This window comes from Pseudomonas sp. MWU12-2319 (assembly GCF_023242525.1).
In the GTDB taxonomy this organism is placed as follows: Bacteria; Pseudomonadota; Gammaproteobacteria; order Pseudomonadales; family Pseudomonadaceae; genus Aquipseudomonas; species Aquipseudomonas gingeri_D.
In genome coordinates, this window is sequence record NZ_JALJES010000017.1 from 111,820 (window position 1) to 167,966 (window position 56,147).

The 56,147-nt window shown below is 62.8% G+C and carries 53 protein-coding genes (2 of these 53 only partly in view); 34 read left to right on the top strand and 19 right to left on the bottom strand.

Annotation, left to right across the window (positions count from 1 at the left end; translation table 11 throughout):
• The 9 genes from M5C01_RS25125 to M5C01_RS25165 form a co-directional block, all read left to right on the top strand.
• Positions 1-334, top strand: partial view of a fatty acid desaturase gene (locus tag M5C01_RS25125; RefSeq protein ID WP_152741287.1) — the 3' end only. The gene continues 608 nt to the left of window position 1, outside the view; only the last 334 of its 942 coding nucleotides appear in the window; its start codon lies beyond the left edge, outside the window; its stop codon occupies positions 332-334.
• Positions 335-343: 9 nt separating this feature from the next.
• Positions 344-1,135, top strand: coding sequence for a PhnD/SsuA/transferrin family substrate-binding protein (locus M5C01_RS25130; protein WP_152741286.1), 792 nt, complete (start codon positions 344-346; stop codon positions 1,133-1,135).
• Positions 1,136-1,254: 119 nt separating this feature from the next.
• Complete coding sequence (locus M5C01_RS25135) at positions 1,255-1,764, top strand: sigma-70 family RNA polymerase sigma factor (protein WP_152741285.1); 510 nt, start codon at positions 1,255-1,257, stop codon at positions 1,762-1,764.
• A 1-nt stretch (position 1,765) separates the two neighbouring features.
• Positions 1,766-2,722, top strand: a complete 957-nt coding sequence (locus M5C01_RS25140; protein ID WP_152741284.1) for a FecR family protein — start codon at positions 1,766-1,768, stop codon at positions 2,720-2,722.
• 103 nt (positions 2,723-2,825) lie between these two features.
• Positions 2,826-5,501, top strand: a complete 2,676-nt coding sequence (locus M5C01_RS25145; RefSeq protein ID WP_152741283.1) for a TonB-dependent receptor — start codon at positions 2,826-2,828, stop codon at positions 5,499-5,501.
• A gap of 189 nt (positions 5,502-5,690) precedes the next feature.
• Positions 5,691-6,704: an ABC transporter substrate-binding protein gene (locus tag M5C01_RS25150; RefSeq protein ID WP_152741282.1), complete on the top strand. Its 1,014-nt coding sequence runs from the start codon at positions 5,691-5,693 to the stop codon at positions 6,702-6,704.
• Positions 6,704-7,636 carry an aliphatic sulfonate ABC transporter substrate-binding protein gene (locus tag M5C01_RS25155; protein WP_152741281.1) on the top strand — a complete coding sequence of 311 codons (933 nt, stop codon included), beginning with the start codon at positions 6,704-6,706 and terminating at the stop codon, positions 7,634-7,636. The genes M5C01_RS25150 and M5C01_RS25155 overlap by 1 nt, the downstream gene beginning before the upstream one ends.
• 22 nt (positions 7,637-7,658) lie before the next feature.
• Positions 7,659-8,663, top strand: a complete 1,005-nt coding sequence (locus M5C01_RS25160; RefSeq protein ID WP_152741280.1) for an ornithine cyclodeaminase family protein — start codon at positions 7,659-7,661, stop codon at positions 8,661-8,663.
• On the top strand, positions 8,660-10,144 hold the full coding sequence (locus tag M5C01_RS25165; protein ID WP_152741279.1) for an aromatic amino acid lyase: 1,485 nt from the start codon (positions 8,660-8,662) through the stop codon (positions 10,142-10,144). The genes M5C01_RS25160 and M5C01_RS25165 overlap by 4 nt, the downstream gene beginning before the upstream one ends.
• A 4-nt stretch (positions 10,145-10,148) precedes the next feature.
• Here M5C01_RS25165 and gstA read toward each other — a convergent pair whose 3' ends face one another.
• Complete coding sequence (gstA, locus tag M5C01_RS25170) at positions 10,149-10,754, bottom strand: glutathione transferase GstA (RefSeq protein ID WP_152741278.1); 606 nt, start codon at positions 10,752-10,754, stop codon at positions 10,149-10,151.
• A gap of 128 nt (positions 10,755-10,882) precedes the next feature.
• Here gstA and M5C01_RS25175 point away from each other — a divergent pair, with 128 nt between their 5' ends.
• Positions 10,883-11,749 (top strand): LysR substrate-binding domain-containing protein, encoded by an 867-nt coding sequence (locus M5C01_RS25175; RefSeq protein ID WP_152741277.1) that lies wholly within the window; start codon positions 10,883-10,885, stop codon positions 11,747-11,749.
• Positions 11,750-11,929: 180 nt separating this feature from the next.
• Here the strand turns inward: M5C01_RS25175 and M5C01_RS25180 are convergent, their stop codons facing one another.
• Positions 11,930-12,487, bottom strand: a complete 558-nt coding sequence (locus tag M5C01_RS25180; protein WP_103498858.1) for a hypothetical protein — start codon at positions 12,485-12,487, stop codon at positions 11,930-11,932.
• Between the two features lie 169 nt (positions 12,488-12,656).
• Positions 12,657-13,391, bottom strand: a complete 735-nt coding sequence (locus M5C01_RS25185; RefSeq protein ID WP_152741276.1) for an NAD(P)-dependent oxidoreductase — start codon at positions 13,389-13,391, stop codon at positions 12,657-12,659.
• A 168-nt stretch (positions 13,392-13,559) separates the two neighbouring features.
• Here M5C01_RS25185 and M5C01_RS25190 point away from each other — a divergent pair, with 168 nt between their 5' ends.
• Positions 13,560-14,204 (top strand): DUF998 domain-containing protein, encoded by a 645-nt coding sequence (locus M5C01_RS25190; protein WP_152741275.1) that lies wholly within the window; start codon positions 13,560-13,562, stop codon positions 14,202-14,204.
• A gap of 51 nt (positions 14,205-14,255) precedes the next feature.
• Here M5C01_RS25190 and M5C01_RS25195 read toward each other — a convergent pair whose 3' ends face one another.
• Positions 14,256-15,287, bottom strand: a complete 1,032-nt coding sequence (locus tag M5C01_RS25195) for a LacI family DNA-binding transcriptional regulator (protein WP_103498855.1) — start codon at positions 15,285-15,287, stop codon at positions 14,256-14,258.
• Positions 15,288-15,514: 227 nt separating this feature from the next.
• On the opposite strand from M5C01_RS25195, the gene M5C01_RS25200 reads away from it, so the two are divergent.
• Positions 15,515-16,048 (top strand): gluconokinase, encoded by a 534-nt coding sequence (locus M5C01_RS25200; RefSeq protein ID WP_103498854.1) that lies wholly within the window; start codon positions 15,515-15,517, stop codon positions 16,046-16,048.
• A gap of 84 nt (positions 16,049-16,132) precedes the next feature.
• Complete coding sequence (locus M5C01_RS25205; protein WP_152741274.1) at positions 16,133-17,485, top strand: GntP family permease; 1,353 nt, start codon at positions 16,133-16,135, stop codon at positions 17,483-17,485.
• A gap of 69 nt (positions 17,486-17,554) precedes the next feature.
• Here M5C01_RS25205 and alaC read toward each other — a convergent pair whose 3' ends face one another.
• Entirely contained in the window at positions 17,555-18,775 is a 1,221-nt protein-coding gene (gene alaC, locus M5C01_RS25210; protein WP_103498852.1) for an alanine transaminase, read from the bottom strand.
• A gap of 216 nt (positions 18,776-18,991) precedes the next feature.
• On the opposite strand from alaC, the gene M5C01_RS25215 reads away from it, so the two are divergent.
• The 8 genes from M5C01_RS25215 to M5C01_RS25250 all read left to right on the top strand — a co-directional run bounded on the left by M5C01_RS25215 (position 18,992) and on the right by M5C01_RS25250 (position 29,031).
• Positions 18,992-19,489: a GyrI-like domain-containing protein gene (locus M5C01_RS25215; protein WP_103498851.1), complete on the top strand. Its 498-nt coding sequence runs from the start codon at positions 18,992-18,994 to the stop codon at positions 19,487-19,489.
• A 177-nt stretch (positions 19,490-19,666) separates the two neighbouring features.
• The gene (locus M5C01_RS25220) at positions 19,667-19,765 is read left to right on the top strand and encodes a potassium-transporting ATPase subunit F (protein ID WP_103498850.1); all 99 of its coding nucleotides are present in this window, start codon (positions 19,667-19,669) and stop codon (positions 19,763-19,765) included.
• Between the two features lie 167 nt (positions 19,766-19,932).
• A complete protein-coding gene (gene kdpA, locus M5C01_RS25225; protein ID WP_152741272.1) occupies positions 19,933-21,639 on the top strand; it encodes a potassium-transporting ATPase subunit KdpA in 1,707 nt (568 codons plus the stop codon).
• Positions 21,640-21,649: 10 nt separating this feature from the next.
• The gene (gene kdpC / locus M5C01_RS25230; RefSeq protein WP_152741271.1) at positions 21,650-22,339 is read left to right on the top strand and encodes a potassium-transporting ATPase subunit KdpC; all 690 of its coding nucleotides are present in this window, start codon (positions 21,650-21,652) and stop codon (positions 22,337-22,339) included.
• 20 nt (positions 22,340-22,359) lie between these two features.
• The gene (kdpB, locus tag M5C01_RS25235; RefSeq protein WP_152741349.1) at positions 22,360-24,426 is read left to right on the top strand and encodes a potassium-transporting ATPase subunit KdpB; all 2,067 of its coding nucleotides are present in this window, start codon (positions 22,360-22,362) and stop codon (positions 24,424-24,426) included.
• Between the two features lie 34 nt (positions 24,427-24,460).
• A complete protein-coding gene (locus M5C01_RS25240; protein ID WP_152741270.1) occupies positions 24,461-27,154 on the top strand; it encodes a sensor histidine kinase KdpD in 2,694 nt (897 codons plus the stop codon).
• Positions 27,151-27,843, top strand: a complete 693-nt coding sequence (locus M5C01_RS25245; RefSeq protein ID WP_103498845.1) for a response regulator — start codon at positions 27,151-27,153, stop codon at positions 27,841-27,843. The genes M5C01_RS25240 and M5C01_RS25245 overlap by 4 nt, the downstream gene beginning before the upstream one ends.
• A 459-nt stretch (positions 27,844-28,302) precedes the next feature.
• Positions 28,303-29,031, top strand: a complete 729-nt coding sequence (locus tag M5C01_RS25250; RefSeq protein ID WP_103498844.1) for a class I SAM-dependent methyltransferase — start codon at positions 28,303-28,305, stop codon at positions 29,029-29,031.
• A gap of 27 nt (positions 29,032-29,058) precedes the next feature.
• Here M5C01_RS25250 and M5C01_RS25255 read toward each other — a convergent pair whose 3' ends face one another.
• From M5C01_RS25255 to M5C01_RS25265, 3 genes are all read right to left on the bottom strand, one after another.
• Positions 29,059-30,279, bottom strand: coding sequence for a hemolysin (locus M5C01_RS25255; RefSeq protein ID WP_103498843.1), 1,221 nt, complete (start codon positions 30,277-30,279; stop codon positions 29,059-29,061).
• Positions 30,280-30,463: 184 nt separating this feature from the next.
• Complete coding sequence (locus M5C01_RS25260; protein WP_152741269.1) at positions 30,464-30,937, bottom strand: GNAT family N-acetyltransferase; 474 nt, start codon at positions 30,935-30,937, stop codon at positions 30,464-30,466.
• A 14-nt stretch (positions 30,938-30,951) separates the two neighbouring features.
• Positions 30,952-31,437, bottom strand: coding sequence for a GNAT family N-acetyltransferase (locus tag M5C01_RS25265; RefSeq protein ID WP_103498841.1), 486 nt, complete (start codon positions 31,435-31,437; stop codon positions 30,952-30,954).
• A 202-nt stretch (positions 31,438-31,639) separates the two neighbouring features.
• Here M5C01_RS25265 and M5C01_RS25270 point away from each other — a divergent pair, with 202 nt between their 5' ends.
• From M5C01_RS25270 to M5C01_RS25280, 3 genes are read left to right on the top strand one after another with little or no spacing between them, the layout of a single operon-like run.
• On the top strand, positions 31,640-31,984 hold the full coding sequence (locus M5C01_RS25270; protein ID WP_103498840.1) for a YciI family protein: 345 nt from the start codon (positions 31,640-31,642) through the stop codon (positions 31,982-31,984).
• 40 nt (positions 31,985-32,024) lie between these two features.
• Positions 32,025-32,516 (top strand): SRPBCC family protein, encoded by a 492-nt coding sequence (locus tag M5C01_RS25275; protein WP_152741267.1) that lies wholly within the window; start codon positions 32,025-32,027, stop codon positions 32,514-32,516.
• On the top strand, positions 32,513-33,781 hold the full coding sequence (locus tag M5C01_RS25280; RefSeq protein WP_152741266.1) for an RNA polymerase sigma factor: 1,269 nt from the start codon (positions 32,513-32,515) through the stop codon (positions 33,779-33,781). Before M5C01_RS25275 ends, M5C01_RS25280 begins: the two co-directional genes overlap by 4 nt.
• Before the next feature lie 68 nt (positions 33,782-33,849).
• On the opposite strand, the gene M5C01_RS25285 is transcribed toward M5C01_RS25280, so the two are convergent.
• Positions 33,850-34,704 carry a LysR family transcriptional regulator gene (locus tag M5C01_RS25285; protein ID WP_152741265.1) on the bottom strand — a complete coding sequence of 285 codons (855 nt, stop codon included), beginning with the start codon at positions 34,702-34,704 and terminating at the stop codon, positions 33,850-33,852.
• 91 nt (positions 34,705-34,795) lie between these two features.
• Between M5C01_RS25285 and M5C01_RS25290 the strand changes: the two genes are divergently transcribed.
• Positions 34,796-35,227 (top strand): multidrug/biocide efflux PACE transporter, encoded by a 432-nt coding sequence (locus tag M5C01_RS25290; RefSeq protein ID WP_152741264.1) that lies wholly within the window; start codon positions 34,796-34,798, stop codon positions 35,225-35,227.
• A gap of 84 nt (positions 35,228-35,311) precedes the next feature.
• On the opposite strand, the gene M5C01_RS25295 is transcribed toward M5C01_RS25290, so the two are convergent.
• Complete coding sequence (locus M5C01_RS25295; protein WP_152741263.1) at positions 35,312-36,220, bottom strand: LysR family transcriptional regulator; 909 nt, start codon at positions 36,218-36,220, stop codon at positions 35,312-35,314.
• A gap of 111 nt (positions 36,221-36,331) precedes the next feature.
• Between M5C01_RS25295 and M5C01_RS25300 the strand changes: the two genes are divergently transcribed.
• Positions 36,332-37,198, top strand: a complete 867-nt coding sequence (locus M5C01_RS25300) for an NmrA family NAD(P)-binding protein (protein ID WP_152741262.1) — start codon at positions 36,332-36,334, stop codon at positions 37,196-37,198.
• A gap of 64 nt (positions 37,199-37,262) precedes the next feature.
• Here M5C01_RS25300 and M5C01_RS25305 read toward each other — a convergent pair whose 3' ends face one another.
• Together M5C01_RS25305 and M5C01_RS25310 are read right to left on the bottom strand one after the other, a co-directional pair.
• Positions 37,263-38,876 carry an inorganic phosphate transporter gene (locus tag M5C01_RS25305; protein ID WP_103498833.1) on the bottom strand — a complete coding sequence of 538 codons (1,614 nt, stop codon included), beginning with the start codon at positions 38,874-38,876 and terminating at the stop codon, positions 37,263-37,265.
• 71 nt (positions 38,877-38,947) lie between these two features.
• Positions 38,948-39,970 (bottom strand): transporter, encoded by a 1,023-nt coding sequence (locus M5C01_RS25310; protein ID WP_152741261.1) that lies wholly within the window; start codon positions 39,968-39,970, stop codon positions 38,948-38,950.
• 312 nt (positions 39,971-40,282) lie between these two features.
• Between M5C01_RS25310 and M5C01_RS25315 the strand changes: the two genes are divergently transcribed.
• Both M5C01_RS25315 and M5C01_RS25320 read left to right on the top strand, forming a co-directional pair.
• Positions 40,283-41,905 (top strand): methyl-accepting chemotaxis protein, encoded by a 1,623-nt coding sequence (locus M5C01_RS25315; RefSeq protein WP_152741260.1) that lies wholly within the window; start codon positions 40,283-40,285, stop codon positions 41,903-41,905.
• 122 nt (positions 41,906-42,027) lie between these two features.
• Positions 42,028-42,480 (top strand): hypothetical protein, encoded by a 453-nt coding sequence (locus tag M5C01_RS25320; RefSeq protein WP_152741259.1) that lies wholly within the window; start codon positions 42,028-42,030, stop codon positions 42,478-42,480.
• A gap of 1 nt (position 42,481) precedes the next feature.
• Here M5C01_RS25320 and M5C01_RS25325 read toward each other — a convergent pair whose 3' ends face one another.
• Entirely contained in the window at positions 42,482-43,285 is an 804-nt protein-coding gene (locus M5C01_RS25325; protein ID WP_152741258.1) for a putative hydro-lyase, read from the bottom strand.
• A 333-nt stretch (positions 43,286-43,618) separates the two neighbouring features.
• Between M5C01_RS25325 and M5C01_RS25330 the strand changes: the two genes are divergently transcribed.
• From M5C01_RS25330 to M5C01_RS25340, 3 genes are all read left to right on the top strand, one after another.
• Entirely contained in the window at positions 43,619-44,902 is a 1,284-nt protein-coding gene (locus M5C01_RS25330) for an MFS transporter (protein WP_177102646.1), read from the top strand.
• A 121-nt stretch (positions 44,903-45,023) separates the two neighbouring features.
• Positions 45,024-46,268: an OprD family porin gene (locus tag M5C01_RS25335; protein ID WP_152741257.1), complete on the top strand. Its 1,245-nt coding sequence runs from the start codon at positions 45,024-45,026 to the stop codon at positions 46,266-46,268.
• Positions 46,269-46,586: 318 nt separating this feature from the next.
• On the top strand, positions 46,587-46,916 hold the full coding sequence (locus tag M5C01_RS25340) for a DUF2025 family protein (protein WP_103498826.1): 330 nt from the start codon (positions 46,587-46,589) through the stop codon (positions 46,914-46,916).
• 5 nt (positions 46,917-46,921) lie between these two features.
• Here M5C01_RS25340 and M5C01_RS25345 read toward each other — a convergent pair whose 3' ends face one another.
• A complete protein-coding gene (locus M5C01_RS25345) occupies positions 46,922-47,245 on the bottom strand; it encodes an antibiotic biosynthesis monooxygenase (protein WP_152741256.1) in 324 nt (107 codons plus the stop codon).
• Positions 47,242-47,961, bottom strand: coding sequence for a CTP synthase (locus tag M5C01_RS25350; RefSeq protein WP_152741255.1), 720 nt, complete (start codon positions 47,959-47,961; stop codon positions 47,242-47,244). Before M5C01_RS25350 ends, M5C01_RS25345 begins: the two co-directional genes overlap by 4 nt.
• 80 nt (positions 47,962-48,041) lie before the next feature.
• Between M5C01_RS25350 and M5C01_RS25355 the strand changes: the two genes are divergently transcribed.
• Entirely contained in the window at positions 48,042-48,947 is a 906-nt protein-coding gene (locus M5C01_RS25355) for a LysR family transcriptional regulator (RefSeq protein WP_248764406.1), read from the top strand.
• A gap of 126 nt (positions 48,948-49,073) precedes the next feature.
• Here the strand turns inward: M5C01_RS25355 and M5C01_RS25360 are convergent, their stop codons facing one another.
• From M5C01_RS25360 to M5C01_RS25375, 4 genes are all read right to left on the bottom strand, one after another.
• On the bottom strand, positions 49,074-49,613 hold the full coding sequence (locus M5C01_RS25360; RefSeq protein WP_152741254.1) for a DUF1003 domain-containing protein: 540 nt from the start codon (positions 49,611-49,613) through the stop codon (positions 49,074-49,076).
• A 96-nt stretch (positions 49,614-49,709) separates the two neighbouring features.
• Positions 49,710-51,020: a PAS domain-containing methyl-accepting chemotaxis protein gene (locus tag M5C01_RS25365; protein ID WP_103498821.1), complete on the bottom strand. Its 1,311-nt coding sequence runs from the start codon at positions 51,018-51,020 to the stop codon at positions 49,710-49,712.
• Positions 51,021-51,323: 303 nt separating this feature from the next.
• Positions 51,324-52,406, bottom strand: coding sequence for a diguanylate cyclase (locus M5C01_RS25370; protein WP_152741253.1), 1,083 nt, complete (start codon positions 52,404-52,406; stop codon positions 51,324-51,326).
• A gap of 169 nt (positions 52,407-52,575) precedes the next feature.
• Entirely contained in the window at positions 52,576-53,190 is a 615-nt protein-coding gene (locus tag M5C01_RS25375; protein WP_152741252.1) for a TetR/AcrR family transcriptional regulator, read from the bottom strand.
• A 198-nt stretch (positions 53,191-53,388) separates the two neighbouring features.
• Here M5C01_RS25375 and M5C01_RS25380 point away from each other — a divergent pair, with 198 nt between their 5' ends.
• On the top strand, positions 53,389-54,438 hold the full coding sequence (locus tag M5C01_RS25380) for an MBL fold metallo-hydrolase (RefSeq protein ID WP_152741251.1): 1,050 nt from the start codon (positions 53,389-53,391) through the stop codon (positions 54,436-54,438).
• A gap of 137 nt (positions 54,439-54,575) precedes the next feature.
• Positions 54,576-56,147 carry the 5' portion of an amidase family protein gene (locus tag M5C01_RS25385; protein WP_248764407.1) on the top strand. Its footprint extends 18 nt past the window's final position, so the window shows 1,572 of its 1,590 coding nt (coding positions 1-1,572); it begins with the start codon at positions 54,576-54,578; its stop codon lies beyond the right edge, outside the window.

Genomic DNA, 56,147 nt, shown 5'->3' on the forward strand with positions numbered 1-56,147 from the left:
GGTCTGGCACTACCTGCTGCTGATCAGCGTCCCGGCGCTGTCGGTGGGGGCGCTGCGGTCTTTCTATGAACACCGCCCGAGTACCTTGCCGGAGCAACGCACGGTGCTCAACGAAGCGGGCTGGCCCTGGCGTTGGTTGTTCCTCAATCTGAACCTGCACCTGGTGCACCACGACCTGCCGAAACTGCCCTGGTATTTCCTGCCGCGGGTCTACTACGCGCGACGCGACGCCTGGTTGGCGCGCAGTGGTGGCTACCTGGTAAAAGGCTATGGCGAGCTGGCGCGACGGCATGCGCTGCAAGTCGTCGATAGCCCACGGCATCCGTTTGCCTGAGGACGATTCATGACTCACCGTTATGCAGAACTGTTGATGTATGTGGCGCCGCAGGAAGTGCGGGAGGCCAACGAGCGCTGGATCGAGCGGATTGTGGAAAAGCTCGGTGTGCGCCGGGGCTCTGCCCAGGATCTGGACTTGATGCAGCTCTGGCTATCCCCACAACTGCTGTTCACCCAGACCTGCGGGTATCCGCTGATGAGCCTGTTGCGCGGTCAGGTCAAGGTGATCGGGCGTCCGCGTTATGAGCTGGAATACGCCTCGGGCGGTGACCATTGCAGTCTGTTGCTGAGTCGTGAAAGCGAGGGCCGTCGTACCCTGGAAGACTTCTACGACAGCCGCGGCGTGATCAACGATGAAGGCTCCAATAGCGGGATGAACCTGCTGCGACATGCACTGGCACCCCTGCATCAGGACGGTCGGTTCTTCGCCAGTGTCGGGCAGAGTGGCGCTCACCGCGAAAGCCTGCGCTGGTTGCGCGAGGGCCTGGCCGACCTGGCGGCGGTGGACAGTGTGACCTTCGCCTACCTGGCACGTTTTGCAGCCCATGAGGTGGCCGGATTGAGAGTGGTGGCGCGTAGCGCCTTGAGTCCGTGCCTGCCTTACATCACCCATGCCGGGTCGAGCGTCGAGGAGATCGAGGGCATTCGGGTGGCGATGAACCAGGCGCTGCACGAGCTTCCCGATGTCGCGGTGACGTTGGGTTTGAGTGAAGTGTTGCCGGCAAGCGAGGCGGACTATCAGGTCTTGCTGGATTACCGGGACGAGGCCCGGGCTCTGGGATTTGCGTCAATTTATTAAATAGCTAAATAGAATATTAAAATAGTTTTTAAGTATTATTAAAGAATAAGCCGTGTTGGTAGGATCCCTGCCACCGGACCACCGGACATACAGCGCATCTCTCTTCAATTGGAGCCACTATGTCCGGCGCCGACACACCTCACCGCGATTACGTGGGCGGATTGTTCCGTAGTCATTACCCATGGCTGTGCGCCCGTTTGCGCCGCCACCTGGATTCCAGCGCCAGCGCCGAAGACATCGCCGCCGACACTTTCGTCCAGTTGCTGATGGCCCCCGACGCCGTGCCGATTCGTCAGCCACGGGCGCTGCTGACCACCATTGCCCAGCGCCTGATGTACCAGCTCTGGCGCCGCCGCGACCTGGAGCGCGCCTACCTCGATGCCTTGCAACAGGCCCCCGACGTCGAAGTGCCGTCGCCTGAAGACCTGGCCCAGATGCTCGAAGCCCTGGAAAACATCGACTGCCTGCTCGACGGTATGCCGGACAAGGTCAAGGCCACCTTCCTGCTGTCCCAGGTCAATGGCCTGACCTATCCCGAGATCGCCGCCGAGCTGGGCATTTCCCAACGCTCGGTCAGCGACTACATGACCCGGGCCATCAGCCGCTGCCTGCGCGCGAGGAGCGATTGAGATGAGCCGCGAGCCGCAAGACCCGCTGATCGAAGAGGTCACCCGCTGGATCGTCCTGCTGCATTCCGGTCATGCCAGCGACGCCGACCAGCGCGCCTACCGCCACTGGCGCAGCCAGGACCCGCGCCGCGAGCAGCTTTGCAGCCAACTGGAAACCCGCCTCGGGGTGTTCCGCATTCCTATCGCCCAGGGCGTCGATGCGCAATTGCTGCAGCGCACCCTGAGCGCGCCGCCCAACCGCCGCAAGGTCTTGCAGGGTGCGCTGGCTGGAGTCGGGGTGATCCTCGGTGTCGCTCTCCTGGTCCGTGACGGCGGCCTGCCGCTGGCCGAACTGAGCGCCGACTTGCGCACCGGCACCGCCGAGCGCCGCAGCCTGGAGCTGCCGGATGGCAGCCGCTTGCAGCTCAACGCGCAAAGCGCCGCCGATATCGATTTCAGTCCCCGGCAGCGGCAACTCCGGCTGTTGGACGGTGAACTGCTGGCGCAGGTCGCCAATGACGCGGCCCGGCCTTTTGTCGTGCAGACCACCCAGGCGCGGGTGCACGCCTATGGCAATCGCTTGCAGGTGCGCGAAAGGGCCGGCAGCGGCCATGTCGTCGCGCTCAGCGGTGCCCTGGAAATCCACGGACCCGCCGGCGAATACCTGCAATTGCCGAGCGGTCACGAGGTGTCCTACGACCGCTATCGATTCGGCCCGATCCTGCCCAGTCGCATGGGGGCCACGGCCTGGGTCGAGGGACTGCTGGAAGTGCGCGACGCGGCACTGTCCGAGGTGATCGAGGCTTTGCGCCCTTATCGCCCGGGTGTGCTGAGACTGGACCCGGCCATCGCGCAACTGCGGGTCAGCGGTCTGTTCCGGCTGGACAACCCGCAGCAGGTACTCGACACCCTGGCCCGCACCTTGCCGATTCGTATCGCCCGGCACACCGACCTGTGGGTGACCTTGAGCCCTGCCTAGGCGCTTGGTTCTAAGACCATAACCAAAGGGTCTGCAAGTTTTTCATCGGCCATTGCACATCACTCCCGTAAGCGCTGCCGAGGGAGCAGCGCTGTTCGATTCCATGGGGGGAATCACTTTGCGTCCGTACAACACCAACACCGCAGTACGCCGTTCACTGCGCAGTTTTGCCATCGCACCCTTGGCCGGGCTGTTTCTCACCTGTGCCTACGGCGCCGAAGAAGCCCGGCAGGTTTATCACATCGCACCCGGTCCGCTGGACGAGGTGCTGCTCAATATCAGCCGGCAAAGCGGCCAGGTGATTTCCTTCACGCCGCAATTGAGCAACTACTCGTCGGCCCAGGTGGACGGTTCCCTGTCGGCCCGGCAGGCGGTGAACGAAGCCTTGCGTGGGACCGGCCTGCAATTGCAGGTCAGCCCCGAAGGCGCGTTCATCATCAAGGAGGGCGCCGCTTCGAGCCAGGCTGCCAGCACCGCCAAGGCCGCTACGCGCAGCAGCGATGCCGCCGCGCCGACCCTCGACCGCGTGGTCGCCATCGGCACACGGCGCAGCGATGCCACGGCCCTGACCAGCACCGCGCCGGTGGACGTGATCAACGCCGAGGAGCTCAAGCAGACCGGTGCCACCAGCCTCAACCAGGCCTTGTTCCAACTGCTGCCGTCCTTCAACTTTCCGCAGAACCAGAGCGCGACCCGTGGCCAGGACCCCAAGGGAGCGTCCTTGCGCGGGTTGGCCCCGGACCAGACCCTGGTACTGATCAACGGCAAGCGCCGGCATGCCTCGGCGGTGGTGAACATCTCCGGCGGCGTGCCCTTCGTGGGCGCGCAGCCGGTGGACCTGGACATGATCCCGATCAGCGCCATCGACCATGTCGAAGTGCTGCGCGACGGCGCCTCGGCGCAATACGGCTCCGACGCCATCGCCGGGGTGATCAACATTGTGCTCAAGGAGCGCGACAGCGGCGGCCAGATCAATACCCAACTGGGAAAATTCGCCCAGGGCGACGGTTTCTCCAAGGCCGCAGACGGCTGGTATGGCGTGGGCCTGCCGGGGGATGGTTTCCTGACCCTGAGTTTCAACAGCCTGAACAACAAACCCGATGATATCGGCGACAGCTACCAGGCCAACGGCCAGACCCAGGACCCACGCTGGGGCGGCGCCGGACGTGACAAGTACAACCTGGCGGCCAACGCCGAGATCGGCTTGAGCGATCAATGGCGTCTCTACAGCTTTGCCACCTTCGGCCAGGACACCTCGGTCAACAACACGCCGCCGTTGCTGGCGGGCAACCCGAACAACGTGGCGGCGATCTACCCCAATGGCACCATTCCCAAGTACCGCTATCGCTATGAAGACGGCGCGCTGACCGTCGGTTCGCGCTACGAGGATGCGAGCCTGGGGCGCTTCGACCTGAGCGCCACCTACGGTCGCGATACCCATGACGAAACCGCGTTCGACACGGTCAACCCGAGCTTCGGCGCGGCCAGCCCGACCCGCTTCAATGTCGCCACGCTGATCAACGAACAGACCAACCTGACCCTGGACTACGCCAAGGACCTGGATGTGGATTGGTCAAAACATCCGCTGACGGTTTCCGCCGGTGTTGCCTATCGCAACGAGCGTTATCGCCTGGAGGCGGGTGATGCCGATTCCTACTCCTTCGGTGGCATCAACGGTGTCCAGGTCGGCGCGGTGCAGGCTTCGGGCCTGACGCCGGAGGACGCCGGAACCTACAGCCGCAATGTCGGCGGGGTGTATTTCGGCCTGGAAAACCAGCTCACCGACAAATTCCAGTTCGGCCTGGCCGGGCGTACCGAGCACTATTCGGACTTCGGTTCGGCCACCACCGGCAAGGTCTCGGCGCGCTATGACTTCACCCCACGGGTCGGCCTGCGGGCCACGGTGAACAACGCCTATCGCGCCCCGACCCTGGGCCAGATCGGCACTTCCTGGACCACCACCACCAACGTCGACTCCAACGGCAACCCGGTGCTGACCCGCATGCTGCCCGCCGACAACCCGGCGGCGCGGGCGTTGGGCGCACAGCCGCTGAAGCCGGAAAAATCCACCAACTTCTCCCTCGGCCTGGTGCTGCGTCCTACCGACCAGGCCTCGCTGACCATCGATGCCTACCAGATCAGCATTCGCGATCGCCTGCTCTACAGCGGCGGTATTTCCGGGCCGCAGGCCGAGCAGATTCTCCAGGCCGCCGGCTATGGCCAGTACACCTGGGCGCAGTTCATGACCAATGCCGCCGACACCCGCACCCGGGGTATCGACATCGTCGGCAAGTACAACCTCGACCTGCAGCAGTTCGGCAGCCTGGACTTGTCGGCGGGCTACACCAAGGCCAAGACCGTGATCGAGCGGATCAACTCCAACCCCTATGGCTTTGATGTGCTGACCCGTGAAGCCCGGGGCTTCCTCGAACACGGCTACCCGGAAGACAAGCTGGTGTTCGGCGCGGTGCATCGCTACGGCGCCTGGACCGTGGCGCTGAACGAGACCCGTTATGGCCAGTACCGCAAGTATGCGACCAGCGATGCCGCGGCGCAGTACGACCAGACCTTCTCGGCGCAATGGACCACCGACCTGGACGTGAACTACGCCTTCACCAAACAGCTGCGGCTGTCGGTGGGCGCCAACAACCTGTTCGACAGCAAGCCGGACACCTTCAACCCGCAACTGCGCCAGACGGCGGGGCAGCAATACAGCTTCCTGTCGCCGGCGGCACCGGAGGGGGCCTTCTACTACACACGGCTGAGCTACGACTTCTGATTTTCAGGGCGACACATCCCTCCCTGGAGGAACGCAATCCCTGTAGGAGCAGGGCTTGCCCGCGAAGAGGCCCTCAAGATCGCTAAAAGCTTCGCGGGCAAGCCCAGCTCCTACAGGTCCGAATTCCAAGGGGAAATCCCTGTGCAGCACAACGATTGACCATGAAAACCAAACCACCACGAGGTGAACATGAAATCCATCAAGACCCTGTTCGGCGGCTCCATATTGGCCCTGAGCCTGCTGTCCCAGCCGGCACCCGCCGCTGAAAAGAACGCCCCGATCCACTTCGGCGACATCACCTGGGAGAGCGGCAGCCTGATCACCGAAGTCCTGCGACTGATCGTCGAGAAAGGCTACGGCTACTCCACCGATACCCTGCCCGGCAGCACCGTGAGCCTGGAAGCCGCCCTGGCGAAAAACGATATCCAGGTCATCGGCGAAGAGTGGGCCGGACGCAGCCCGGCCTGGGTCAAGGCCGAAAGCGAAGGCAAGGTGTTCGGCGTGGGCGACACCGTCAAGGGCGCCACCGAAGGCTGGTGGGTGCCGGAATACGTGATCAAGGGCGACCCGGCGCGGGGCATCAAGGCATTGGCACCGGACCTCAAGTCGGTGGCCGACCTGCCACGCTACAAGGACGTGTTCCGTGACCCGGAAGATCCGTCTCGCGGACGCTTCCTCAACAGCCCGACCGGCTGGACCTCGGAGATCGTCAACAGCCAGAAAATCAAGGCCTATGGCCTGAGCAACAGCTTCGTCAACTTCCGCACCGGTTCCGGCGCGGCGCTGGACGCGGAGGTGGCCTCCTCGGTCAAACGCGGCAAGCCGGTGCTTTTCTACTACTGGTCGCCGACCCCGCTGCTGGGTCGCTTCAACCTGGTGAAACTGGAGGAGCCGCCGTTCGACGCCGAAGCCTGGAAGACCCTGGCCGATGGCAACAACCCGCACCCCCGTGGTACCCGCTCGATGCCGGCGCACCTGGCGATTGGTGTGTCCGCACCGTTCAAGGCGCAGTACCCGGATCTGGTGGAGTTCTTTACCAAAGTCGACCTGCCCATCGACCTGCTGAACCGTACCCTGGCCGAGATGGGTGAAAAACGCCTGCCGCCACGCCAGGTCGCCGAAGCCTTCCTGCGTGAGCAGCCACAGGTCTGGAACGCCTGGGTGCCCGCGGCAGTGGCCCAACGTGTGAGTGGCAGCCTGTGATGTTCAAACGGTTATGCCTGTTACTGGGCTTGGGCCTGGCCAGTGCCGGCCCGCTGCTGGCCGCCGATCCCGCCACGGTGCGGATCGGCTACCAGAAGAGTTCGGTGAGCATGGTCCTGGCCCGCGAGCACCATCTGCTGGAGCAGGCATTGCCCGGCACCCAGGTGCAATGGATCGAGTTTCCCGGCGGTCCGCAACTGATCGAGGCGCTCAACGGCGGCAGTGTCGATATCGGCAACAGCGGTGATATTCCGCCGATTTTCGCCCAGGTCGCCGGCATCGACCTGCTGTATATCGGTGTCGAGCCCAGCGACGGCAAGACCGAGGCGATCATCGTGCCCAAGGACAGCCCGGTGCGGCAACTGGCCGATCTCAAGGGCAAGCGGGTCGCCTTGCTCAAGGGCTCCAGCGCCCACAATCTGTTCCTCAAGAGCCTGGTCAAGGCCGGCCTGAGTCTCAGTGACGTGAACCTGGTCTACCTGTCGCCGGCTGATGCCCGCGCCGCGTTCGAGCAGGGCAAGCTCGATGCCTGGGTGATCTGGGACCCTTACTACTCGGCCGCGCTGATGGATGGTCGGGCGCGTTTGCTCAGCGACGGCCAGGGGCTCAATTCCGGTGGCAGTTTCTATATCGCCAGTGGCACCTTTGCTCGTCAGTATCCGCAGGCTATCGGCCCGTTGCTCAAGGCCTTCGGCGGGGCCCAGCAACTGTCGTTCGACGAGCCGCAGGCGTCCATCGGCAGCATGACCCGGGTCCTCGGCCTGCAACGCGGGGTGATCGAGGGCTACTTCGCCCACCGCACCCATGCACCGCTCAAAGCGGTCGACCCGGCGACGATGCTCGACCAACAACGCACCGCCGACCGCTTCTACGCCAATGGCCTGATTCCCAAGGCGGTCCAGGTCGACCGGATCGTCTTCAAGGCCCCTTGAACCCGCAGAGGAAACCCCCTCCATGCAACCTGTCTACATCGATTTTCTCAACGGCCTGGACATCGCCGCCCTGGACCTGGGCAACGACGAAATCCTCGCCGCCATCGAAGCCAGCCTGGCCATCCAGGGGCGGGGAGAGGCGGTGATCGAGCCGCGTACCCACCTGATTCCGGGTGGCGGCATCAACGGCCACTTCAATGTGCTGCGCGGCGTATTGGGCGGCGACATCGGTTATGCCGGGGTCAAGGTGGTCGGCGATTTCGTCGACAACTACCGCAAGGGGCTGCCGTCGGAACTGGCGATCCTCAACCTGCTCGACCCGGCCACCGGCGTGCCCAAGGCGATTCTCGATGCCTCGGCGATCACTGATATGCGCACTGGTGCGGTCACCGCCATCGGCGCCAAGTACCTGGCCAATCCCGGCAGCAAGGTGCTCGGGCATATCGGTGCGCGGGGCACGGCCTACTGGAATGTGCGCCTGCTCGATCATCTGTTCGACTTCGACGAGATCCGCGTGCATTCGCGGCGCGAGGAAAGCCGCGAGGCCTTTGCCGAAAAACTGCGCCGCGACCTGGGCAAGCCGGTCACCGTGACCCATGACTGGGAAAGCACGGTGCGCGGTGCCGATATCGTGGTCGAGGCCTCGCGCCTGGACCAGCCGCAACCGCTGTTGCGTACCGAGTGGATCAAGCCCGGAGCCTTTGTCGTGCCCTATGGCACCATGAGCGCGGTGGAGCTGTCGCTGACCGATATCATGGGCAAGCTGGTGGTGGACGATTGGGGCCAGTGCAAGGGTGGCATGTTCGGTTCACTGCGGGCTCATGTGGAGGCGGGCAAGCTCAGTGAGCAGACCCTGCACGCCGAATTGGGGCAGATTGTCGCCGGCTTGAGGAGCGCGCGGCAGAGTTCCGAGGAAACCATTCTGTTCTGGCACCGGGGCCTGAGTCTGAGTGATATCGCCCTGGGGCATGCGTTGTTGCAGAAGGCGACGCGTCTGGGGATCGGCCAGCGATTGAGGTTCGCATGACGGCGGTCGAGCTGGACGGACAAGGTCTGGCGCTGGAGGACTGGCTGCGGGTGGTACGCGATGGCGCGCCGCTGGTTTTCAGTACCGCCGCGGGCCAGCGGATCGCCGACGGGCATGCCTTGTTGCTGTCTCGCGCCGAAACCGGGGAGGCGATCTATGGCGTGACCACCGGCCTCGGCGCGGCGGTGGATGTGCGTTTGCCGCTGGATGATGGGCAGCTGCAGCAGCTTATTCCCCTGGGGCGCGCGGTGGGTGTCGGACGCCTGGCGAGTGCCGAGGAGGTGCGGGCGATTCTGTGCTCGCGCCTGGCGGGATTGGCCCAGGGCCGCTCGGGGATTTCCCCGGCCACGGCGGATGCGTTGCTGGGCTTGCTTGAGGCCGGGATCTATCCCGAGGTGCCGTTGACCGGTTCCATCGGCGAAAGTGATCTGGCGCCGCTGGCCCATCTGAGCCTGGCCTTGCTGGGGCAGGGTTGGGTGAGCTGGCGCGGCGAGCGTTTGTCGGCGGCCGAGGCGCTTTCGCGCAATGGGCTTGAGCCGGCCCGGTTGATCGGCAAGGACGGTCTGGCGCTGGTCTCGGCGAATGCCGCCAGCATCGGATTGGGCGCCCTATTGGTGGCTGAGGCTGAGCGTGCGCTGGAGACTTTGCTGGCGGCCTTGGCGCTGTCCTGCGAGGGCTATCGCGCCAATCTCAGTCCGTTCCAAGCCTGGGCGTCGCGTTTGCGTCCGGCGGCGGGGCAGAGCGAAGCCTCGGCGGCCTTGCTGGCGCTGCTGGCCGCCGGCGAGCTGAATGAAGAAGGGGCGGCGAGGCGCTTGCAGGACCCCTTGAGTTTTCGCTGTGCAACCGTGGTCCAGGGCGCGGCGCTGCAGGCGTGGCAGCAGTTGCGCGATACCGTGGCGCTGGAGTTGGCGAGTGGCGCGGACAACCCGGCCTTGATCGTCGAGGCGCAGAGCGTGTTGGCCAATGCCAATTTCGACAGCACCCACCTGGCCTTGGCCGGGGAGGGACTGGGCCTGGCCTTCAGTCGGCTGGCGGCCTGTTCGGCGGAGCGCATGGCCAAGCTGCTGTCGCCGGGCTCCAGCGAACTGCCGCGCTTTCTGATCGAGCAACCGGGGCATGTGGGCCTGGCGGCCTTGCAGCGCACGGCGTCGGCGTTGGTGGCGAAGATCGGCCATCTGGCCAATCCATTGCCGGCGGTGAGCATTGCGGTGGCAGATCGGGTGGAGGATTACGCCGGACAGGCACTGGCGGTGATCGAGAAAACCCGTGAGCTGACGCGGCACCTGACCACGCTGGCGGCCATCGAGCTGATTGTCGCGGCGCAGGCGGTGGACCTGCGCGGCGCATTGCGTCTGGGGGAGGGCAGTGGGGCGATCTACCGGGCAGTGCGCAGTCAGGTGGCGCGGCTCGACCATGATCGCCCAACTGCCTGGGATGTCGAGGCGTTGCTGGGATTGATCGAGACGCGGGGGATCACCTGATGACTCAGGCCACCAGTTCTACCGCCAGCGCAGCGATCACCGCCGGGCGCTGATCGATCCTGGCCATGAATCGTTGCAGTGCCGGCCACGGTCCCAGGTCCAGGCCAAGGAAGGCCGTCCAGCGCAGCACGGTGAACAGGTAGGCATCGGCCACGCTGAAGTGCTCGCCCAGCAGGTAGTCGCGCTGCTCCAGCATCGTGCTCAGCAAGGCGAAACGCTTGTACAGCTTCTCCCGGAAAATCGCCTTCACTTCATCCGGTATCGCACTGTTGAACAATGGCCCCATCCCGCCATGCACTTCGCCGGAAATGAAGTTCAGTGCTTCCTGCAAACGTGAGCGCTCCCAGCTGCCATTGAGCGGTGCCAGTCCGGCCTCGGGCTTGAGATCCGCGAGAAACTGCACGATGGCCACGCCTTCGGTGAGCACCTGGCCATTGTCCAATTGAAGGGCGGCCACATAACCCTTGGGATTGATCTTGAGGAAGTCCTCTCCGTGCTCGGTGACTTTGCTCTGGTTGTCGACCCGTACCAGTTCGAAGGGCAGGCCCAGCTCGCGCAGGACAATATGCGGTGACAGCGAGCAGGTGTTTGGGACGTAGTACAGCTTCATGACAATGAGACTCCCTGAATAGGAACTGTGTTCAGCCTTGACGGCCTTGGCGAGCGGCAGTGTCATATGGCGCCCTGACCTGGGTAAAATTAATTCTTGAGAAATCAGCCATAAGGTCAGCTACTGTCATGATGAATCTGCTGCATTGGCGTTTACTGGTAGCGGTACTCGATACCGGCACCCTGACCCGGGCCGCCGAACAGGTCGGCATGACCCAATCGGCGGCCAGTCAGGCGCTGGCGGCGATGGAACAGACCCTCGGCGTCCAGCTGTTCACCCGCCATGCCCGCGAGTCATTGCCCACCGCCATCGGCCAGCAGGTCCTGGCCCAGGCGCGGGTGATGCTTGCGGCTCTGGAAAACATTCGCCAGTTGGTCGACAGCGAGAAAGGACTGGTCGGTGGCAGTATTCGCCTGGCGAGTTTTCCGATGATCCTGGGCTCCTTGCTGCCACCGCTGTTGCGTCAGTTCCGCCAGCGCCATCCCGGTATCGAAGTGGTGGCGCTGGAGGTCAGCGACCATGAAGTGCAGGCCATGCTCGCCAATGACACCGTGGATGTCGGCGTGGTGCTCAACCCCGACATCGAAAGTGGCGCTCTGGAGTTGGGGCACGACACCTGGGTCGCGGTGGTTCCCATGGCCCATCGACTGGCCGCCAGGGGCGCCGATGGCTGCGTGAGCCTGGCCGAGTTGGTCGCAGAGCCCTTTGTACTGGCGACCGGCGGTTGCGCGGTCAACGCCCGGAGCATTGCCGCCGAAATCGGCCTGTCGCTGCAGGATATTCGCGTCGAGGTCCGTGAGTGGAGCAGCGCCTACACCCTGGTGCGGGAAAACCTCGGCGTGACGCTGGTTCCCGAACTGGCCCTGCCTGCCGAGCGCAAGGGCCTGCGGGTGTTGCGCCTGGAGGTGCCGATCGAACGACGCTTCGGCTTGCTGCCGTCGGCCGTGGGGGCTCGCTCGGCGGCGGTGCAGGCCTTGTTCGAAATGTTACGCTGATCTACGGGGATCGGTATCGAATAAGCTGGCAACAGTTGGTTGCTGGCCACTGGTTTTTGCAGGAGCCGGCTTGCTGGCTGGACGTCAGCGATAACGCGGCAAGCCTGACACCCTGCAGTGCTTTGGCTGTCATCGCCGGCAAGCCGGCTCCCACTGAATCTGGGAACCGTGCCGGTCGGTTTACTGGCTGGCGGTGGCCAGGAAGGCTCCGGCCGCCTGCTGGTCGGCAGGGTTGGCCTTGTTGTCCGCGGTCTTCGCGTTGAACTCCATCTTCATGCGCTCGGCAATCTTGTCTTCGATGCCTTTCTGTTTTTCCGGCGACATGCTTTTCAGGTCGTCCTCGGTCAGTCCCTCTTCCTTGAGTATCTGATCACGGATGCGTTGGGCCACCGGCTTGCTCATGTAGTCCTTGAAGGCCTTCATCGCGTCGCTGTCGTTGCTCGCGGCGGCAGGCGGGGCCGTGCGGGTCGTCGGTGCGGTGGCGGTCAGGGTCGCCGGAAGCGCGACGGTCGGCACTGCCGCCTGCAGCTGCACACGGGTCTTGGCGAAGGCCGCATTGACGTTGTCGGCGATCTGGTCCGCGGCGTTCTGGGTGCCGGGGACGGTGCTGGCTGCACTGGCCGCCTGGGCATTCTGGATAAAACCACTGGACAGCGCGTTGGCGGCAGCGGTGGTCGGGTCCTGGTCCGTGCGATGGCTGGGCTGAACCACTGGGTTATAACGGGCATTGATCAACATGGGATAAACCCCTGAATGAGGGAACATGATCCGTGCGAGCAATTTGTATGCCTGTTGGTACAAACCCTGGTTTATCAAAGCCTGACGGATACATGCCGGGCAAAAAGGCGGCGGCAGGCGGAGGCACCTTGCCGCCTGGGTTGCCGCTCCCGGCAGTGCGCTTGCGGCTTCAGCGGATCGGCAGGTCGAACTCGCGGAACGCGTCGTCCACCGGTTGATAACCCAGTACCCGGACGGTCTCGCTCAGGTCCAGGCGCTTGAAGCGGTTGTTGGAAATACCGTGGGCCACCAGGTGTTGCACGCCTTTGACCTCGATGGCCTTCTGTAACAACTGCACGGCGTCGCGCGGGCTGAGCCAGGCACTCAGGTCGCGGGCGTTGCGCAGGTCATGATCGTCGGGAAACTCGAAGGCGCCGATGCGCAGGACAATGGTCGATAAGCCGTGCCGTGCCGAATAGAACGCACACAGCGCTTCGCCATAACATTTGCTCACCCCGTACAGATTGGCCGGCATCACCGGCATGCCCGGGGTGATCTGCCGGTCCACCGGGTAACCCTCGATGGTCTGGGCGCTGCTGGCGAACACCACGCGTTTGCACTGGGCGTTTGCGGCGGCCTCCAGCAGGTAGGTGGTGGCCAGGATATTGTTCGGCAGCAGCTCCTCGAAGGAGGAGTCGGCAAAAGGAATACCCGCCAGGTGCACCACCACGTCGATACCATCGACCAGGGCCGCGAGTTCTTCCTTCTCAGCCATGTCCAGGCGGACAAAGCGGTGCTCGCCGATGGCAAAGTCCGGATGGTGGCGGTCGGCGAGAACAAAGTCGTATTGGTGTTGCGTCGCCTGGAAAAACGTCTTGCCGATACGACCGCAGGCCCCGGTCAGCAATACCTTGAGTGGGTTCATATACAACTTCCGTGTAGGTTTTCCGATCTTCATATGAAGGTTATGTGACAGTTCAAGGTAGACCATGGCCGCCAGTCTGTCTGGTCGATAAATCACTGGCTCAGAGGGCGCGTGGCGTTTTACGATGGTGGCCTATCGCTTTCATTCAAGGCTCGGAGGTCCCACCAGATGCACAAGGCATTGCGTAAATTCGGCTGTGTAGCCGGGTTGTTGACGCCCTTCTGGTTGCTCGTCGGGCTGGCCTTGGCCGGGGCTCTTTATCCGGGCTACAGCCATCTCAACCAGGCCATGAGTGAACTGGGTGCGCTGGGCGCGCCGACCCACGAGTTGTCGCCGTTGATCAACAACCTGCCGTTGGGGCTGTTGTTCTTTGCCTTTGGCGTGACGGTCTTTGCCTGTTTCGAAGGGCGCGGCCTGGCGCAGATCAGTGGGGTGCTGATTGCGCTGCACGGCATCGCCAGTCTGTTCAGCGGTTACTTTTCCTGCGACGCCGGCTGCGGGTTGCAGCACCCATCCTTCAGCCAGACCGTGCATAACAGCGCGGGGCTGATGATGTTTCTGACCCTGGTGATCGCCAACGCCCTATGGGTGTATCTCGCCGCGCGCCTGCTGGGCTCGAAAGCCTTCGCCTGGTTTTCCCTGGCGTGCACCCTGGTGGCTGTGGCGGCGTTGCCGTTGATGGGGCAGGCGGTGGCGGCGGGCGAGGGCTTCGGTCTCTACCAGCGCCTGAACTACGGCGCTTCGGTGGTCTGGATCGGCGTGTTTGCCGCGCTGCTGCTGGTCAGGGAAAAGCGTCGCACCGATCAGGCTTGATGCCGCTCAATCCCCGCCGAGCCGGGGATTGATTTCTGTGCCTGAGGCCCTTCAACTGCTCTCACGCACCATCAGTTCAAAGCCCATATCCTGCACCGGCTGGGCCACCGGGTTGCCGGCCATCAAGCTCAGCATCTGTTCCGCCGCCCGCCGGCCGATGGCTTCCCGGGGCGTACGGATGCTGCTCAGGCGCGGGACCATGAAGGCCGAGCCGGGCAGGTCGTTGAAGCCCACCACCGCGACCTGCTCCGGAACCTTGATACCACAGCGTATGGCCTCCAGCAGGGCGCCCTGGGCCAGGTCGTCGTTGCCGAAGAAGATTCCGTCGACCTGCGGATGGCTCTGCATCAGTTGCAGGAACAGTTCGCCGCCCAGGCCCACCGACGAGGGGCGCGGGGTCAGCAGTTCCAGGTCCGGGTGGTACAGCCCGGCCGCCTGCAGCGCCTGGCGAAAGCCTTCGCCGCGCAGGAGCGTGCGCTGGTCCAGTTGCGCGCCGATATAGGCCAGGTGCTTGCGACCACGGGAGATCAGGTGCTCGGCCACGGTGGCGCCGGCGTTCTGTTGCGAGAAGCCGACGCAGTTCACCCCGGCGCCGGGGTCCAGGTCCATCATGTAGACGCAGGGCACGTTGCTCGCCTCGATCATCCGCCGCGCGCTTTCCGAACGGTCGAAACCGGTCAGCAACAAGCCCCGTGGCTGGTAGGACATGTAGTTGCGCAGCAGGTTTTCTTCTTCGTCGCGGGAATAGTGATAGTTGCCGATCAGCACCTCGAAGCCCCGCGGGCGCAGCACCGAGTGAATGGCTTCGAGGGTGTCGATAAACAGCAGGTTGGACAACGACGGCACCAGTACCACCACCGAATGGCTCTGGGCCGAGGCCAGGGCGCGGGCGGCCGGGTTGACCACGTAGTTCAGTTCTTCCGCCGCCTGTCGGACCTTTTCCACCAGGTCCGTGGCCACACTGCTGATGCCACGCAGGGCCCGCGACGCGGTGATCGGACTGACGCCGGCCAGGCGCGCGACTTCGCTAAGGGTAGGGCGTCCCGTGGTACGGGTATTCTTGTCGGTTTTGGTGGAGGTCATCGGACGGCTTGCCAAACAAAATTCAAGGCACTAAGGTAGCGCTGTCTCGACGAGCCTGCAATTGTTCGAGCGCGGTTGGCCTGATCGCGTCGGAGGCTGTCGTGGATGTTTAGCGCATCACCCCATAAAAATGACAAGAAAGCGTCGGTAGTCTGTGTTTTGTGCTTTGCTTTCCGAGTAATGGAAGCTTCGACAAAGACAGCGCTGTCTGCGTGCTGAGGTGTTACATGAGTCAACCCATCACTGCCCTGGTCATCATGGGCGTCTCCGGTTGCGGCAAGTCCAGTGTGGGCGAGGCCCTGTGCCGGCTCAACGGCGCGACCCAGATCGAAGGCGACAGCTTTCACCCCGCCGCCAATATTGCCAAGATGAGTGCCGGCATCCCCCTGACCGATGACGACCGTGCCGGCTGGCTCGACAGCCTGTGCGACGAATTGCGCGCGGTCCTGGCCACGGGCGGGCATCCGGTGCTGACCTGTTCGGCGCTCAAGCACAGCTACCGCGAACGCCTGCGCAGCGCGGCGCCGGGCCTGGGCTTCGTATTTCTCGAACTGAGCCGTGAAGTCGCCGCCGAGCGGGTGGCCCATCGTCCCGGGCACTTCATGCCCTCGACCCTGATCGACAGCCAGTTCGCCACCCTTGAATCGCCGGTCGGCGAGCCCCTGACCCTGGCCCTCGATGCCTCGACCCAGAGCATCGAGCGTCTGGCCCAGTCGGCTCATCGCTGGTGGCAGGCACACGGGCTGGAACGTTCGGCCTGATTTTCGTCTCGAAAAGATAGCGCTATCCCATTGGGCTATCGTCAAATCACGCAACGCATAAAAACAACAAGCAGGAGACACCTTATGTTCGGACTGTCCCACGAGACCTATCTGTTGCTGGATGCAGTGGTCACGATTATCGGGCTGATCGTGTTGATCACCCGCTTCAGGATTCACCCCTTTATCGGCTTGATCATCGCCTCGGCGTTTCTCGGCCTGACCTCGGGCATGCCCGCGGACAAGATCATCAAGGCCTTCCAGGACGGCTTCGGCGGCGTGCTGGGTTTTGTCGGGATCATCCTTGCGCTGGGGACCATGCTCGGCAAGATGATGTCCGATTCCGGCGGTGCCGATCAGATCGCCCAGACCCTGATCCGCGCCTTCGGCAAGGAGCGGGTGCAGTGGGCGATGATGTGCTCGGCGTTCCTGGTGGGCATTCCGCTGTTCTTCGAGATCGGCTTCGTGCTGCTGATTCCGCTGGTGTTCATCGTTGCGCGACGGACCGGCGTGCCGCTGATCAAGATCGGTATTCCACTGCTGGCCGGGCTTTCGGCCGTGCACGGCCTGGTGCCGCCGCATCCGGGGCCACTGCTGGCCATCGGGGTGTTCAATGCGGACATCGGCAAGACCATTTTCTACGGCCTGATCGTCGCCCTGCCGACCGCCATCATCGCCGGTCCGATCTACGGGACCTTCATCGCCAAATACATCCCGGGCAACCCTTCCCAGGAACTGGTCGACCAGTTGGCCCGTGAGCCGCAAGTGAAAGCGCTGCCGAGTTTCAGCGTGACCCTGGTCACCGTCTTGCTGCCGGTGTTCCTGATGTTGCTCAAGACCTTTGCCGACATTGCCCTGCCGGACGGGCATTTCTTCCGCATCTGGATGGACATGATCGGTCACCCGATCAGCGCCTTGCTGCTGGCCCTGCTGTTGGCGCTCTACACCTTCGGCAAGCGCCAGGGCATGGATTCCAAACGCGTGCTCAAGCTGCTCGATGCCAGCCTGGCGCCGACCGCGGCGATCATCCTGATCATTGGTGCCGGCGGTGGCTTCAAGCAGATGCTGGTGACCAGTGGCGTGGGTGACGTGATCGGGCATATCGCCGTGAATGCGCAGATTTCACCGATCCTGCTGGCCTGGCTGGTGGCGGCGGTGATCCGCATCGCCACGGGTTCGGCGACGGTGGCGACCATTACCGGGGCGGGCATCGTGATGCCGGTGGTGGACCTGATCCCAGGGGTGAACCGTGAACTGCTGGTGCTGGCGACGGGGGCGGGCTCGTTGATCCTGTCCCACGTCAACGATGCCGGGTTCTGGCTGGTCAAGCAGTACTTCAATATGACCGTGGCCGAGACGTTCAAGACCTGGACGGCCATGGAGACCATCCTGTCGGTGGTGGGGCTGGTGTTTATCCTGCTGTTGTCGCTGGTGGTCTAAACGAATCGGGGCCGACACCTGTGAAGGTGTCGGCCCCGAATCATGTGGCAAGCGCACTCGCTACACAGGTTATTCCGCGGTAGCTTTCTTCAGCAGGCCATCGGTGCGGAACATCCCGCGAATCCCGCGTACCGCCTGGCGGATGCGGTCGAGGTTTTCAATCAGGGCGAACCGCACATGGTCGTCGCCGTACTCGCCAAAGCCGACCCCCGGCGAGACGCAGACCTTGGCTTCGGCCAGCAGCTTCTTGGCGAACTCCAGCGAGCCCATCTGGGCATATTCCTCGGGAATCTTCGCCCAGACGTACATCGAGGCCTTGGGGTTCTCGACCATCCAGCCCAGTTCATGCAGGCCTTTGACCAGCACGTTGCGTCGTTGGCGATACTGCTCGGCGATATCCTTGACGCATTGCTGATCGCCCTCCAGCGCGGCGATGGCCGCCACCTGCAACGGCGTGAAGGTGCCGTAGTCGTGGTAACTCTTGATCCGCGCCAGGGCGCTGACCAACTCCGGATTGCCGACCATGAAACCGATGCGCCAGCCGGCCATGTTGTAGCTCTTGGACAGGGTGAAAAACTCCACCGCGATGTCCTTGGCACCGGGCACCTGCATGATCGACGGGGCTTTCCAGCCGTCGTAGACGATGTCGGCATAGGCCAGGTCGTGGATCACCAGCACGTCGTACTGCTTGGCCAGGGCGATCACCCGTTCGAAGAAGTCCAGTTCCACGCACTGCGCGGTGGGGTTCGAGGGGAAACCGAGAATCATCATCTTCGGCTTGGGAATGGAGCCACGGATGGCCCGCTCCAGCTCGGCGAAGAAGTCTACGCCCGGCACCAGCGGCACCGAACGGACCTGGGCGCCGGCGATCACCGCGCCGTAGATATGGATCGGGTAGCTGGGGTTGGGCACCAGCACCGTGTCGCCCTGGTCGAGGGTGGCGAGCATCAGGTGGGCCAGGCCCTCTTTCGAACCGATGGTGACGATGGCTTCGGTTTCCGGGTCGATATCGACCTGGTAGCGATCCTTGTACCAGTGGGAAATCGCCCGGCGCAGCCGTGGGATGCCCTTGGACGTGGAGTAGCCGTGGGTGTCTTCGCGCTGGGCGACGGTGACCAGTTTTTCGACGATATGTGGCGGAGTGGCGCCGTCGGGGTTACCCATGCTCAAGTCGATGATGTCTTCGCCACGACGACGGGCGGCCATCTTCAGCTCGGCAGTGATATTGAATACGTAGGGGGGGAGTCGATCAATGCGCGCAAAGCGGCGCGGCGAACCTGGGTCTGCCATGTAAACCTCTGACACGTAAGCGCCCGGAACCGTCCGAGCGACGTCGGCCACTGCGGTGGCCTGCGGAGCAGACAATAAGGGCGATGCTGGTCATCTGTCCAGATGGGCGACGGAAAATATTTTCCGCCGGGGGGACAAGCGTCGGGTCGCCCAACGACAGGATTATTTGCTTCTATACTGCTTTTCGGAGTTGTTTCCCCTATGGAGTTTGCCCTCATGGACGCAGCACATAACCTTGGCTACACGCAGGCCTTGCCAGCGCCACGCTTCGAGCACGGTCACTTTCAGTTGATTGCCGGCCTGGGCGCACGTTTTACCGCCGAGACGTCGGGATCTATCCCTGACCTGTGGGATGCCTTCGTGCCGCACATCGGAAAAGTCCCCAGCCAGGTGGGTGAGGTGACGTACGGTATCTGCTGCCATCCGGATGGCGAGGGCGGCTTCGAGTACATCGCCGGAGTGCAGATCAGCAAGCTCGACGACCTGCCTGAGCTGTATCGCTGGGTGGAATTGCAGGACCAGCAATACGCGGTGTTTGAACACCAGGGCTCCCTCGACACCCTCAAGCACACCTTCGAGGCCATCTGGAACCACTGGTTGCCGCAATCCGGCTACCTGGCGGCCGAAGCGCCGGAGTTCGAGCGCTACAGCGCCGATTTCAATCCGGAAAAAGGCACCGGCACGGTGGAAATCTGGTTGCCGATCAAGGCCTGATTCTGTGCCGCTGACGTTCCCCTTCGGCAGAAGGGGAGCGTTCTTCTATACGCCATCTTAACGTCCCCCCCGGCAATCAGTGCCCGACCTTAATACCCGCGCCCGTACCCTTTGATCTGGCTTGCGGCGCCCTTGCGTGCGCTTGAGCGAGCCGACCGATTTGGCAAGGGGACACCTGTGTTGACACTCAAACTCATCTACCTGCTCAGCGGCCTGGGCGCGGCCGGCCTGTTCGTCTATCTGGGTTACGCGCTGATCCGCGCCGAAGACTTCTGATTCCTGCGCACGCCTCGTCGCAGGCGCTTCGTGCGGTCCGCAAGGACCCTATAGAACAAGGAAACCAACCATGTACGACCTGATTTTCCTGGGCGCGACCCTGGTGTTTTTCGGCGCGACAGCCTTGTTCATTGTCGCCTTGAACAAGATTTGAACGGAGCTTGCACATGTTGACCGTACTGCTGGAATTTGCGCTGGTCCTGGGTCTGATGACCGGGCTTGCCGTCTTGATGGGGCGCTGGTTGAGCCGGGTCTTTTCTCACCCTGGCCATGCGCTGCCGGAGCGTCTGATCTATCGCCTGCTGGGCGTCGATCCACGGGAAACCATGGGTTGGGCCCGCTACGGCTCGGCGCTGCTGTTGTCCAACGGCGCGATGATGCTGCTGGGCTACCTGCTGTTGCGCCTGCAGGGTTCATTGCCGATCAATCCGCTGGGCCTGGCCGCCCAGACCCCGGACCTGGCGTTCAACACCGCCGCCTCGTTTATCACCAACACCAACTGGCAGGCCTATTCGGGCGAAACCAGCCTGTCCAACTTCAGCCAGATGGCGGTGATCACCTTCCTGATGTTTGTCGGTGCCACCTCCGGTGTGGTCGCCGCCGCCGGATTTATCCGCGGCTTGAGCCGCAGCAGCGCGACGGATATCGGCAACTACTGGGTGGACTTCACCCGCATCCTCTACCGGGTGATGTTGCCGTTGTGTTTCGCCATGGCGCTGGTCTATGTCTGGCAGGGTATGCCGCAGACCTTCTCCTCCCAGGCCCTGGCGACCACCCTTGAAGGTGCGCAACAACAACTGATCGTCGGTGCGGTCGCGAGCTTCGAGTCGATCAAGCATATCGGTACCAACGGTGGCGGCTTTTTCAGCATGAACGCCGCGCACCCGTTCGAGAACCCGACGCCACTGACCAACATCCTGCATATCTTCAGCATGTTGCTGATCCCCTCGGCGCTGACCTATGCCTTCGGCAGCCTGTTGGCCCGTCGGCGCCAGGGCTGGGTGTTCTTCGGCACCTTCCTGATGATGTTCGTCGGCTTTCTCGCGGTGGTCTATTTTGCCGAGCAGGCTGGCAACCCGCTGTTGACCCGGCTGGGCGTCGACCAACTGCTGTCGGCGACCCAGAGCGGCGGCAATATGGAAGGCAAGGAACTGCGTTTCGGCATCGCCGATACCAGTCTGTTCATCGCCACCACCACCGGCGCCACCACCGGCTCGGTCAATGCCATGCATGACTCGCTGATGCCCATGGGCGGCTTCGTGCCCATGGCGCAGATGATGCTCAACTGCGTGTTCGGCGGCGACGGCGTGGGCTTTATCAACCTGATCCAGTACGCCCTGCTGACGGTGTTCCTGGTGGGCATGATGATCGGTCGCACCCCCGAGTTCCTCGGCAAGCGCATCGAAGCCCGGGAGATGAAACTGGTGATGCTCTCGGTGCTCGCGCATCCGATCTGCATCCTCGGCTTCACCGCCCTGGCCGCGCTCTGGCCGGGCACCCTGGACAGCCTGAACAACGTCGGGCCCCACGGTTTCAGCGAGGTGCTCTACGCCTACACCTCCGGCACCGCCAACAACGGTTCGGCCTTCGCCGGGCTGAACGCCAACACCCCGTTCTTCAACACCACCATCGGCCTGGCGATGTTGCTGGGGCGTTTCTTCACCCTGCTGCCGATGCTCGCCGTGGCCGGCTCCCTGGCCTTTAAAAAGACCACGCCGGCCGGTGCCGGGACTATTCCCACCGCCACGCCGCTGTTCATGTTCCTGGTGGTGTTCGTGGTGCTGGTGGTCGGTGGTTTGACCTTCCTGCCGGCGCTCGCGCTGGGGCCAGTGGTCGAGCAGTTGCAACTGCTCTCCAGCCAGACCTACAAGTGAGGATATCTGCATGACTACGCGTATTTCCACGCCGCCGCTGGCGGTGACTCAAGGGCTGTTCCGCGGCCTGGGGCGCCCGGTGCTGGTGTCCTCGGTGATGTTCATGTTGTTGACCGGCCTGGCCTATCCGGCGCTCACCACCCTGGCGGCCAACCTGCTGTTTCCGTTCCAGGCCCAGGGCAGCCTGCTGGAGCGCGACGGCCAGGTGGTCGGCTCGGTGCTGATCGGCCAGGCGTTCAGCCGCCCGGAGTATTTCCAGGCCCGCCCCAGCGTGACCCAGAGCGTCGATCCGAACGACGCCAGCAAGACCGTGACCACGCCCTACAACGCCGGCCTCAGCGGGGCCAGCAACCTGGGCCCGACCAGCCAGCGTCAGCTCGACGCGGTCAAGGAGCGGGCCGTGGCCTATCGCGCCTCGAACGGCCTGGACCCGCAAGCGCCGGTGCCGGTCGACGCGGTGACGGCTTCGGCGTCCGGCTTGGACCCGCATATTTCAGTGGCCAACGCGCTGATCCAGGCGCGGCGCGTCGCACCGCTGCGGCAGCTGTCCGAAGACGCCCTGCTGACCTTGGTCCGGACGTCGACCGAGACGCGTACCTTCGGCCTGCTCGGCGAGCCGCGAGTCAATGTGCTGCAACTCAACCTGGCGCTGGATGCCTTGGCGACACCCCGCCAGTCCCCAGTCGTCGTCACTGAGTAAGAGAATCGATCATGAGTGACATGAAAGCCCGTTTGCCTTTGTTCGACCGCGAGCTGTTGCTGGCCGCCGGCGTGGATGCCTTCCGGAAACTGCTGCCCCAGGCCCAGTGGAAAAATCCGGTGATGTTCGTGGTGTACCTCGGCAGCCTGCTCACCACCTTGTTGTGGGTGCAGTCCTGGGGCGGCCAGGGCGAGGCACCGAGTGGTTTTATCCTGAGCATCTGCCTGTGGCTGTGGTTCACCGTGCTGTTCGCCAACTTCGCCGAAGCCCTGGCCGAGGGGCGGAGCCGCGCACAGGCGGCGAGCCTGCGCGGGATGAAGCGCCAGACCCTGGCCAAGGTCCTGCAAAAGCCGCGTCATGGTGCGCAATGGTTGCCGATGGCGGCCAGCGAGTTGCGCAAGGACGCGGTAGTGCTGATCGAGGCCGGCGACCTGGTGCCCCTCGATGGCATCGTTATCGAGGGCGTGGCGTCGGTGGATGAAAGCGCGATCACTGGCGAATCGGCTCCGGTGATCCGTGAGGCCGGTGGTGATTTCTCTTCGGTGACCGGTGGCACCCGGGTTCTCTCGGACTGGCTGGTGGTGCGTATCAGCGTCAATCCCGGCGAATCCTTTCTCGACCGGATGATCTCCATGGTCGAATCGGCCAAGCGCCAGAAGACCCCCAACGAAGTGGCCCTGACCATTCTGCTGGTGGGGCTGACGGCCTTGTTCCTGCTGGTGATCGTCACCCTCAGCCCGTATTCGATCTTCGCCGTGGTCATGAGCGGCAGCGGCAGTGTGGTCAGCGCGACGGTGCTGGTGGCCTTGCTGGTGTGCCTGATTCCCACCACCATCGGCGGCCTGCTCTCGGCCATCGGCGTGGCGGGCATGAGCCGGATGATGGCGGCCAATGTGATCGCCACCTCCGGGCGCGCGGTGGAAGCGGCCGGCGATGTCGACGTGTTACTGCTGGACAAGACCGGCACCATCACGCTCGGCAATCGCCAGGCCAGTGCCTTCCTGCCGGCACCGGGGATGAAAGAGCGTGAACTGGCCGAGGCGGCGCAACTGGCGTCCCTGGCCGACGAAACACCGGAAGGGCGCAGCATCGTGCTGTTGGCGCGACAGAAGTTCGAGCTCAATGAGCCGGATCTGGAAAGCCTGAACGCCAGCTTCGTCGCATTCACCGCCCAGACCCGCATGAGCGGCGTCGACCTGGCCGATGGCCGGATGATCCGCAAAGGTGCGGCCGATGCGATTCGCCGGCATATCGAGGCACTGGGCGGTGGTTTCCCGGCGGCCCTGCAAGCGCGGGTGGATGAAGTCTCACGGCGCGGCAGCACACCGCTGGTGGTGGCCGAGGGCGCGCGGGCCCTTGGGGTGATCGAGCTCAAGGACGTGGTCAAGGCCGGCATCAAGGAGCGGTTCGGCGAGTTGCGACGCATGGGTATCAAGACCGTGATGATCACCGGCGACAATCCGCTGACTGCGGCGGCGATTGCGGTGGAAGCCGGGGTCGATGACTACCTGGCCGAGGCCCGGCCGGAAGACAAGCTGCAACTGATCCGTGACTACCAGGCCCAGGGCAAGCTGGTGGCGATGACCGGCGATGGCACCAACGACGCCCCGGCGCTGGCCCAGGCCGACGTCGCGGTGGCGATGAACAGCGGCACCCAGGCGGCCAAGGAAGCGGGGAACATGGTCGATCTGGACAGCAATCCGACCAAACTGATCGAGGTGGTCGAGGTCGGCAAGCAGATGCTGATGACCCGTGGCGCCCTGACCACTTTCAGCGTGGCCAACGATGTGGCGAAGTATTTTGCTATTGTGCCGGCGGCGTTCGTGGCGACTTACCCGCAGCTCGGCGCCTTGAACGTGATGCACCTGGGCAGCCCGAACTCGGCGATCCTCAGCGCGGTGATCTTCAATGCCCTGATCATCGTGTTCCTGATCCCGCTGGCGCTCAAGGGCGTGGCCTACCGGGCCATCGGCGCGGCGGCGCTGCTCAATCGCAACCTGCTGATCTATGGACTGGGCGGGGTGCTGGTGCCGTTTGCCGGGATCAAGCTGATCGATATGCTGCTGGTCGGCTTGGGCGTGGTCTAGGTGACCGGCATGGGTGCGTCTGACAAGGAATGACATGAGTTTGAATGACACCTCCCGCGACATCCGCGACGGTAGACCCGATCCGGATGCGCTGCTGGAGCAACTGCAAGCCGACGAGAAGGCCGCCCAGCGCGGCCGTTTGCGTATTTATTTCGGCTCGAACGCCGGGGTCGGGAAAACCTGCGCCATGCTCCAGGCCGCGCACCGCGAGCGGGCTCTCGGATGCGATCTGGTCGCCGGCCTGATTGAAACCCACGGGCGCGGTGATACCGCCGCCTTGCTCGCCGGCCTGGAACAACTGCCGCGCCATCGCCTGGCCCATGGCGACAGCACGTTGCCGGAGTTCGATCTCGATGCGGCACTGGTCCGCCGTCCGGCGGTGTTGCTGGTGGACGAGTTGGCCCACAGCAATGTCCCCGGCTCACGCCACCCCAAGCGCTGGCAGGATATTGAAGAGCTGCTGCGGGCCGGGATCGAGGTCTGGACCAGCCTGAACGTCCAGCACCTGGAAAGTCTCAATGACCTGGTCAGCGGCATCATCGGCACCCGTGTGCGGGAAACCGTCCCCGACCATGTGTTCGACAGTGCCCATGAAGTGGTGCTGATCGACCTGGCCCCCGACGAACTGTTGCAGCGTCTCAAGGACGGCAAGGTCTACCAGGGCCCGCAGGCCGACCGGGCGTCGCGGCACTTCTTTCGCAAAGGCAACCTGCTGGCCCTGCGTGAACTGGCCCTGCGCCGTACCGCCGACCGGGTCGATGCGCAAATGCGTGTCTATCGTCGCGAGCGTTCCATCGACACCTTGTGGGCCGCTCGTGAGCGCTTGTTGGTGGGGGTTGCCGGTGAGTCCTCGGATGAACGTCTGGTGCGCGAAGCCGCGCGCCTGGCGCAGAAGCTCGAAGCCGACTGGATCGTGGTGCATGTCGAGTCGGTGTCGACGGGCGGCATGGCCCTGCGGCGACGCGCGGCGGCGGTGAAGACCCTGGCCCTGGCCGCCGAGTTCGGTGCCGATACCGCGATCCTGGCGGGTATCGATGTCGCCGAAACCCTGGTGGCCTGTGCCCGCGAACGCAATGCCAACCGCCTGTTGCTCGGCCATCGGCCACGACGGGTCTGGCAGTTCTGGCACCAGACGGTCAGCGACCGGATCAGCCGCCACCACCCGCAGATCGACCAGATCGTGATCGCCCATGGCGAGCTGCCGCGCACGGCGCCGTCCCGACCGGAAGCGGAACCGAGACTGGCACAGGGCAGGGGCCTGGCCTACCTGTGGGCGACCCTGGCCTGTTTCGCCGCCACGGCGGTAGCGGCGTTGTTGCTGCAAGTCTTCGACCCGGCCAACGTGGTCATGCTGTTCCTGCTGACGGTGGTGTTGGTGGCGCTGCGCCTGGGCCGCGGGCCGGGTGTCTGGGCGGCGATGCTGGCGGTGCTGTGTTTCGATTTTTTCTTTGTCCAGCCGGTGCTGTCGTTCACTGTCAACGACACCCAGTATTTCTTCACCTTCGCCTTGATGCTGGGCATTGCCCTGATCACCGGCCAACTGACCGCGCGTCTGCGCCATGAGGCGCGCACAGCGGCGGCCCGTGAGCGCCGGGCGACCTCGCTGGCGCTGTTGGCTCGCGACCTGTCCGCGGCCCTGACCGTCGAACAGCTCGGCGCGGTGGCGCTGCGCACCTTCAGCGGGGTGTTCGAGGCCCGGGTCGGCCTGGCCTTGCCGGATGCCGGCGATCGGGTCGGCACCCTGGCCGGCAGTGTCTTCCCGGTGGATGAAAGCATCGCCCAGTGGACCTATGAACACGGACGCCCGGCCGGACAGGGCAGTGATACCCTGGCGGCCGCCCCCGGTTGCTACTTTGCCCTCAAGGCGCCGATGCGCGTGCGCGGTGTGCTGGTCCTCGACCTGAGTGATGCCGAGCGCCTGAAGGACCCCGATGAGCAAAGCCTGTTGGAAGCCTGCATGAGCCAGTTGGCGATTGCGCTGGAACGGGTGCATTTCGTTGAAGTGGCGCAAAGCACCCTGGTGCAGATGGAAGGCGAGCGCATGCGCAACACCTTGCTGGCAGCCATTTCCCATGACCTGCGTACGCCCTTGACCAGCATTATCGGCGCCGCCGACGCCGCAGCGCCCCATGTGCGTGACGCGTTGGTCGGCGGGTTATTGGGCGGGATTCACGATCAGGCCTGTGCCATGCAACGCTTGATCGAAAACCTGCTGGATATGGCGCGCCTGCAGGAACATGGGGTGCGCCTTAACCGTCAGTGGCATTCCCTGGAAGAGGTGGTCGGCAGCGCCTTGCGCCAACTGCGCGAACCCCTCGCCCGGCATCCGGTGCGGGCGCTGTTGCCGGCGGACCTGCCCCTGGTGGAGATCGATGCGCTGCTGATCGAGCGAGTGTTGGTCAACCTGTTGGACAACGCGGCGAAATACACCCCGGCGGGTACGCCGATCGAGATCACGGCGAGCCAGGTCGACCAGCAGATCGTCCTGGAGATCGCCGACAGCGGACCGGGCTGCCCGTCGGGTATCGCCCCCGAGCAACTCTTCGAAGCCTTCAGCCGTGGCCAGCAGGAATCGGCGGTGTCCGGAATCGGCCTGGGACTGGCCCTGGTCCGGCGGATCGTCGAAGCCCACGGCGGCCGGGTCGTCGCCCGGCCGCGGCTGCCGAACGGCCTTTGTTTTGTTATCAGCTTACCGGCGGGTCAACCGCCGTCCATGGAAACCTTATGACCAGCACCCGTATCCTGATTGTCGAGGATGAAGCCAATATCCGTCGTTTCATCGGCATTGCCTTGCAGGACGAAGGCTTCCAGGTCTTCGAGGCCGACAGCAGCAAGCGTGCCCTGATCGATGCGGCGAGCCGCCAGCCGGACCTGGTGATCGTCGACCTGGGCTTGCCCGACGGTGACGGCAAGGACCTGATCAGTGAACTGCGTGGCTGGATGAGCGTGCCCATCCTGGTGCTGTCGGCCCGTGACCGCGAAGACGAAAAGGTCGCCGCACTGGACGCCGGCGCCGATGACTATCTGGTCAAGCCGTTCGGTGTGCCCGAGTTGCTGGCGCGTATTCGTGCGCAGTTGCGGCGGCAGGTGCAAAGCGGCACGGCGGCGGTCAGCAGCAAGGTGCGCTTCGGCGAGGTTGAGGTCGATCTGGCGACCCATGAGGTGCGACGTGGCAGCGAGGGCGTGCACCTGACACCCATCGAGTTCCGCCTGTTGATCGCGTTGATCCGGGGTCAGGGCCGGGTGCTGACGCACCGGCAATTGCTGCTGGATGTCTGGGGGCTGGACTATGCCGATCGGGCTCATTATCTGCGGGTACACATGGCGCATCTGCGGCAAAAACTCGAAGCCGACCCGGCGCAGCCGCAACACCTGATCACCGAATTGCAGGTGGGCTATCGTCTGGTCGGCCTGTAACGGCTTATTTGTTCTCCCTTTGCGTCTTGGACGCACGCCAGAAGTCGAGGTAGAGGGTGATCACACCGAACGCGCTGATGCCCAACAGCATAAGCAGGCCGATCTGGATATGGGTCATGGCAGGTCTCCGGAAAATACCGCGGCAGGCGGCGACCTGCAGAGAAATAGTCGAAATGGCGGGCAAATGACATCGACTATATGAAAGCTTTACGAGGCGTTCGCGCAACAATATAGGGCGGATACGAACTGAGTTGAAATCGCCATCCCGATGCCGCTGAGCATTGTCTCGACCCCGTCGTCGGCTTGTGATCAAAGGGGCGTTCGGGGGCGCGATAGCCACTGAGCCGCTGGTGTTTTTCGTATTCCTGAAAGGAATGCATTGCATTAAAAACATGAATTTTCTTTATTTTCGCAGGGCGACTACCTTGGGCTGAAGTTCCCCGCCAAGAGAGAAAGCCCATGTCGTCCGAACCTCTGGATTCCGCTCGGAAATTCGATGTATCCCGTGCCGGTGAGTACGCCGAGCAAAGCCGTATCGCCCTGGCCGGTTATGACGCCTGTCACGAGTTGGTCGCCTGCATGCTGGCGGCCAGCCTGGGCAGCGGGGGCGAGGCGAGGATTCTGGTGGTGGGCGCCGGCGGTACCGCTCAGGAAATCCTGACGGCGGCGGCGCTTGAGCCGCTTTGGCGGTTCACCGCGGTAGACCCCTCGGCACCGATGCTTGAGTTGGCGCAGGCCAGTCTCCAGGCCCAGGGGCTGCTGGCGCGCACGCGGGTATTCCTGGGCACGGTCGAGGAACTGACCGACGAGCCGCCCTATGATGCCGCGACCCTGATCGGTGTGTTGCATCACCTGCCCGGCGATCAGGCCAAGCACGACATTCTCAAGGCGATTGCCGCCCGGCTCAAACCGGGAGCTCCGTTGATTGTGGCGGGCAACCATCAGGCCTATGCCAGCCAGCCGCTGTTGTTGGCGGCCTGGGGCGAGCGCTGGCGCCAGCAGGGCGCGAGTGCTGACGCGGTTCGCGCCAAGCTTGGCAAGATTCTCCAGGGGGCCGATCCGCCACACTCGGAGGCGGCGGTTCAGCACTTGCTTGAGAAGGCCGGGTTCGGCACCGCGACGCGGTTTTTTTCCAGCCTGTTCTGGGGCGCCTGGGTGGCATCGAGGAACGCCGTATCACCGACATGACGTTGCCTTTCCCCAGGCGCTACGTGCTCAGTTGCCGTAACAGCGAATCACCGCCGAATGGGTGGCGTAGCGTCCGGAGAGCAGGATCTTGCCATCTGGCTGCAACTCCAGGTTGGAGAGGTAGCTGGTGGAATCGCCGATGTAGATCAGGCGGCTGATCCCGTTGTCGCCAAAATCAGGGTCCAGTTCGCCGTTGTTCAAATGGCGCATCAACCAGCAGCGGCTGCCGCTGTTGATATGACCGGCGCTGACGATTTTCCCGTCCTCCTGCACCGCCAGGGCGAAGGCGATATCCAGTTCCGGCAGCTCCCAGGGCACTCCGGCATTGAAGGTGACGTCCAGCTTGCCGTCGGCTGTGACACGGGTGAGCAGGGCGATATTGTGGGACAGATCCGCGGAGCCGGTGACGACGATTTTCTGATCGGGTTGCACGGCGAGATCAAAAAACGCGGCGTGGCCGTCGCGGGCCGGCTCCAGCTCCAGATAGCCGGCGCAACCGAAGGTCTTGTCCGGCAGGCCGGTGGCCCCGTAGCGCATCAGCATGGCCTTGCGGCCGCGTCGGCCGGCCACGATCAGCTTGCCATCGGCCTGGACCTGAACCGCCTCGAACGCGATGTTCGGTTCCGGTGCCGTGACCACGCCGCAGGTGCCGAAGCGCGGGTCGAAACTGCCGTTGCGGTCGAGACGCACGATAACGTCGCGTGCCGACTCGCCCACGGCGCTGTTCCTCAGGGCCAGGACGATAAAACCGTCCTGGGGTTGCACGGTGAGCCGGCGGCCATAGCCGATCCAGGGGGCCGTGTAAGGCAGGGCAACCTGACCGTTGTCGCCGAAATCGGGGTCCGGCATGCCGTCTTCAGTGATACGGGCGCAGAAGACCTGTTCACCGGAGCGGAAGTGGCCGAGCAGGAGGAACTTGTCGTCTTCGTCGAGGACCGCCTTGATCAGTCTTCGGCTGGAACTTCCGAGTGACTGGGCGAAGTCATGATAATAAAGGCCGTCTTCGCTGAAGTCGGCCTGGGTGATACTTTCTGGCTGGTCTTCATGGACGCCGATAAACCGATGGCGGCCGTCGGGCCGCAATAAAGAAGGGCCGACAAAGCCAGGACCTCTTTCTGAAAAAATAACCAGGCCGTCGCGGTGTTCACCAAATTCCAGATCAAATCTTCCGGCGCTGCCGGGCCGTTGGATGGCCGCGGAGGGCGAGGTTTTGGGGGCGCTGTTCGAGATTCGATTTTTTGCATCCATGGGTATTGAGTCCTTTCAGTTTATTAAATGGCTACTTGAGTTAAATAACGGCTTATCAAGTAGCGATGCGCTGGCTGATGCAGCAGCGACGTCATCGATTTAATAACTGGAAGGCGAATTTGCCCAGCGATCAAGTTTTACTGTAAATGACCAACTGATCTCATACTTATGGCCACCGGCAACTTTAAAGTGTCAGGGTCAATCGTCGTTCGCCGCGATAGGCTTCACCGGTATCCACCCAACCCTGTTTCAGGTAAAGACTCATCGCCGCCTGGTTATCGGTTCCTACCGACAGCAGTAACTGACGGACCTGGGGCCAGGCCTGGCGTACCGCTGCGGGCAGGGCTTGCAGGCAGGCCGCGCCGAACCCCTGGCCTTGAAGCCTTTTGTCGACCTGCAGGGCATGCAGGGTGGCGCTGCTTTCGTCGGCCCAATGGGGGACAAAAGGATGGCGCTTGAGCAACAGGAAGGCCACCGGGGTGTCATGGTCGAGCAGGGCAAAACCGAGCACGCCGTCATGGGGCTCGCGTGGCAGGAAGTGCAGGGCCGCCTGGATATCACCGCAAAATTGCAGCTGTCCGGGGTGGACTTCGAGGTCCGCGAGCTGTTCGCGTTGCAGGGCGCTCAGGTCGTCGTAGCGGGTCAGTCGGGCATTCATGACAATCTCCCGCCTCAGAGTGGCAAGGTCAGCCGACGTTCTTCACCGACCCGCCCGTGAAAGGTCTCGCCGCTGTCGACAAATCCCTGTTTGAGGTAGAGCCCGCGGGCGGCGTCATTGTCTGCGTCGACCATCAGCATCAGCTGGCGGGTAGCCGGCCAGGCGCCGCGAGCGGCGTCCGGCAGGGCTTGCATGCAGGCGCGCCCGAGGCCCTGGCCCTGGTAGTTTTTATCCACTTGCAGGCCATGCAGGGTGCAGACATTGCCGCTGGCCCAGGCCGGTGATGCCGGGGGCCGCTTGAGCAGCAGGAAACCCACCGGCAGCGCATCGGCCAGCAGTACAAAACCCTTCACGTCATTGCCCGTGTGGGCCAGCAGCACCGCCAGGCCCCGGGTGATATCGCTGGAAAATTCCCGTTGCGCCGCATCGACCTGGATCAAGGCCAACTGCTCGCGTTGGGCGGGGGTCAGCGTGACGTAGTCGACAAGGGAAATTCTCACAGCGGCATATCCTGTTTCCGGCAGTAGGGGAGGCCGAATTCTATCGGCTTTAGCAGGATGGATATTATTTTTCCTACGAGTTTTTACGCCTGTCGATTTCCTTTGCTTCCAAGCGACTATTCGTACACTTGCTGATCGTCAGCCGCTTTCGCCAAAGCGCGGAACAGCAGCCATAGTTGTTCGACCGCCCTGGAGACATCCCATGAAATACCTGTGCCTGATCTACAGTAATGAGGAACTGCTGCATTCCCATCCCGACAGCCCCAAGGACCCCGAGTGCCTGGCCTACGGCGAGTCGATCCGGGCCAGTGGTCGCCTGCTCGCCGCCGAGCCGCTGGAGCCGGTGAGCACCGCCACCACGGTGCGCATGCGCGGCGGCAAGCTGTCGATCGTCGACGGGCCGTTTGCCGAAACCAAGGAACAACTGGCCGGCTTCTATCTGGTGGAGGCCCGCGACCTGAACGAGGCCTTGCAGATTGCCGGGCATATCCCGGCCGCGCGAGTGGGCAGCGTGGAAGTGCGGCCGGTGCGGGAACTGAATCTCTGAGCTTTCGAACGGCAACCATAAGAATAAAAGGAGCCTGAACATGAACCGTCAACCGCTGCCCCTTTCGGGAGCTGAACATGAGTTGTCCATCAGTCGCCTGATCGAGGCGCCACGCAACCAGGTCTTTCGTGCCTGGACCGAACCCCGTCTGCTGAGTCAATGGTGGGGCCCCCATGGCATGACCATGCCGGTCTGCGAAATGCAGCTGTGGGTTGGCGGTTCGTTTCGCACGCTGATGCGTACGGCGGAGGGTGTCGAGTACTCTTATCAGGGCGTGTTCCTGGAGATCGCCGCACCGGAGCGGATCGTCTTCACCGACGCCTTTACCCCCGACTGGACGCCCTCGGGCAAACCCTTCATGACGGCGCGAATCACCCTCGAAGAGGCCGATGGTCATACCTTGTATACCGCCCGGGCGATGCACTGGTCGGCGGAGGAAAAGGCGGCCCACGAACAGATGGGGTTTTATCGGGGCTGGGGTGAAAGCCTGGATCGATTGGCCCTGTTGGTCCGCCAGGGGCTGCTGGATTGACCCTCGAAGCCGAGAGCGTCAAGCAGCAGGTTGAGGCGGTGTATCGCCAGGAATCACGGCGGATCCTGGCGACCCTGATTCGCTTGCTGGGGGATTTCGATCTGGCGGAGGAGGCCTTGCACGAAGCCTTCTTTATCGCCATCGAACGCTGGCAGCGCGATGGCGTGCCGGCCAATCCCCGGGCCTGGCTGGTCTCCACCGGGCGTTTCAAGGCCATCGATGTATTGCGCCGCCGGGCGCGTTTTGCCGCATCCCAGGGGCAGTTGATCGCCCAGGCCGAAGCGTTGGAGCAGAGTGAATGGAATGACGAGGATGTCGAGGACGATCGCCTGCTGCTGATCTTTACCTGCTGTCACCCGGCGTTGTCGGCGGATGCCCAGGTGCCGCTGACATTGCGCGAGGTCTGCGACCTGACCACCGAAGAAATCGCCCGGGCCTTTCTCTCGAGCCCCTCGACCATCGCCCAGCGCATTGTGCGAGCGAAGACCAAGATTCGCGATGCGAAGATTCCTTATCAGGTGCCTTCCCTGGCGGAGTTGCCCGCGCGGTTGGACAGTGTGTTGCGGGTTATTTACCTGGTGTTCAACGAGGGGTATTCCGCTTCCCTCGGTGCCAGCCTGACCCGCGACGAGCTGACGGCGGAGGCCATTCGCCTTGGGCGCCTGTTGCTGGAGTTGCTGCCCGATCCCGAGGTCATGGGGTTGCTGGCGTTGATGTTGTTGCATGAGTCGCGGCGTCAGGCGCGGGTCTCCGAGAGCGGGGAACTGGTGCTGCTCGATGCCCAGGATCGTTCGTGCTGGAACGCGACGCTGATTGCCGAAGGCTGTGGGTTGGTGGAACGCGCACTGGGTACCGGACGTTTCGGGCCCTATGGTTTGCAGGCCGCGATCGCGGCCGTGCATGCCGAGTCGGCGACGGCCGAGGACACTGACTGGCGGCAGATCGTCGGGCTCTATGACCTGTTGCTGCGGGCCGTGCCTTCGGCGGTGATAGAGCTCAATCGGGCGGTAGCGGTGGCCATGCGCGACGGGCCATTGGCGGGACTGGAACTGGTGGAGGGCATCCTCGGGCGCGGCGACTTGCTGGACTATCACCTGGCGCATTCGGCGCGGGCGGATTTCTGTCGGCGGTTGGGGCGGGTTGAGCAGGCACGGGAGGCCTACCAGCGCGCGTTGGAATTGACACAGCAGGCGCCGGAGCGGCGTTTTATCGAGCGTCGGTTGGAGGCGTTGAAAGGCGCCGAGCGTGGGCCTGGAAATTTGTAGGCGTCGGTCGAGAGTAGCGGTGAATGTGGCATCGTAATCGCTGGCAAGCCAGCTCCCACAAGAGGCCATTACTCCAGCATTCTAGCCAGTAACCAACTGCCCGCCGGCCCTGGCGGATGCAGGCGTGACCAGAGCGCATCCACCGCCACCGGCCTTGGCCAGCCGCGCAGCGGCAGTTCCACTAGCGAAGCATTGTCGAAGCGCTCCACCAGCCAGCGTGGCAGCGGTGCCCAGCCGAACCCGCGCTGGGCCATTTCCAGCAGCATCAGGTAACTCGACGCCGACCAGAAGCGGCCCTGGGCACGACTTTCGTAAGGATTGACGATGCTCGCCAGGCGCAGTTCACGGTGCTGCTGCAGGCTGGCTTGATCGACCTTGACCTGTTGTGCCAAGGGATGCCCGCGATGGACGAACACGGCAAATTCGGTGCGTTCATCCACGGTGGCACTGCCCAGGTCCGGCGGGTAGCTGTCCTGCCGTTCGGCAAACGCCACCTGGGCCCGGCCTTGGCGGACCAACTCCACCAGGTCGTCGCACTCGGCGATCAGGCACTCCAGCTCGAGGTCCGGGTAGCGGGCTTCGAAGTCGCTCAGGGTGGCCTCGAAACGGTTGGACTGGTAGGTGTCGGAAATCACCACCGTCAGTTTCGCTTCCAGACCGCCGGCCAATTGGCGCGCGCTCATCTCCAGGCGGTTGTTGGCCGCAAGGATATCCTCGGCCTTTTGCAGCATGACATGGCCGGCCGCGGTCAGGCCGGGCTTGCGGGTACTGCGGTCGAACAGTTCCAGGCCGAGGTCGATTTCCAGGCTCGCGACTGCGGCACTGATGGTCGACTGGCTCTTGCCCAGCTTGCGCGCCGCCGCGGAGAAGGAGCCCAAGGTCGCGGCCTGGACAAAGGCCTGGAGCATTTCGTTGGAGGCCATGAACTATCGCTTTTGTCGATGGTAATCGACTTTTAGTATCTGTCCGGGTGGCGATAATGACAACCCTCGGATATCAATGGAGGCGTCCATCATGACCCCCGGCAAGTCTTTTACCGAACGTGTTTTGCAAGCCATCGGCTTCGAGGTCTTCGCGGTGCTGCTGTGTACGCCGCTGTTTGCCTGGGTGATGAACAAACCGCTGTTGGAGATGGGCGTGGTGACGGTCGCCAACTGTTTTATCGCCCTGGGTTGGAACGTCCTGTTCAATGGGATGTTCGACCGGATGCGCGAGCGCTTTGCCCTGGAGCAGAACGTCTGGACGCGCCTGCTCCATGCCTTGCTGTTCGAAGGCGGCCTGGTGGCGGTGAGCGTGCCGCTGGTGGCCTGGTGGCTGGATCTCAGCCTGTTGACGGCGCTGCTGCTGGATATCGGCGTGCTGCTGTTCTTCCTGCCCTATACCTACCTGTATCACTGGGCCTACGACGCAATACGCGAACGTCTATTGCTGCGCATCTCCCTGTAGGAGCAGCCGGTCGACGCTCGATTGCTCGCGAACCGCCGAAGGCGGCCATGCACATTGCCTCGAGCTCTTTACCCCCCAACCGCATCAAACAGCACTCAACCCAATAATAAAATCCAGAAACGCCCTGACCTTGGCCGGCGGCAGATGCCGGGATGGATAAAGGGCATACAGCGGAAAGCGCTCGTCCGGCCAATCGGGAAACAGCTCCACCAGCCGACCCGCGTCCAAGGCCGGACGTACCCCCAGGTCAAGCACCTGGGCGATGGCATGGCCGCTTTCACACAGGCTGTGCAGGGTGCCGACATCGTTGAGTACCAGTCGCGCGTTATTGCGCACATCCACCCGCCGGCCGGCACGGTGAAACTCCCAGGGGAAGGGCCGCCCGGTTTCCGGGTCGCGGAAGGACACGCAGACATGCCGTTCGTCCTCCATGTCCAGCGGTGTCAGCGGTCGCCCGTGGCGTTTCAGGTAGGCCGGCGCCGCGCAGGTCAGCACCCGCACGTCCAGCAGCTTGCGCGCCACCAGGGAAGAGTTGGCCGGGTGACCGAAGCGTACGGCCAGGTCGAAACCATCGGCCACCACGTCGCCCAGTTGGTCGCGGTTATAGAGCTCCAGGTGCAACAGCGGATGGCGGCTCATGAACTCGCCCAGGGCGGGGCCGAGGATCAGGCGGGAAAAATACGGATCGATATTGACCCGCAAGCGCCCGCGTACCTGGCTGGCGCTACCGCTGGCGGCATGGGCCGCTTCTTCGAGACCGGCCAGCAACGGGGTGACTTCCTCGTACAAGCGACGGCCTTCGTCGGTCAGCTTCACCGAACGGGTGGTGCGGTCGAACAGCCGGATGCCCAGGCGTTTCTCCAGCCGGGCGATGGCCCGGCTGACGCCGGAGGCGGTCATGTCGAGGGCTTCGGCGGCCTTGACGAAGCTGCCGCCGTCCACCACCGCGTTGAGTACGCCAAGGCCGCTGGCCAGGTTGGAGTCGAAGCTCATTACTGATTACCAGTCAGTTATTCAATGACATCCATGCTATCGGAGAATCCCGACCCCTGGCGGAGAATTCCTCCATCGCGACAGAGGTCGCCGCTTCCTGGAGGAACTTGCATGTACGCAGTCATGGGTATTACCGGACAAGTGGGCGGTGCCGTCGCCCGTACGCTGCTCAGCGCCGGGCAATCGGTACGCGCCGTGGTGCGCAGCGCCGAGAAAGGTGCGCCGTGGGCCGGACAAGGCTGCCAGGTGGCCCTGGCCGATGTGGATGACGGGCAGGCACTGGCGCAGGCGTTCAGCGGTGTCGAGGGGGTGTTTATCATGATGCCGTCGAACTTCGATCCGACGCCGGGCTTTCCTGAAGCCCGCCAAGTGGTGGAAACCCTGCGCGCGGCGCTGGAACAGGCGCGGCCGGCGAAGGTGGTGTGTTTGTCGACCATCGGTGCCCAGGCGACCCAGCCGAATCTGCTGAACCAGTTGCAGTTGTTGGAACAGGGCTTGAGCACGCTGGATCTGTCGGTCACCTTCCTGCGTCCGGGCTGGTTTATGGAGAATGCCCTGTGGGATGTGGCGGCGGCGGTGGAAACGGGAGTGATCCCCAGCTTTCTGCAACCGCTGGACAAGCCGGTGCCGATGATCGCCACGGCGGATGTCGGACGCCTGGCCGCGCAGTTGGTGCAGGAATCCTGGAGTGGCAAGCGGGTGGTTGAACTGGAAGGACCGGAGCGAGTGACGCCCGAGCAGATTGCCGGCGGTTTTGCCGAGTGGCTGGGCAAGCCGGTGCGCATGGAAGTGGTGGCACGTGATACCTGGGAGGATTTGTTCACCTCCCAGGGGATGAATAACCCGCTGCCGCGCATGCAGATGATCGACGGTTTCAACGAAGGCTGGATCGAGTTCGCCGGAACGCCGCGCAAGGGCGAGGTGCCGTTGCGCAGCGTGCTGAAGGATTTGTTGATCCGCAGTGGCGTGTCCGGTTGACGGGCCCCATCGCCGGCAAGCCGGCTCCCACGGGTTTTGTGTTGTGCCATTGAGGCGGTGTGGCTTAGAAAATCTGCGTGAACAACCAGTACAGGCTGCCCGACAACAGGATCGCCGCCGGCAGGGTCAGGACCCAGGCCATCATCAGGTTGCGGATGGTGCGCATCTGCAAGCCGCCGCCATTGGCGACCATGGTCCCGGCCACGCCCGAGGACAAGACGTGGGTGGTCGATACCGGCAAACCGTAGATGTCCGCCGCACCGATGGTCAGCATCGCGACCATTTCCGCCGAGGCGCCCTGGGCGTAGGTCATGTGGGTCTTGCCGATCTTCTCGCCGACGGTGACCACGATGCGCTTCCAGCCAACCATGGTGCCCAGGCCCAGGGCGATGGCCACGACAATCTTCACCCACAGCGGAATGAAGCGGGTGGCGCCGTCGATCTGCTGTTTGAACAACTGCACCTTGCCCTGGGTATCAGCGTCGAAATTGCCGACCTTGTCCTTGTCCATCAGGCGGATGGTTTCGCTGCTCAGGTACATGTCGTTGCGCACGTTGCCCATGGCTTCGGCCGGGACCTTGGCCAGCGAGCCGTAACCCTTGACCTCGGTACCGATATTGCCGGCCAGGGCCGCCAGTGACGGGACCACCTCCGGCGTCATTTTTTTGCTTCGCACGTAGTCCGAGAGTATTTGGCGCGGGTCGGCGGGGGCCGGTTGCGGCGCGTTGCGCACCAGTGCTTGTTGGGTGACTTCGGCGACGGCGGCGAACTGCAGCGCCTGGTCGGCCGGCATGGTGCGGTTCAGCGCGTAGGCCATCGGCAGGGTGCCGACCAGGATCAGCATGATCAGGCCCATGCCTTTTTGCCCGTCGTTGGAGCCGTGGGCGAAAGACACACCGGTGCAGGTCAGGATCAGCAGGCCACGAATCCACCACGGTGGCGGCGAATTGCCTTTGGGCGCCTTGTACAGTTCACGGTTCTTCACCAACAGGCGCAGGACCAGCAGCAACAGCGCGGCGAAGAAGAACCCCACCAGTGGCGACACCAGCAGGGCATAACCGATCTTGGTTGCCTGGCTCCAGTCGACACCGCTGGTGCCGTCGCGTCCGTGCATCAGGGCATTGGCCACGCCGACACCGATGATCGAGCCGATCAGGGTGTGGGACGAAGAGGCCGGCAGGCCCAGCCACCAGGTGCCGAGGTTCCACAGGATGGCGGCGATCAGCAGGGCGAAGATCATCGCGAAACCGGCCGAGGAGCCGACTTGCAGGATCAGTTCCACCGGCAGCAGGGCGATAATGCCGAACGCCACCGCGCCGCTGGAGAGCAGCACGCCGAGGAAGTTGAAGCAGCCGGACCAGACCACCGCGAAATGCGCCGGCAGGGAGTTGGTGTAGATCACGGTGGCCACGGCGTTGGCGGTGTCGTGGAAACCGTTGACGAACTCGAAGCCGAGGGCGATCAGCAGCGCCACGCCGAGTAGCAGGAACGGTGTCCAGGTGGTGACCACGGTGCCGAAGTCATGCATGTCATGCATCAGGCTGTAGGCGGTGAACAGCAAGCCCATGGCCAGTACCGCGAAAAAGATCACCGCGGTGAAGACGCGGGGTTTGCTTTCGAGCAGGGGGTTGCCTTCGCCCTGGGCGGACGAGGCAGCAGTCGATGAAGGGATGGCCATACCGGGAATCCTTTTTGAGAACGGATGCCAGTCATATTCGTTGCTGAATGTTACAGGCTGACTGCGCCAGATCAGTAATCCTGACGTTTGCGAAATGCCCAGCGCCCGGCCAGCAAGGTGAAGGTCACGACCAGCGCTACCAGGATCCAGAAACCTTCCGGGTCGCCCGCCAGCGGGATGCCGCCGACGTTCATGCCGAAGAAGCCGGCAATGATGTTGATCGGCAGTGCCAGGACGGTCACCACGGTCAGGGTGAAGAGGGTGCGGTTGCTCTGTTCGTTGAGGCTGGCGGCGATCTCTTCCTGCAACAGCTTGATCCGTTCGCCGAGGGCTTCCAGATCGCTGAGGATCAGCGAGAACTCCTCGGTGGATTTGCGCAGTTCCTTGACGTCTTCCTTCTGCAACCATTGCGGCGGACGGTTGAGCAGCCGCAGCAACGAGCCCGGCTCCAGGGCCAGCAGGCGTTGCAGGCGTACCAGTATCCGGCGCATGGCACCGAGTTCGGCGCGGTTGTTGCTCAGGCGCAAGGCCAGCAACTGGTCTTCGATCTGGTCGACGCTGGTGCTGGTCTTGCGCACGATCTGGGTCAGCACTTCACCCTGGTCGCGCAGCAGGTGCACCAGCAGTTCCAGCGGCGAGCGAAAGCGTTCGCCGGCCTTGACCGAGGAGCGCAGCTTGTCCACCGAGTGCAGGGGTTGCAGGCGCGCGCTGATCAACAGTTTGCTGCGGGCGCAGACCCACAGCGTGGAGATGTCCGAGGAGACCATGCTGCTGAGGTTGAACACCACGTCGTTGACCACCGCCAGCAAGGCGTTGTCGACGTGTTCGATACGGGTCGAGCGCGAGCCTTCGTGCAGGGCCTCGAAAAACTCGTCGGGCAACGACAGGTGGGTCTTCATCCAGCGCTCGCAGGCGGCGTGTGCCAGGTTCAGGTGCAGCCAGATAAATTCATCGGGATCTTCCGGTTGTTGCAGGCATTGCAGGGCCGTGGCCGAGTCTATTTCCTGACCTCGTTCGCCGGTGCGGAAGCGAAAGCCGTAAAGCAGGCCGAACAGATCCGGGTCACGATGGCTTTGGTCAAGGCTGTGATTCATGGAGGCTCGCTGAAGGGGAATGCCTGAAACATTTTTTTACAGATTCGCGGAGCTCATCATCGCAAGGCTTTTTGACAGTTTTGTGACGAGTTCTGTTCTGGCGGGGGCTGAGCTTTTTCCAACAGGCCGCTGGGCATCTTGCGCTGTATTGACCGATGGTCGACTCGACTCAAGCGTCGTGGCTATACGCCGATGTTATGAGATGTAAGCCATCCTCTATTTGGCCGTGTGCCCGGTTGTCGCTGACAGGGAAGTTTCGACTGCTTGCGCTCCCCACGGGGAACGCTCCATGCTTGTTCCGAGACTGCCCCCATGCTGAAAAAATCCTTGAGAGCACAACTGCTCACACTCCTGAGCGGCAGTCTGATCGCCATGTTGCTGATCGCGCTGACCTGTTTTCACCTCTTGTCCAATGGCGTTCAGGATTATCGGGATTTACTCGCCGGACCCTTGCGCACCTCGCATTTGATCGACGAGGCCAATGTGCAATTCAAAGCACAGGTGCAGGAGTGGAAGGATGTCCTGCTGCGTGGCAAGCAGCCTGAGGACCTCAACCGTTACTGGTCGCAGTTTGAAGCGCGTCAGCGCGATGTGCAGGACATCCTCGGTCGTCTGATCAACCAGCCTGGCATGGATGCACGGCTCAAGTCGCAGATCGAGCAACTGCGTGATGCACACCAGGTGCTGGGCAGCGCCTATCTGAAAGGTCGCGAGGCCTATCTGGCCGCCGGGTCCGATGCGAGCGCCGGTGACCAGGCGGTCAAGGGCGTCGACCGCGCGGCCAGCGAGCAGATGAAGAACCTGGTCGCGCAGTTGCGCCAGCAGGGTGATGAGCAGTCGCAAGCTATCAGTGCCCAGGCCGAGCGGACGATCTGGGTCGGCATCGTTGTGCTGGTGATTTCCGGGTTGTTGATTGGTCTGTTGAGCCTGTGGCTGGTCAACCGCAATCTGGTGGAACCGATCCGTCGCCTGATCGACTACGTGGCGCAATTGAGCCATGGCAAGTTCGACAACAGGGTGAATGCCGATCGCCAGGACGAACTGGGACACCTGGCGGTAGCGGCGAACACCTTGCGCGACTTCCTGGCCGAAACCTTCAGCCATCTCAAGCGCAGTACCTCGGACCTGGACAGCGCCAGCGGCGAACTGAAGTCGATTGCCGGCCTGATGGCCAACGGCACCCACGAACAATTCGAACGGACCGACCAGGTGGCCACGGCGATGACCGAAATGTCCGCCACCGCCCAGGAGGTCGCTCGCCATGCCGGAGATGCCGCTACAGCGGCGGATGATGCCGATCGCGCGGCCCAGCAGGGCGAGTTGGTGATGCAATCGACCATCGAGACCATTACCCGCATGCGTGGCGAAATCACCTCCACCGCCACGGTCATCCGGCGCCTGGAAGCCGACAGCGGACGGGTCGGCAAGGTGCTGGAAGTGATTCGCGGGATTGCCGAACAGACCAACCTGCTGGCGCTCAACGCCGCCATCGAGGCCGCCCGTGCCGGTGAGGCCGGACGCGGCTTTGCCGTGGTCGCCGATGAGGTGCGCAGCCTGGCCCAGCGCACCGCGGCGTCGATCATCGAGATCAACCAGATCATCCATTCGGTCCAGACCGGTGCGGTGGACGCGGCCCAGGCTATCGAAGGCGGGCAGGCCCGCAGTGAGGAGAGCGTCGAGCAGGTGACCGAGGCCGGGGCCATGCTCGAACGCATCACTACCGCGGTGGAAGCGATCCGCGACATGAACCGTCAGATCGCTACCGCCGCCGAAGAGCAGACCTCGGTGGCCGAAGACATCTCGCGCAACCTGACCGAGATCACCGCCATTGCCAGTACCAACCTGGACAACGTCAAGCGCACCGAGGCTGCGAGCCAGAACCTGCACGGCTTGTCGGGACAGTTGAATGATGTGACGGCGCGCCTCGGGGCCTGATTCGCGGCCACAGGGATGTGGCCTTGTATCGGGACGCTGACACGTGTGATACAGAATCGATCTCAATCATGTTGAAAGGTTGTCGATGACATGACTGCCCATAACTGAATCGGGAGATCCCCATGGTCAGCATTACTTCGGTCACCATTGCCCCAACCCTTACCACCAGCAGCACCAACAAGACCACCGGCACCACCGCTACTGACACCACCAGCACCAGCGCCACCGGAGCTGCGAGCACCACCCAGGCCGGCGCTAGCCAACCGGCGGGCGCCGGCGGCGCCTCCGGTAGCAGCAGCGACAGCTCCAGCACCAGTACTTCCTCCCAGGAGGTCCAGCAGCTGCAAAAGCAATTGGCCGATCTGCAAAAGCAGCTGCAGCAAGCGGAGCTGCAAATGCAGAAAGCCCAGGACAGCAAGGGAGACCCGGACGCCAAGGCCACCTTGCTCGCGGCCGCGCAGTCGCAGGTGTCTTCCATTGCCGGTTCCATTTCCACCGTCAGCGCTGCCCTGACCACTGCCTTGCAGGCCGAGGGCAGCAGCACCTCGGGCACTTCGGTAAACACCACGGCCTGAGTCAAAGGCTGTGGTTGTGCAGATCGCTCACCAGCATGCAGCCCGGCGCATGGGTAATGCATAACGGTGGGCGTGACGCCTGCACCACCGATTGCGGGGTCACGCCGCAGGCCCAGAACACTGGAAGTTCATCGTCGGCCAGCGGCACGGCGTCACCGTAGTCCGGTGCACCGAGGTCGTGGATGCCGATCAGTCGCGGGTCGCCGATGTGCACCGGCGCGCCATGCACATTGGGCATGCGTCCGGTGATCTGCACTGCCCGAATGGCGTCGGCGGCCTTCAACGGTCGCATGCTCACCACCAGCTTGCCCCGCAGACGTTCGGTGGGGCGGGTATCGATATTGGTCTGGAACATCGCCACGTTGCGGCCCAATTTGACGTGACGCAGATCGATGCCGGCCTCCAGCAAGGGTTGCTCGAAGGAGAAGGAGCAACCGATGGCGAAGGCCACCATATCGTCGCGCCAGAGGTGCTTGATGTTTTGCGGCTCCTCGCTCAGTTCGCCCTGGCGATAGACCCGGTAGCGCGGTACGTCATGGCGGATATCGACGCTCTCGCCCAGGTGACGGAAGATCGGGTCGCCGGGTTCGGTGATGTCCAGTATCGGGCAGGCCTGGCGATTGAGGGTGCAGAAACGCAGGAACTCGTCGGCCCAGTCCCCTGGCAAAATCACGATATTGGCTTGTACCCGACCCAGGCCCAGGCCGCTGGTGTGGCCCTGATACTGGTCGGTGGCGATGTGTCGGCGCAAGGCGCGCGGCGCCAGATGGCGCAACTGATCGAAGGACAGCGCGGGCAGGTTCATCGAACGTCTCTCTTGTGTTGGGTCGAGGCCTTTTTAGGGCGCCGCGACCGCCTCGTCCAACGAGAAAATCTGTTATTGCAAACAAGAAAAACTGATGCGCGGTTGCACACGGCACGCCGCTATCCCGGTAGGGGCCATTAAGGGGCCATCAACTTTTCTTATGCATTGACCGGCTTTTTTCCCGTTTGACGCTGTACCGCTCCGGCGCGAAGAATCCACTCCACGATGTAGCGCATCTGCATCGGTTCTCCACGACAACGCCTTCACAAAAAAACAATGAGGCGTGTCCGTCATCTTCCCTTGCTGCCGCAGGAACCCTCCATGGAACACACCATGACTGACCCCGTGCCTTCAGGGACGCGCCGTGCCGGCCCGTTCGCCTGGTACGCCCCGCTGAGCAAAAATGAAAAGCGCACCTTCTGGAGTTGCAAGATCGGCTATGGCCTGGATGGCATGGACACCCAGATGCTGAGTTTCGTGATTCCCACCCTGATTGCCACCTGGGGCATTTCCAAGGGCGAGGCCGGGTTGATCGGCACCTCGACCTTGCTGGCCTCGGCGGCCGGCGGCTGGATCGCCGGGATTCTCTCCGACCGCATCGGTCGGGTGCGCACCCTGCAACTGACGGTGCTCTGGTTTGCCTTCTTCACCTTCATGTGCGGGCTGGCCCAGAACTACGACCAACTGCTGGTGGCGCGCACGCTGATGGGCTTCGGTTTTGGTGGCGAGTGGACCGCCGGCGCGGTGCTGATCGGCGAGGTGATCCGCTCCCAGGATCGTGGCAAGGCGGTGGGCATGGTGCAGGCCGGCTGGGCGCTGGGCTGGGGCCTGACGGCCCTGCTCTATGCGGGCTTGTTCAGCTTTCTACCACCGGAGCAGGCCTGGCGGGCGCTGTTCATGGTCGGTCTGGTACCGGCGCTGTTCGTGCTGGTGATCCGCCGGTTGGTCAAGGAGTCCGACACCTTCGAGCAGGCTCGGGACGAGCGTCTGAGCCAGGCTGAAAAGCCTTCGCCCTGGGCCTTCTTCGAGATCTTCGCGCCGCGGATGCTCAGCACCACCTTGCGCGCTTCGCTGCTGACCACCGGTGCGCTGGGCGGTTACTACGCGATCACCACCTGGTTGCCGACCTATCTGAAAACCGAGCGCGGCCTGAGTGTGCTGGGCACGGGCGGCTATCTGGCGATGGTGATCGTCGGTTCCTATGTCGGCTACGTCATCAGTGCATTGCTGACCGACGCCATCGGCCGCAAGAAGAACTTCATCCTCTTTGCCGTCGGCTCCATGAGCATCGTCCTGGCCTACACCCAGTTGCCCATCGATAACACCTGGATGCTCTGGCTGGGCTTTCCCCTGGGCTTCTTCGCCTCGGGCATCTTCGCCGGCATGGGGGCGTTCCTCACCGAGCTGTTTCCCACCCGCATGCGTGGGTCGGGCCAGGGCTTCTGCTACAACGCCGGGCGCTCCATCGCCGCGTTGTTCCCACTGTTTATCGGTGCGCTGAGTGAAACCCTGCCGATTGGCGTCGGCATCGGTGTGTTTGCCGCCGGCGCTTACGCGGTGGTGATCCTGGCGGCCCTGAGCCTGCCGGAAACCCGCGGTCGCCAGCTCGAGAGCTGATATTCGACGCACCTGGGTCCGGCGGGCCCAGGGACTACTGATCCTGACATTTCAACCACATCGGTCGCGATCCCAACGCCCCCGAGAGGGTCGGCTCGCGTCCGCAATAAAGGAGCACACCATGAAGTCGTTCGATCATTTATCACGTTTTTCCGTGCCAGTGAGCGCGTTAGTGGGCTTGGGCCTGCTCTGGGCGCCGGGCGCCCGGGCGGATTTCCTCGCCGACAGCAAGGGGACCCTGGAAGCACGCAACTTCTACTTCAACCGAGATTTTCGCCAGCCGGGCTCCCGGGAAAAAGCCGATGAATGGGCCCAGGGTTTCCTGTTGCGCATGGAATCGGGCTACACCGAAGGCACCGTCGGTTTCGGCCTCGATGCCCTGGGCATGGTCGGTTACAAACTGGACTCGGGACCGGGCACGGCGGGGACCGGCCTGTTGCCGGCGGACACCCGCCACGGCGGTTCCCAGGACAGCTACGGCAAGCTGGCGGCGGCGGCCAAGGTGCGTATTTCCAAAAGCACGCTGAAGGTCGGTAGCTTTCAGATGAAGGACCCGGTGATCATCTCCAACGATACCCGCTTGTTGCCCGGGACCTTTCAGGGCGGTTTGCTGAATGTGCAGGAAATCGACCACTTGAGGCTGACCGGGGGCTCCTTCAACCAGATCCGCTACGTCGACTCCACCGATGATCAGAAGATGACGGCCAACCGTATCGGCGGTTCGAGCGACAAGTTCCAGTTCGCCGGGGCCGACTACCAGTGGCTGCCCAACCTGCTGACCCAGTATCGCTATGGCCAGCTGGAGAATATCTACCAGCAGAACTTCCTGGGCCTGGTGCATAACTGGGACCTGGGCCAGGGCCAGAGCTTGAAGACCGACCTGCGTTACGCCCGCAGTGCCGAGGACGGCAACTTCCGTCCGCTGGATAACCGCGCATTGGGCGGGATGTTCACTTACTCCTTCAAGGGCAACTCCCTGGGCTTCGGCTATCAGCGCATGAGCGGCAAGGACCCGTTCCCGTATATCGGGCACAGCGATCCGTACCTGGTGAACTTCGTGCAGATCGGCGACTTCGCCAATATCGACGAACGTTCCTTGCAGGTGCGTTATGACTACGACTTTGCACAGTTGGGCTTGCCGGGCCTGACCTTCATGACCCGCTACGTGTCCGGTGACAATGTGCAAAGGACGATTCCGGGTGAAGGCAAGGAATGGGAACGCAACACCGATATCGGTTATGTGTTCCAGGACGGGACGCTCAAAGGGGTGGGGGTGAAGTGGCGCAATGCGACGGTGCGTTCGAACTTCGGCAATGACCTGGACGAGAACCGTCTGATCATCAGCTACACCTTGGCGCTCTGGTAAGCGCTGGTAACCAGGACCTTGCGGGAGTCGGCTTGTCCGGCTCGCGCAAGGTCAGCGTGGGATCAGGTGTCTTTCTTGTCGTGAAGCACCGCGCCGGTCTTGGCGTCGAGCTTGACGTCCCGCTTCAGCCCATCAACAACGGATTGCTACAGGGGCTATCGCGAAACAGACACAAACCTGCTCCAGATCCGGTTTTTGGCGTTTTCCTCGGGTATTGTGCAACAGTATTTGTCGCCCATCTCCCCGTCAGAGGGACAGGCCTGCCCTGCGTGTAAACCGTCCATCCATGAGCCTTGTGGCTCTAAAGCGGGGTTTACCATGTCGATCACATCCGAGCTTATCTGCCAGGCCGCTGACCAACTCAAGGGTTTTGTCGGCTTCAATCACAAGACCGCCCAGTACATCGTCCGCTTCAGTGAGGACGCCTTCGGCATGGACGTGGCGGATGACGCCATCTTTGCGGCCTGCGAGTTTGTCTGGGTGCCGGCCGCGGAAGAGACCATGAGCCTGAGCCGCGAACGGATTCAACTGCTGCTGGACCAGAACATTGACGATCGGATCAACATCAGCGAACCGCTGCGGGTGTACCAGCGGCGCGTGGATATTCCCGAGATTGTCGCGCTGCGCCGGGCACTCATCGCCTCCTGAGGTGATCAACGCTGGAAAGAGTAGGCCCGTTCGACCTTGCACACCCGGGTATGACAGGCCTGGTACCAGGTTGAACGGCCGCGTTCACGGATTTCGCTGTGTTCGGCATGTTGTTTCCAGGCCAGGATTGCCGCTTCGTCGCTCCAGTAGGACACGGTGATGCCCAGGCCATCCTCGCCCCGGGCCGACTCGACGCCGAGAAAGCCCGGCTGTTGTCGGGCCAGTTCGACCATGCGCTCTGCCGCTTCGCCATAACCATGATCACCCTCGGTGCGCAGGGAGGTGAAGATAACGGCGTAGTAGGGCGGTTGCGGTGTCTGGGCGATCATTGTTGCTGGCTCGCGCAGGCCGCCAGGAATGCACTGGTCAACGCCGGGATACGGCCTTCCAGCGCCGCGCGTTCGGGCTGGAACAGGGTCGCGACGAAGAACGGATGCCCCTTGAGTTCGATCGCGCGCAGATCGCCCTGGGCGTCATGGCCGCCGGCGCGCAGGTCGCCATCGAGCAAGGCGTTTTCGAACTCGGGATTGATGCCGTAGCGGCAGTGATAACCTTCGTGGGTTTCCAGGGCCCCGTAAGCCTTGGCGATCAGCGTGCCTTCGATAAACTGGATGCGGTCGTGGGCTTCGACCAGGGAGCAGCTCAACGGTGAAATCACCGCGCGCGCCGAGTCGGGCGCTGTTTCGCCATGCTCGGCATCCGTCCAGCCGAGAACATGACGCGCATATTCCAGGACGGCATGCTGGAAACCGCCACAGGTGCCGAGAAACGGTCGCTGTTGTTCGCGGGCGTAAGTGATTGCCCGCAATGCGCCTTCCAGGCTGCGGTAGGGGCTGGCCGGTACGCACCAGAAACCAGCAAAAAGTCTCAGGTCGGTCTGTGGTGTGAGGCTATCCGTGGCCAGCCAGTGAGCCTTTACCTCAAGCCCGGCAGCCTCGGCCGCCCGTTGCAGAGCCACGGGAATGGCGCGGTGAGCGGTGACCTGTGGGTCGTGATCGCCGATCAGGGCAATGTTCAGGACGGTGTGTGGCGAGCGCTGTTCCATGGAGTTTTCCCTCAGGCTTGTTGATTCCTGGGGCGAACTATAAGGTGGCGGCGACGCATTCAATATAGGCAGTTACCCAATTGATCAATGCACCGTTGCACTATCGGATGGAGCACACCGACCTTTCGCTGATTCTCGCGCTGGTCCGTGGGCGCTCCCTGGCACGGGCGGCGGGATTGCTCAAGGTCGATGTCTCGACGGTGTTCCGTTCGGTGCGTCGGTTGGAGGCCTCACTGGGCCGTGAGCTGTTCGAAAAGAGCCGCGCCGGTTATCTGCCCACCAGCCTGGCGCAATCCCTGGCCGAACAGGCGGAGCGTGCCGAGCAGGCGTTGGAAGCCGCGTGTGTCAGCATTGAGCAGGGCGGCGAGGTGATCAGTGGTACGGTGCGCCTGACCTGTACCGATTCGGTCCTGCATGCGCTGTTGTTACCGGCGCTGGCGCGGTTTATGCCGGCTTATCCGGCCTTGACTCTGGAGCTCAGCACCTCCAACGATTTCGCCAACCTGAACCGGCGCGATGCCGATATCGCCTTGCGGTTGACTGACTCGCCACCGGAGCATCTGGTGGGGCGTTGCCTGGGGGCGGTGTCTTATCGGGTGTGTGCCAGTCCGGGGTATTTGCCGGCGCTTGTTCCTGAGGATCTGGGGCGAGGGGTCTGGATCGCCCCGGATGATTTTCTGCCCGATCATCCGAGCGTGAGCTGGCGTCGCCAGCATTTCCCCGGGGTGGTACCGAGTTACCGCTGCAACAGCATGTTGTCGGTGGCGGAGTTGGCGCGGGCCGGATTGGGCATTGCGGTGTTGCCGGATTTCCTGCTGGGTGAGCAGCAGGGCTTGCGGCCCCTGGCCGAAGTGCCGCCGAGCTACGATACGGCGTTGTGGCTGCTGACCCGTCCCGATTGCCGGGCGTTGCGCTCGGTGGTGACCTTGTTCGATGAGCTGGCCCAATCTATTCGCCTTGGGCCTGGTGCCGAAATACTTTCCTGAAAACACACAGGCCCTTGTAGGCGCCTGGCTTGCCCGCGAGGCGTCCTTGAGGACGCTGAAAGCTTCGCTGGCAAGCCAGGCTCCTACAGGTACGCGGTGTTTTTAAAACAGCGTTTCACCGACGACTCAGGTCTTGCGCACGAAATGCTCGTGCATCTCCAGCGTCAGACCCTCGATACGTTCGGTCAGTTGCTTGGTCATTTCGGTCAGTTGGGTGTTCTGTTCGAGCAGCGCCAGCAGTTGCTCGGTGGTTTTCGCCGCCTCGGCCTGCCGTTCGGTATTGGCGACAGCCAGGGCTTCGCGGTGCTGGGCATCGGCGTCGGAATGGGCTTTGTCCCGCGCGGCCTGGCGAGTCTGGGCCAGCAGGATCAAGGGCGCGGCATAGGCCGCTTGCAGGCTGAACGCCAGGTTGAGCAGGATGAACGGGTAGACGTCGAACTGGGTCACGCCCGCGACGTTGAGGATAATCCAGGCCGCGACGATCACCGTTTGGGCACCGAGAAACATCGGCGTACCAAAAAACCGTGCAAAGGCTTCGGCCTTCAGCGCAAAGGTGTCGTTGCCGAAGGTGGTGGACAGATGGGCGTGGGGGCGATGGAAGCGCAGATGGTCGACGATTTTCTTTGGGGTTTCAGGACTTTTCGCTTCGGAACTTTCTGACGTCATGGTGGACTCTGCAAGGCGTGGGAATCAAGGCTCACTATAGCCCTATCCGACGTTGCCCGGCGCCATCCCTGGCGCTCTCGTCTGGCCCGCTGTGTATCAGCTCTGCCCAGCGAACATGCTGACCGCGCGCACCGCCTGATTGGCCCCTTCGCGAATCTGCAGGATCACCGTGCCGGCCTGGTCCGCCAGGTCGACCCCTTTGGCCGCTCGGTCGCGGGTGCCGTTCATGCTGTCGATGGCCTTCAGGGTTTCGTTCTGGATCATGCCGATCATCTCGGAAATCTCTGCGGTCGAACCGCTGGTGCGCGCCGCCAGCAAGCGCACCTCGTCGGCGACCACCGCGAAGCCGCGTCCCTGTTCGCCGGCCCGGGCCGCTTCAATGGCCGCGTTCAACGCCAGCAGGTTGGTCTGGTCGGCAATCCCGCGAATGGTGTTGACGATGGCGGTGATCTGTTCGGAGCGCTCGCCCAGTTTGGCGATCAGCGTGGAGGAGCCTTCGATGTTCGAGGCAATTTCACGCATCTCGGTGGCGGCCTGCTGGATAACGCCAGTACCGTGCTCGGCGACTTTTCGCGTCTCGATCGAGAGGTGATAGGCCTCGGTCGCACTTTTGGCATCCTGTTCGTGTTTCTCGACACCGCTGGTAACGTCCGAAGCCAACTTGACCACTTTGCACAAGCGACCGCCGGCGTCGTATACCGGGTTGTAGCTGGCCTCGAGCCACAGGGTCTGGCCACGCTTGCCGACGCGTTCGAACTGGCCGTTGAAGAACTCGCCCTGGTTCAGGCGGCGCCAGAAATCCTGGTACTCGCTGCTGTTGGTGGTGGCCGGGTTGCAGAATATCTTGTGGTGCTTGCCCTGGATCTCCGCCAGGGTGTAGCCCATCAGCTTGAGGAAGTTCTGGTTGGCAGAGATGACACTGCCATCGAGGTTGAATTCGATCATCGCCATGGCCCGGTCGATAGCCTGCAACTTGCCGTTGGCCTCGCTCTCCTGTTGCATCCTGGCGGTGATGTCCAGGGCGTAGGCGATGACCTTGAAGAGACTGCCGCTGTCATTCTTGATCGGGTTGTAGCTGGCTTCCAACCAGATGGACCGGCCATCGGCCGTGACCTGCTCGAAGGTCCCGGCTTCGAACTGGCCGGACTTCAGTCGTGACCAAAGCTGGCTGTACTCGCTGCTGCGGGCGTAGGCCGGCGTGCAGAGCGTCCGGTGCGCCTGGCCCACCACCTGCTCCTGGCGATAGCCGGTGACCTTGAGAAAGTTCTCGTTGGCGCGCAGGACCGTGCCATTGAGGTCGAACTCGATCACGATCATGGAGCGGTCGATGGCCGCGAGTTGGTTGGCTTGCTCGGTGACGGATTGTTGCAGGGTACTGATGGCTTTCTTATGGGAGGCAAATAGCATGGCGTCTGCTCGGAGAGGGATACAACGTGAGAGTTAGTCCCTGATCATGCGGCTTGCGGCTTGTCCGAGAGGGGCAAGGGAAGTAGCAGCCCAGTACCAGTGCTCCATGACTGGTGGTTCATTTGATACAGCCCACCGCACTGCCACACCCATGAACGTCCGTGGGTTGTGCGAATGTCTATATCCAAGTGATCGTTCAAAAAAAAGATGACTGAATAATGGCCTAATGATATTTATTTTCTTATACAAAGCAATGTGTGTTTGTACAATTTTATGGGGCGTCTTTCAGACTGGCGGCGTGGCTCAAGCCGAGTTGACCAGGTTGCACGCGCACCCCTCGGCGCTGTCCTCTTCGGCGCTGTTGACCTTGTTGCGCCCGGTGTTCTTGGCGACATAGAGCGCCTTGTCGGCTTCGTTCAGCCAGGCGCCGGCATCGCTGAAATCCCGGCGGCAGGAGGCCAGGCCGATACTCAGGCTGACCCGTAATTCCGGGACCTCGGCATTGCGATAGTTGCCGAACACCTCACGCAGGCGCTCCATGACGTCATTGGCCCGCTCCAGTGACATCTCCGGCAGGATCACGCAGAACTCGTCGCCGCCATAACGCCCGGCCAGGTCATCTTCGCGCAGGTTATCGCGCAGGTCCTTGCTCAATTGGCGCAGCACGCTGTCGCCGACCAGGTGGCCGTAGGTGTCGTTGATGGCCTTGAAATGGTCAATGTCGATCAACGCAATCACTGCCTGGCACTGGCTGTGGCGGCATTTGTGGAACTTGAGGTGAAGGAGGTCTTTCCAGGAGCCGTGATTGAGCAGCCCGGTCAGGCTGTCGGTACGGCTCAGGGCACTGAGGGTGCGTTTGTGTTCGGCCAGGTTGATCGCCAGTTGATAGCAACCTATGCCGATCACCAGGGGATAGAGGATCAGTACCGGCAGCACGCTGTAGATCTGTATCGGCGTGGTCAGCGGGTTGAAGGCCGGGGCGAAGATCAGCCAGGACACCAGGATGCCGATGGCCTGGGCGACCAGCCCCTGGGCCATCAGCCGGGGTCCGCCGGCGGCGACGTTGTGCATGGCCATCAAGGCCAGCATGTTGACCGTGGTCAGTGGCGTGAACTGGATGGTCGCGGCCCAGAATCCGCCCATCAGCGAATCGATGAGGATATTGCGGCGTTCAGCCCGATAGGGAAAGGGCGAGCGTTTGGCGATCTGATAGGCCAGGTGCGGCCAGGCCACTGCGTTGATGGTCAGCAGTACCCAGATCCACGTTGGCATGGCCAACGGGTAAAGTGCGGCGATTATGCTGAAGCAACCGATACCAACGCCTACCGTACGGGGCAGGTAAATGCGCTTGGCAAACGATAGCCCTTTGCCTCGTTGGATTTGCATAGGTTTTTTTGCGCCACTTTATTCATCTGAACACCTGGGCGGTGTTCTGCACGGAACGGCCGTTCATCGGATAAGAAGGATGAATATTGTCGAGCATTCCGTAAAGAATAATCAGTGTCCTTCCAAGCCATTTAGAAGGTCTTGAGGCGGTTTTAGCGGTCTGTGCCGGCTATTTGACGATTTCGTAGCCGGCGAGAAACAGATCCAGCGACGATTCTATGACGCGGCTCTGGGTCGAGGGGTCCAGGGGGGGTTGGCCGAGGCTGATCTGTGGCCAGAAGGCGAAGGTTTTGAGCAGGCCGTGCAACTGCGCCGCGGCGAAGGCCGGGTCCACGGCTTTGAAGGTGCCGTCGGCCTGGGCATCACGAATCCACTGGTTGAAGGCTTCTTCCCGTTCGGCCAGGCGCGCGACCATGCCCTGGGCGCGCTCGGGCGAATGGATGGTGGCGGCGATGGCCACACGGGCCAGGTCGAGAAAGCTGCTTTCACTGAGCAGGCGCAGTTTCAAGGCCATCAATTCGCGTAACTGCTCACGCAAGCTGCGATCCGGGTGGTAGGACATATCCACTTGTGCCGCACTGCTGGCCCACAGGTGGTGCATGATTTCCGCGAACAACTCTTCCTTGCTGGGAAAGTGGTTGTACACCGTGCGCTTGGACACCCCGGCCTTGGCGGCGATCTTGTCCATGCTGGTGGCCTCGAAACCGTCGGCGCGAAAGGCCTCGATGGCCGCCTGGATGATGGCTTCACGTTTGCGGTCGGTCAGGCGTAGGGGAGCGGTCATGGGCGGCTTCGGCAGGAAAAGAAAAATTACACTCGGTAGTTTACTTATCGGCAGCGTTGTTGCAAGCTTGAAACTACACTGTGTAGTGTAGTTGCTCTACTCCAGTATTTCATCGGTTCAAGGCTTGCGTGCAGCGGCCCTTGATCATTCAGCAGAAGAACGTGGGAACCCTTGGCGGTTTCCGGGAGTCACCCCGTAATGACCACTCGTTCGCTTACCCGCGCCAAACCCTCGTCCTTGCAGGAGCAGGGGCAGTACCGCAACCATGCTCCCACCCCCCAGGGCGGGTTCGGCAAGATGCTCGGTATTTTCTGGAAGATGCTCTTTCACAAACCCCGCACTACCCGTCCGTCCGGCAGCGTTCCGGTCCTGGGGCTGACCCGTGAGCAGTTGTTGGCGGCGGAAGACTTCAGTGTCTTTCGTCTTGGCCATTCGACCTTGTTGCTCAAGCTGCAGGGCCTGTTCTGGTTGACCGATCCGGTGTTCGCCGAACGTGCGTCGCCAGTGCAATGGGCCGGTCCCAAGCGCTTTCATCAACCGCCCATCAGCCTTGAAGAGTTGCCGCCTATCGAGGGCGTGATTCTTTCCCACAATCATTACGATCATCTGGACTATAAGACCGTCCTGCAACTCGCTGCCAAGACCCGCTATTTCCTCGCGCCCATGGGCGTGGGCGATCTGTTGATCAAGTGGGGCATCCCCGCTGACAAGGTCCGGCAACTGGACTGGTGGGAAGAAACCCAGGTCGGCGACATTCGTTTCGCCGCCACCCCGGCACAGCACTTTTCCGGCCGCACGATGTTCGACAACAACCAGACGCTGTGGGCGTCCTGGGTGATGATGGTGGGCGAGCAGCGGATTTTCTTCAGTGGCGACAGCGGTTATTTCGAAGGCTTCAAGCACATCGGTGAACATTACGGCCCCTTCGACCTGACCTTGATGGAAACCGGGGCCTACAACGTCGATTGGCCCCATGTGCACATGCAACCGGAGCAAAGCCTGCAGGCGCACCTGGACCTCAAGGGCCGTTGGTTGCTGCCGATCCACAACGGCACGTTCGACCTGTCCTTCCATGTCTGGCACGAACCCTTCGACCGGATCCTGGCCCTGGCCTGGGAACGCAATGTGTCCATCACCACGCCGCGGATGGGCGAAGCCTTCAACCTGCTGCAACCCCATCGCGGGTACGCCTGGTGGCTGGAAGTGGAGCACCCGGAAGAGGCGCAGACGCCGATCACCGCGCGCTAGGGTGTCTCACGGGTTGCATTGAATTTTCACTCAGCCTGCAACCGATTGTGTCCGGCGCTTCTGACGGAAGCGCCCATTAGGATGACCGCCGCCAGTGAAATGGATCACTGGCGTTTGGTTTCCTCAGGACACGATTCATGTATCGAATGCTCAAAAAGCGCGCCGTGATGCTCACCCGTTTGGCGTTGCTGCACGCCCTTTGTCTGACACCGCTTGTCAGTCAGGCGAATACTCCCGACCAAGCTGTATTTCCGGCGCCAGCCTCGGTTAAAAACCAGGCGTTGGCGCAGATGGTCTATGCCAGTGCCGCCGAGGTGGCACTGGCGCTGGCCGAAGGGCGCTTCACTTCGCAGGAACTGGTGAGCTATCTGGTCTCCCGTGCAGCCGATCTGGACTCGTTCGGTCCGGCCATCGAGGCGGTGATCGAGTTCAATCCCGAGGCCTTGTCGATTGCCGAGGCGTTGGACGAAGAGCGCCAGGCGGGTAATCTGCGTGGCCCCCTGCATGGCATCCCGGTGTTGCTCAAGGACAATATCCATACCGCCGACCAGATGCAGAGCGCGGCCGGGTCATTGGCCATGGTCGGCACCGCCGCCGCTGATGACGCGTTCATCGTGCAAAAACTCCGCGAGCAGGGTGCGATCATCCTGGGCAAGACCAATATGAGCGAGTGGGCGAATTTTCGCGGTGACCAACTGCCTGATGGGTGGAGCGGGCGAGGCGGACTGACCAGGAACCCCCATGGGCTCAAGGGCGATGTCTGTGGTTCCAGTTCGGGTTCCGCTGCGGCGATAGCGGCGGGTTATGCACCGCTGTCGTTGGGGACCGATACCTTCGGGTCGGTGATTTGCCCGGCGTCGAAGAATGGTGTCGTCGGCCTGAGACCTTCCGTGGGGTTGTTGAGCCGCACGGGAATCATTCCTGCTTCCCGCGAACTCGACAGTGCCGGGCCGATTACACGTACGGTGCGTGATGCCGCCTTGCTCCTCAATGCCATGGCGGCCCTCGATCCGCAGGACCCGGCTACGGCGCAAGTCCCCGCAACGAAGGACTACACGCAAAAGCTGAAAGCCGATGCGCTACAAGGCAAGGTCATCGGCTATCCCAGTCGCTTCAAGCCTGGTAGTGAAGACTTGAACGAGCATCCGCAGTTTGCCCAGGCCTTGGACACCCTGCGTGGCGCCGGCGCGCAACTGGTTCCGGTCGACTTGAAGGGGACCGATTGGAGCGAAAACGATTGGACGCGAGTGAGCCGCCTGTTCGACATGACGATCAAGCGGGTGCTGCCCGGCTATCTGGCCAGCCGCTCGGGTCTGAAGGCCTCTACCCTTCAGGAACTGGTGGATTACAACGAAAAGAATCCCGGTGCGGAAAACTACAACCAGGACCTGCTCAAGCGAGCCAATGCGCTGGTATTTGACGAAGCCGAATACCTGAAGCTGTCGGACGGACTGGGCGATGAGGCGCGCGGCAACGTCGATAAGCTGCTGGCGGATAACGGACTGGATGCGGCACTGGGGGATCCTCATCCGTTTGCGGTGCTTGAACTGGGCAGCGCAACCTTTGCCGGGTATCCGGGGATTACCGTGCCTTCGGGCATGGATGCCGATGGCATGCCCACCTCGGTATATTTCTACGGTGCGCGCTGGAGCGAGGATGAGCTGCTGGCGATCGCCTACGGCTACGAGCAGGCTTCGAATGCGCGACAG

Coding starts and splice junctions, on each gene's coding strand:
- M5C01_RS25130 (WP_152741286.1), top strand. CDS start 344: ATGACTCACCGTTATGCAGAACTGTTGATGTATGTGGCGCCGCAGGAA.
- M5C01_RS25135 (WP_152741285.1), top strand. CDS start 1,255: ATGTCCGGCGCCGACACACCTCACCGCGATTACGTGGGCGGATTGTTC.
- M5C01_RS25140 (WP_152741284.1), top strand. CDS start 1,766: ATGAGCCGCGAGCCGCAAGACCCGCTGATCGAAGAGGTCACCCGCTGG.
- M5C01_RS25145 (WP_152741283.1), top strand. CDS start 2,826: ATGGGGGGAATCACTTTGCGTCCGTACAACACCAACACCGCAGTACGC.
- M5C01_RS25150 (WP_152741282.1), top strand. CDS start 5,691: ATGAAATCCATCAAGACCCTGTTCGGCGGCTCCATATTGGCCCTGAGC.
- M5C01_RS25155 (WP_152741281.1), top strand. CDS start 6,704: ATGTTCAAACGGTTATGCCTGTTACTGGGCTTGGGCCTGGCCAGTGCC.
- M5C01_RS25160 (WP_152741280.1), top strand. CDS start 7,659: ATGCAACCTGTCTACATCGATTTTCTCAACGGCCTGGACATCGCCGCC.
- M5C01_RS25165 (WP_152741279.1), top strand. CDS start 8,660: ATGACGGCGGTCGAGCTGGACGGACAAGGTCTGGCGCTGGAGGACTGG.
- gstA (WP_152741278.1), bottom strand. CDS start 10,754: ATGAAGCTGTACTACGTCCCAAACACCTGCTCGCTGTCACCGCATATT.
- M5C01_RS25175 (WP_152741277.1), top strand. CDS start 10,883: ATGATGAATCTGCTGCATTGGCGTTTACTGGTAGCGGTACTCGATACC.
- M5C01_RS25180 (WP_103498858.1), bottom strand. CDS start 12,487: ATGTTGATCAATGCCCGTTATAACCCAGTGGTTCAGCCCAGCCATCGC.
- M5C01_RS25185 (WP_152741276.1), bottom strand. CDS start 13,391: ATGAACCCACTCAAGGTATTGCTGACCGGGGCCTGCGGTCGTATCGGC.
- M5C01_RS25190 (WP_152741275.1), top strand. CDS start 13,560: ATGCACAAGGCATTGCGTAAATTCGGCTGTGTAGCCGGGTTGTTGACG.
- M5C01_RS25195 (WP_103498855.1), bottom strand. CDS start 15,287: ATGACCTCCACCAAAACCGACAAGAATACCCGTACCACGGGACGCCCT.
- M5C01_RS25200 (WP_103498854.1), top strand. CDS start 15,515: ATGAGTCAACCCATCACTGCCCTGGTCATCATGGGCGTCTCCGGTTGC.
- M5C01_RS25205 (WP_152741274.1), top strand. CDS start 16,133: ATGTTCGGACTGTCCCACGAGACCTATCTGTTGCTGGATGCAGTGGTC.
- alaC (WP_103498852.1), bottom strand. CDS start 18,775: ATGGCAGACCCAGGTTCGCCGCGCCGCTTTGCGCGCATTGATCGACTC.
- M5C01_RS25215 (WP_103498851.1), top strand. CDS start 18,992: ATGGACGCAGCACATAACCTTGGCTACACGCAGGCCTTGCCAGCGCCA.
- kdpA (WP_152741272.1), top strand. CDS start 19,933: ATGTTGACCGTACTGCTGGAATTTGCGCTGGTCCTGGGTCTGATGACC.
- kdpC (WP_152741271.1), top strand. CDS start 21,650: ATGACTACGCGTATTTCCACGCCGCCGCTGGCGGTGACTCAAGGGCTG.
- kdpB (WP_152741349.1), top strand. CDS start 22,360: ATGAAAGCCCGTTTGCCTTTGTTCGACCGCGAGCTGTTGCTGGCCGCC.
- M5C01_RS25240 (WP_152741270.1), top strand. CDS start 24,461: ATGAGTTTGAATGACACCTCCCGCGACATCCGCGACGGTAGACCCGAT.
- M5C01_RS25245 (WP_103498845.1), top strand. CDS start 27,151: ATGACCAGCACCCGTATCCTGATTGTCGAGGATGAAGCCAATATCCGT.
- M5C01_RS25250 (WP_103498844.1), top strand. CDS start 28,303: ATGTCGTCCGAACCTCTGGATTCCGCTCGGAAATTCGATGTATCCCGT.
- M5C01_RS25255 (WP_103498843.1), bottom strand. CDS start 30,279: ATGGATGCAAAAAATCGAATCTCGAACAGCGCCCCCAAAACCTCGCCC.
- M5C01_RS25260 (WP_152741269.1), bottom strand. CDS start 30,937: ATGAATGCCCGACTGACCCGCTACGACGACCTGAGCGCCCTGCAACGC.
- M5C01_RS25270 (WP_103498840.1), top strand. CDS start 31,640: ATGAAATACCTGTGCCTGATCTACAGTAATGAGGAACTGCTGCATTCC.
- M5C01_RS25275 (WP_152741267.1), top strand. CDS start 32,025: ATGAACCGTCAACCGCTGCCCCTTTCGGGAGCTGAACATGAGTTGTCC.
- M5C01_RS25285 (WP_152741265.1), bottom strand. CDS start 34,704: ATGGCCTCCAACGAAATGCTCCAGGCCTTTGTCCAGGCCGCGACCTTG.
- M5C01_RS25290 (WP_152741264.1), top strand. CDS start 34,796: ATGACCCCCGGCAAGTCTTTTACCGAACGTGTTTTGCAAGCCATCGGC.
- M5C01_RS25295 (WP_152741263.1), bottom strand. CDS start 36,220: ATGAGCTTCGACTCCAACCTGGCCAGCGGCCTTGGCGTACTCAACGCG.
- M5C01_RS25300 (WP_152741262.1), top strand. CDS start 36,332: ATGTACGCAGTCATGGGTATTACCGGACAAGTGGGCGGTGCCGTCGCC.
- M5C01_RS25305 (WP_103498833.1), bottom strand. CDS start 38,876: ATGGCCATCCCTTCATCGACTGCTGCCTCGTCCGCCCAGGGCGAAGGC.
- M5C01_RS25310 (WP_152741261.1), bottom strand. CDS start 39,970: ATGAATCACAGCCTTGACCAAAGCCATCGTGACCCGGATCTGTTCGGC.
- M5C01_RS25315 (WP_152741260.1), top strand. CDS start 40,283: ATGCTGAAAAAATCCTTGAGAGCACAACTGCTCACACTCCTGAGCGGC.
- M5C01_RS25320 (WP_152741259.1), top strand. CDS start 42,028: ATGGTCAGCATTACTTCGGTCACCATTGCCCCAACCCTTACCACCAGC.
- M5C01_RS25325 (WP_152741258.1), bottom strand. CDS start 43,285: ATGAACCTGCCCGCGCTGTCCTTCGATCAGTTGCGCCATCTGGCGCCG.
- M5C01_RS25330 (WP_177102646.1), top strand. CDS start 43,619: ATGACTGACCCCGTGCCTTCAGGGACGCGCCGTGCCGGCCCGTTCGCC.
- M5C01_RS25335 (WP_152741257.1), top strand. CDS start 45,024: ATGAAGTCGTTCGATCATTTATCACGTTTTTCCGTGCCAGTGAGCGCG.
- M5C01_RS25340 (WP_103498826.1), top strand. CDS start 46,587: ATGTCGATCACATCCGAGCTTATCTGCCAGGCCGCTGACCAACTCAAG.
- M5C01_RS25345 (WP_152741256.1), bottom strand. CDS start 47,245: ATGATCGCCCAGACACCGCAACCGCCCTACTACGCCGTTATCTTCACC.
- M5C01_RS25350 (WP_152741255.1), bottom strand. CDS start 47,961: ATGGAACAGCGCTCGCCACACACCGTCCTGAACATTGCCCTGATCGGC.
- M5C01_RS25360 (WP_152741254.1), bottom strand. CDS start 49,613: ATGACGTCAGAAAGTTCCGAAGCGAAAAGTCCTGAAACCCCAAAGAAA.
- M5C01_RS25365 (WP_103498821.1), bottom strand. CDS start 51,020: ATGCTATTTGCCTCCCATAAGAAAGCCATCAGTACCCTGCAACAATCC.
- M5C01_RS25370 (WP_152741253.1), bottom strand. CDS start 52,406: ATGCAAATCCAACGAGGCAAAGGGCTATCGTTTGCCAAGCGCATTTAC.
- M5C01_RS25375 (WP_152741252.1), bottom strand. CDS start 53,190: ATGACCGCTCCCCTACGCCTGACCGACCGCAAACGTGAAGCCATCATC.
- M5C01_RS25380 (WP_152741251.1), top strand. CDS start 53,389: ATGACCACTCGTTCGCTTACCCGCGCCAAACCCTCGTCCTTGCAGGAG.